Source organism: Caballeronia grimmiae (genome assembly GCF_022879615.1).
GTDB classification, from domain to species: domain Bacteria; phylum Pseudomonadota; class Gammaproteobacteria; order Burkholderiales; family Burkholderiaceae; genus Caballeronia; species Caballeronia grimmiae.
The window spans coordinates 623,310-680,980 of sequence record NZ_CP084271.1 but is presented as its reverse complement, the minus strand read 5'-3'; the positions used below and the strand labels follow the sequence as shown (position 1 = coordinate 680,980).

General features: G+C 61.4%; 50 protein-coding genes (1 of these 50 only partly in view). 17 read left to right on the top strand and 33 right to left on the bottom strand.

From position 1 onward, the window contains the following. Positions 1-411: 411 nt before the first annotated feature. The 8 genes from LDZ21_RS03290 to LDZ21_RS03255 form a co-directional block, all read right to left on the bottom strand. The gene (locus LDZ21_RS03290) at positions 412-885 is read right to left on the bottom strand and encodes a hypothetical protein (protein ID WP_244794211.1); all 474 of its coding nucleotides are present in this window, start codon (positions 883-885) and stop codon (positions 412-414) included. Between the two features lie 691 nt (positions 886-1,576). Then, positions 1,577-2,242 carry a nuclease-related domain-containing protein gene (locus tag LDZ21_RS03285; protein ID WP_244794210.1) on the bottom strand — a complete coding sequence of 222 codons (666 nt, stop codon included), beginning with the start codon at positions 2,240-2,242 and terminating at the stop codon, positions 1,577-1,579. Between the two features lie 1,397 nt (positions 2,243-3,639). Further along, positions 3,640-4,620: a hypothetical protein gene (locus tag LDZ21_RS03280; protein WP_244794209.1), complete on the bottom strand. Its 981-nt coding sequence runs from the start codon at positions 4,618-4,620 to the stop codon at positions 3,640-3,642. Positions 4,621-5,416: 796 nt separating this feature from the next. Continuing rightward, complete coding sequence (locus LDZ21_RS03275) at positions 5,417-6,055, bottom strand: hypothetical protein (protein WP_244794208.1); 639 nt, start codon at positions 6,053-6,055, stop codon at positions 5,417-5,419. Positions 6,056-6,107: 52 nt separating this feature from the next. Beyond that, positions 6,108-6,926, bottom strand: a complete 819-nt coding sequence (gene istB / locus LDZ21_RS03270) for an IS21-like element helper ATPase IstB (RefSeq protein ID WP_244794207.1) — start codon at positions 6,924-6,926, stop codon at positions 6,108-6,110. After that, complete coding sequence (gene istA / locus LDZ21_RS03265) at positions 6,923-8,416, bottom strand: IS21 family transposase (protein WP_244794206.1); 1,494 nt, start codon at positions 8,414-8,416, stop codon at positions 6,923-6,925. The genes istB and istA overlap by 4 nt, the downstream gene beginning before the upstream one ends. 1,604 nt (positions 8,417-10,020) lie before the next feature. Continuing rightward, a complete protein-coding gene (locus tag LDZ21_RS03260; protein WP_244794205.1) occupies positions 10,021-11,301 on the bottom strand; it encodes an integrase domain-containing protein in 1,281 nt (426 codons plus the stop codon). A 1,532-nt stretch (positions 11,302-12,833) separates the two neighbouring features. Continuing rightward, positions 12,834-14,270, bottom strand: coding sequence for a DUF2142 domain-containing protein (locus LDZ21_RS03255; protein WP_244794204.1), 1,437 nt, complete (start codon positions 14,268-14,270; stop codon positions 12,834-12,836). 262 nt (positions 14,271-14,532) lie between these two features. Here LDZ21_RS03255 and LDZ21_RS03250 point away from each other — a divergent pair, with 262 nt between their 5' ends. From LDZ21_RS03250 to LDZ21_RS03240, 3 genes are all read left to right on the top strand, one after another. Next, positions 14,533-15,486, top strand: coding sequence for a glycosyltransferase family 2 protein (locus LDZ21_RS03250; protein WP_244794750.1), 954 nt, complete (start codon positions 14,533-14,535; stop codon positions 15,484-15,486). A 64-nt stretch (positions 15,487-15,550) separates the two neighbouring features. Continuing rightward, the gene (locus LDZ21_RS03245) at positions 15,551-15,871 is read left to right on the top strand and encodes a GtrA family protein (RefSeq protein WP_244794203.1); all 321 of its coding nucleotides are present in this window, start codon (positions 15,551-15,553) and stop codon (positions 15,869-15,871) included. Between the two features lie 63 nt (positions 15,872-15,934). Beyond that, the gene (locus LDZ21_RS03240) at positions 15,935-17,566 is read left to right on the top strand and encodes a hypothetical protein (protein WP_244794202.1); all 1,632 of its coding nucleotides are present in this window, start codon (positions 15,935-15,937) and stop codon (positions 17,564-17,566) included. Positions 17,567-17,722: 156 nt separating this feature from the next. Here LDZ21_RS03240 and LDZ21_RS03235 read toward each other — a convergent pair whose 3' ends face one another. Further along, complete coding sequence (locus tag LDZ21_RS03235) at positions 17,723-18,436, bottom strand: ABC transporter ATP-binding protein (protein WP_244794201.1); 714 nt, start codon at positions 18,434-18,436, stop codon at positions 17,723-17,725. A 3-nt stretch (positions 18,437-18,439) separates the two neighbouring features. Next, positions 18,440-19,255, bottom strand: coding sequence for an ABC transporter permease (locus tag LDZ21_RS03230; protein ID WP_244794200.1), 816 nt, complete (start codon positions 19,253-19,255; stop codon positions 18,440-18,442). A gap of 292 nt (positions 19,256-19,547) precedes the next feature. Here LDZ21_RS03230 and LDZ21_RS03225 point away from each other — a divergent pair, with 292 nt between their 5' ends. Both LDZ21_RS03225 and cysC read left to right on the top strand, forming a co-directional pair. Next, on the top strand, positions 19,548-21,713 hold the full coding sequence (locus LDZ21_RS03225; RefSeq protein WP_244794199.1) for a glycosyltransferase family 2 protein: 2,166 nt from the start codon (positions 19,548-19,550) through the stop codon (positions 21,711-21,713). A gap of 62 nt (positions 21,714-21,775) precedes the next feature. Continuing rightward, entirely contained in the window at positions 21,776-22,369 is a 594-nt protein-coding gene (gene cysC, locus LDZ21_RS03220) for an adenylyl-sulfate kinase (RefSeq protein ID WP_244794198.1), read from the top strand. Between the two features lie 7 nt (positions 22,370-22,376). Here cysC and LDZ21_RS03215 read toward each other — a convergent pair whose 3' ends face one another. The 9 genes from LDZ21_RS03215 to rfbB form a co-directional block, all read right to left on the bottom strand. Next, positions 22,377-23,201, bottom strand: a complete 825-nt coding sequence (locus LDZ21_RS03215; protein ID WP_244794197.1) for a sulfotransferase family 2 domain-containing protein — start codon at positions 23,199-23,201, stop codon at positions 22,377-22,379. A gap of 34 nt (positions 23,202-23,235) precedes the next feature. Further along, positions 23,236-24,159: a glycosyltransferase family 2 protein gene (locus tag LDZ21_RS03210; RefSeq protein WP_244794196.1), complete on the bottom strand. Its 924-nt coding sequence runs from the start codon at positions 24,157-24,159 to the stop codon at positions 23,236-23,238. Further along, a complete protein-coding gene (gene rfbD, locus LDZ21_RS03205; protein WP_244794195.1) occupies positions 24,156-25,037 on the bottom strand; it encodes a dTDP-4-dehydrorhamnose reductase in 882 nt (293 codons plus the stop codon). Before rfbD ends, LDZ21_RS03210 begins: the two co-directional genes overlap by 4 nt. A gap of 88 nt (positions 25,038-25,125) precedes the next feature. Continuing rightward, positions 25,126-26,277, bottom strand: coding sequence for a UDP-galactopyranose mutase (gene glf, locus LDZ21_RS03200; protein ID WP_244794194.1), 1,152 nt, complete (start codon positions 26,275-26,277; stop codon positions 25,126-25,128). Positions 26,278-26,293: 16 nt separating this feature from the next. Next, positions 26,294-28,150, bottom strand: a complete 1,857-nt coding sequence (locus tag LDZ21_RS03195) for a DUF4422 domain-containing protein (protein WP_244794193.1) — start codon at positions 28,148-28,150, stop codon at positions 26,294-26,296. A gap of 67 nt (positions 28,151-28,217) precedes the next feature. After that, positions 28,218-29,159 carry an NAD-dependent epimerase/dehydratase family protein gene (locus tag LDZ21_RS03190; protein ID WP_244794192.1) on the bottom strand — a complete coding sequence of 314 codons (942 nt, stop codon included), beginning with the start codon at positions 29,157-29,159 and terminating at the stop codon, positions 28,218-28,220. Between the two features lie 170 nt (positions 29,160-29,329). Next, complete coding sequence (gene rfbC, locus LDZ21_RS03185) at positions 29,330-29,881, bottom strand: dTDP-4-dehydrorhamnose 3,5-epimerase (RefSeq protein ID WP_244794191.1); 552 nt, start codon at positions 29,879-29,881, stop codon at positions 29,330-29,332. Further along, positions 29,878-30,759, bottom strand: a complete 882-nt coding sequence (rfbA, locus tag LDZ21_RS03180; RefSeq protein WP_244794190.1) for a glucose-1-phosphate thymidylyltransferase RfbA — start codon at positions 30,757-30,759, stop codon at positions 29,878-29,880. The genes rfbC and rfbA overlap by 4 nt, the downstream gene beginning before the upstream one ends. 10 nt (positions 30,760-30,769) lie before the next feature. Beyond that, positions 30,770-31,831 carry a dTDP-glucose 4,6-dehydratase gene (gene rfbB / locus LDZ21_RS03175; RefSeq protein WP_244794189.1) on the bottom strand — a complete coding sequence of 354 codons (1,062 nt, stop codon included), beginning with the start codon at positions 31,829-31,831 and terminating at the stop codon, positions 30,770-30,772. Positions 31,832-32,155: 324 nt separating this feature from the next. Between rfbB and LDZ21_RS03170 the strand changes: the two genes are divergently transcribed. Beyond that, on the top strand, positions 32,156-33,040 hold the full coding sequence (locus LDZ21_RS03170) for a symmetrical bis(5'-nucleosyl)-tetraphosphatase (RefSeq protein ID WP_244794188.1): 885 nt from the start codon (positions 32,156-32,158) through the stop codon (positions 33,038-33,040). A gap of 280 nt (positions 33,041-33,320) precedes the next feature. Further along, entirely contained in the window at positions 33,321-34,709 is a 1,389-nt protein-coding gene (iscB, locus tag LDZ21_RS03165; protein WP_244794187.1) for an RNA-guided endonuclease IscB, read from the top strand. Between the two features lie 10 nt (positions 34,710-34,719). On the opposite strand, the gene LDZ21_RS03160 is transcribed toward iscB, so the two are convergent. The 6 genes from LDZ21_RS03160 to LDZ21_RS03135 all read right to left on the bottom strand — a co-directional run bounded on the left by LDZ21_RS03160 (position 34,720) and on the right by LDZ21_RS03135 (position 39,439). Continuing rightward, positions 34,720-35,511 carry a lysophospholipid acyltransferase family protein gene (locus LDZ21_RS03160; RefSeq protein ID WP_244794186.1) on the bottom strand — a complete coding sequence of 264 codons (792 nt, stop codon included), beginning with the start codon at positions 35,509-35,511 and terminating at the stop codon, positions 34,720-34,722. Positions 35,512-35,514: 3 nt separating this feature from the next. Next, entirely contained in the window at positions 35,515-36,792 is a 1,278-nt protein-coding gene (locus tag LDZ21_RS03155; RefSeq protein ID WP_244794185.1) for a dihydroorotase, read from the bottom strand. Positions 36,793-36,802: 10 nt separating this feature from the next. Then, positions 36,803-37,840, bottom strand: a complete 1,038-nt coding sequence (locus LDZ21_RS03150; RefSeq protein WP_035959793.1) for an aspartate carbamoyltransferase catalytic subunit — start codon at positions 37,838-37,840, stop codon at positions 36,803-36,805. Positions 37,841-37,915: 75 nt separating this feature from the next. Next, positions 37,916-38,431, bottom strand: a complete 516-nt coding sequence (pyrR, locus tag LDZ21_RS03145) for a bifunctional pyr operon transcriptional regulator/uracil phosphoribosyltransferase PyrR (RefSeq protein WP_244794184.1) — start codon at positions 38,429-38,431, stop codon at positions 37,916-37,918. After that, positions 38,418-38,864 (bottom strand): Holliday junction resolvase RuvX, encoded by a 447-nt coding sequence (ruvX, locus tag LDZ21_RS03140; protein WP_244794183.1) that lies wholly within the window; start codon positions 38,862-38,864, stop codon positions 38,418-38,420. The genes pyrR and ruvX overlap by 14 nt, the downstream gene beginning before the upstream one ends. Then, on the bottom strand, positions 38,861-39,439 hold the full coding sequence (locus LDZ21_RS03135) for a YqgE/AlgH family protein (protein WP_035959797.1): 579 nt from the start codon (positions 39,437-39,439) through the stop codon (positions 38,861-38,863). The genes ruvX and LDZ21_RS03135 overlap by 4 nt, the downstream gene beginning before the upstream one ends. Before the next feature lie 30 nt (positions 39,440-39,469). On the opposite strand from LDZ21_RS03135, the gene LDZ21_RS03130 reads away from it, so the two are divergent. Further along, positions 39,470-40,969, top strand: coding sequence for a cryptochrome/photolyase family protein (locus tag LDZ21_RS03130; protein WP_244794182.1), 1,500 nt, complete (start codon positions 39,470-39,472; stop codon positions 40,967-40,969). Here the strand turns inward: LDZ21_RS03130 and LDZ21_RS03125 are convergent. Continuing rightward, positions 40,966-42,351, bottom strand: coding sequence for a hypothetical protein (locus tag LDZ21_RS03125; protein WP_244794181.1), 1,386 nt, complete (start codon positions 42,349-42,351; stop codon positions 40,966-40,968). The two genes, LDZ21_RS03130 and LDZ21_RS03125, sit on opposite strands and share 4 nt — an antisense overlap. Before the next feature lie 269 nt (positions 42,352-42,620). After that, complete coding sequence (locus tag LDZ21_RS03120) at positions 42,621-42,791, bottom strand: rubredoxin (RefSeq protein ID WP_025527884.1); 171 nt, start codon at positions 42,789-42,791, stop codon at positions 42,621-42,623. Positions 42,792-43,059: 268 nt separating this feature from the next. On the opposite strand from LDZ21_RS03120, the gene LDZ21_RS03115 reads away from it, so the two are divergent. The 3 genes from LDZ21_RS03115 (at position 43,060) to LDZ21_RS03105 (ending at position 45,247) form a co-directional block, all read left to right on the top strand. After that, positions 43,060-43,935 (top strand): hydroxymethylpyrimidine/phosphomethylpyrimidine kinase, encoded by an 876-nt coding sequence (locus LDZ21_RS03115; RefSeq protein WP_244794749.1) that lies wholly within the window; start codon positions 43,060-43,062, stop codon positions 43,933-43,935. A gap of 57 nt (positions 43,936-43,992) precedes the next feature. Then, on the top strand, positions 43,993-44,769 hold the full coding sequence (locus LDZ21_RS03110) for a DUF72 domain-containing protein (protein ID WP_244794180.1): 777 nt from the start codon (positions 43,993-43,995) through the stop codon (positions 44,767-44,769). Between the two features lie 85 nt (positions 44,770-44,854). Then, complete coding sequence (locus LDZ21_RS03105) at positions 44,855-45,247, top strand: hypothetical protein (protein WP_404980567.1); 393 nt, start codon at positions 44,855-44,857, stop codon at positions 45,245-45,247. 118 nt (positions 45,248-45,365) lie between these two features. Here LDZ21_RS03105 and groL read toward each other — a convergent pair whose 3' ends face one another. Together groL and LDZ21_RS03095 are read right to left on the bottom strand one after the other, a co-directional pair. Further along, the gene (groL, locus tag LDZ21_RS03100) at positions 45,366-47,006 is read right to left on the bottom strand and encodes a chaperonin GroEL (RefSeq protein WP_035959804.1); all 1,641 of its coding nucleotides are present in this window, start codon (positions 47,004-47,006) and stop codon (positions 45,366-45,368) included. Between the two features lie 78 nt (positions 47,007-47,084). Further along, positions 47,085-47,378: a co-chaperone GroES gene (locus LDZ21_RS03095; RefSeq protein ID WP_244794178.1), complete on the bottom strand. Its 294-nt coding sequence runs from the start codon at positions 47,376-47,378 to the stop codon at positions 47,085-47,087. Positions 47,379-47,746: 368 nt separating this feature from the next. Here LDZ21_RS03095 and LDZ21_RS03090 point away from each other — a divergent pair, with 368 nt between their 5' ends. Together LDZ21_RS03090 and LDZ21_RS03085 are read left to right on the top strand one after the other, a co-directional pair. Then, complete coding sequence (locus LDZ21_RS03090; protein WP_244794177.1) at positions 47,747-48,046, top strand: DUF4148 domain-containing protein; 300 nt, start codon at positions 47,747-47,749, stop codon at positions 48,044-48,046. Between the two features lie 221 nt (positions 48,047-48,267). Further along, positions 48,268-49,041, top strand: a complete 774-nt coding sequence (locus LDZ21_RS03085) for a DUF2242 domain-containing protein (protein ID WP_244794176.1) — start codon at positions 48,268-48,270, stop codon at positions 49,039-49,041. Positions 49,042-49,155: 114 nt separating this feature from the next. Here the strand turns inward: LDZ21_RS03085 and LDZ21_RS03080 are convergent, their stop codons facing one another. Next, on the bottom strand, positions 49,156-49,530 hold the full coding sequence (locus LDZ21_RS03080) for a BON domain-containing protein (RefSeq protein WP_035967924.1): 375 nt from the start codon (positions 49,528-49,530) through the stop codon (positions 49,156-49,158). A gap of 566 nt (positions 49,531-50,096) precedes the next feature. On the opposite strand from LDZ21_RS03080, the gene LDZ21_RS03075 reads away from it, so the two are divergent. From LDZ21_RS03075 to LDZ21_RS03060, 4 genes are all read left to right on the top strand, one after another. Beyond that, complete coding sequence (locus tag LDZ21_RS03075) at positions 50,097-51,605, top strand: TAXI family TRAP transporter solute-binding subunit (RefSeq protein ID WP_244794175.1); 1,509 nt, start codon at positions 50,097-50,099, stop codon at positions 51,603-51,605. A gap of 205 nt (positions 51,606-51,810) precedes the next feature. Further along, on the top strand, positions 51,811-52,491 hold the full coding sequence (locus tag LDZ21_RS03070; protein ID WP_244794174.1) for a 2-hydroxychromene-2-carboxylate isomerase: 681 nt from the start codon (positions 51,811-51,813) through the stop codon (positions 52,489-52,491). A 146-nt stretch (positions 52,492-52,637) separates the two neighbouring features. After that, complete coding sequence (locus tag LDZ21_RS03065; protein ID WP_244794173.1) at positions 52,638-53,606, top strand: LysR family transcriptional regulator; 969 nt, start codon at positions 52,638-52,640, stop codon at positions 53,604-53,606. A gap of 15 nt (positions 53,607-53,621) precedes the next feature. Beyond that, positions 53,622-54,539, top strand: coding sequence for an AraC family transcriptional regulator (locus tag LDZ21_RS03060; RefSeq protein ID WP_244794172.1), 918 nt, complete (start codon positions 53,622-53,624; stop codon positions 54,537-54,539). A gap of 30 nt (positions 54,540-54,569) precedes the next feature. On the opposite strand, the gene xdhC is transcribed toward LDZ21_RS03060, so the two are convergent. The 3 genes in view from xdhC to xdhA are tightly spaced (at most 10 nt apart) and all read right to left on the bottom strand, a layout consistent with a single transcriptional unit that may run on beyond the window. Next, complete coding sequence (xdhC, locus tag LDZ21_RS03055) at positions 54,570-55,061, bottom strand: xanthine dehydrogenase accessory protein XdhC (RefSeq protein ID WP_244794171.1); 492 nt, start codon at positions 55,059-55,061, stop codon at positions 54,570-54,572. After that, a complete protein-coding gene (gene xdhB / locus LDZ21_RS03050; protein ID WP_244794170.1) occupies positions 55,058-57,421 on the bottom strand; it encodes a xanthine dehydrogenase molybdopterin binding subunit in 2,364 nt (787 codons plus the stop codon). The genes xdhC and xdhB overlap by 4 nt, the downstream gene beginning before the upstream one ends. A 10-nt stretch (positions 57,422-57,431) precedes the next feature. Then, positions 57,432-57,671 carry the end of a xanthine dehydrogenase small subunit gene (xdhA, locus tag LDZ21_RS03045; RefSeq protein ID WP_244794169.1) on the bottom strand. Its footprint extends 1,272 nt past the window's final position, so the window shows 240 of its 1,512 coding nt (coding positions 1,273-1,512); its start codon lies beyond the right edge, outside the window; its stop codon occupies positions 57,432-57,434.

Sequence of the window (57,671 nt, the reverse complement as noted above, 5' to 3'; positions counted from 1 at the left end):
GCACCGGAGGCACTTTCGCCCCTGAATCTCCATCTGCGTGGGGCGGTCGAATCCCTACCCTCGGAGGCCGGGCAAAGCAGAGCATTCCGGGTTAAGTACGCCGACTACCGAGGCTGGACAACGCCTTAGAGATTGACGTTCAGAACATTTCCTTGCTGGAGCAACGAAGGGCTCGCTGCGGCGCAGGGCCCGACGGCTATGACGACCGGAACACTCAGCAAGATCTGAGTGCCCGGATTGCTTATATCCGTAAGTGGTGCCGGCGGAATCGCCAGTCGTTAATGAGGCAGACCACGCCAGGCGGCGTGGTCTGTACAAACAACGTCGATCGACACTGAAACCAACGTCGCGTCGACGAACGGCTGAACCACTGCTAAGAGCAAGCCAATAACGCAAGCTTCAGCATCATCGTCACGTCGATTCGTGATCACCCGGAAAGCACATATGTCCGATGACGAACAGCGCCACCGATGTGACGCAAAGCAACGCGGTTTCGACGATGACACGTGCGTCCCAGTTCTTGCTTGACTGAACCAGGTAGCACGCGCCGATCAACGAGAAGGCACTCAGCATATGGGCGAAGCGCCTGTTGAGTTGCCGTTGAGCGCGATTGGGAGTAGCGACACTTTTGAGCATCGTCACTAGACGCTCACCGAAAGGCAGCTTGTCCCCCACGGCAAATTCGCCGTCGGGGGCGCCTGTAACGCGATAGATGACGCCGTCTAGCGAAACTCGAATTGACGTGCGGCGCTCTGTCTTTTCGAGTTCGGTAAGCATCGCGCTCAAGCGCGGCGGCAGCAAAATGCGGAATGACGGCTGAACGACAACGCGGTCGGTCAGGATCAAGCCACCCGCATAGCGGACTTCTAGTACGGCGATTTTCATAAAGCCTCCTTGGCTAAGAAAGTAGCGGCCTTCGGCGACGTGCCGAGCCAGACTACGGTGGTGAAATTGGACAGCGGTGGATCGTGCGCGACGTATAACCGGTCGCGCAGAGAGCCAGCGTGGCGGGGAGATGCTGAAAACGGTGACGAGCAACGTCCTGCGACCGCGCGTGCGCAGGCGTGGCCGTTGAACAGATATCTGTTTTTCATGCGAGGCAAGGCGTTCGTTCCTGCCAAAAGCGCCCTCGACTTGCACGAGAACACGAAGGACGACGGGGCACGGAGACCAGCGCTCGGATACAACGATGGGAAACGATGGCGGGTCGCTCAACGAGCTCGCGTGCGAACCGGGAGAGGGACTCCCCCGAGAGGCCAGGTATAAAAGAAGTGGCAAGCGCGCGTCAGTCGTGCGCTTGGCTAAGGTCGATGCGTGAATACGCGGTGGGTCCAACCAATATAGCGCGCCCATTGGACGGTTTTCGCTGGAAAGCTTCGAAATAACGGCGTCTTTTCAGTCTGAAGGCGGATATCGATGCCACAGAGCGGGCGGCTCGAGCGGCGGTTGCCGTTCGAGGGCGATAGAGCTCCGTTGGCCCGACGCCGCGCCACGGGCAACGTTCGAGGGTTGGCCCGGGTTCAACGTGGCGGCCGCAGCGCTGCGATACAACGAAACAGCGATTCGGGTGGCGGTATCACGGGCGCGTGCGCCTGCGAGAGCAAAACCAGTCGATATGGGAAGCAAGGTTGTCCGCATCCAAATAGCGCCGATGCGTTGCGCGGAAGCGGTTCAACCTCGTGCGCAGGAAGTAGTGCAAGTCTGGCAAGGTCAAGACGCCATCCGGCACGCTCGGATGCAGGCTGCAGCCCGCTTCGCCTAGAACGGCGATACTCTCGACCGGACATTCGTGTTGAGACAGCACCAAGCGCAAATGCCGCACGGCCGGCTTCGCTCGGCGCAGCGGCGACGTATGAATCGTCACGTCGCCGCGGTCATCGACGACGGTAAGTTCATCTTCGTTGGTTCCCGGTTTGATCAGGCCTGTCCAGTGGAAGTGGTTCACCACGAACACGCCAAACGGTGTGATCGCGAGGCAATCAATCTGGGTTGTCGGGTTCTTGGTCCCCGGTGCATGTTCGAGTTCGATTGTATGGCGCACATGAACCCGGCCATCGCACGCATGCTGAAAGATCTGGGCAATGCGCATCAGCAACGCGCGGCTCACGCGTTGACGGTTTTTCGCTCCGTTGGTCGCCTCTGTCCTTGTCCTGCCGGAATGGCTGAAGGTACCGTCGGCGGCGCTGGCCGTCTCGTTTGGTAGGTCGTGCGTCGGCATTCCGTCTTGGTTGTGCTTTCTCATTTGGTCCCTCAGCTTTCGTTGATGGATGGACTTCCAAGGCAGGTCATCGCATGCCACTGCGATCTTATTTGCAAGTCAGGCCGCCTATCGCGCGGCCACGTCTGCCGGCATAACTCGACCGGGCATCACCGAGTGACGCCGCGAGCGGTAACAGGCGAATAAGATGATGGGTAGGTTGCGCTACGAAACACCGCCGGGCGAACCTACGCGCATTGACACACGTGCGGCTCGCTCTCCAGCAGCAACCTTCGCAATGCCGCGATGCGTTGCTGCTGAGTTGGAATGAGGCAAGTCTCTTGCTTGATTCCCTCGAGCCGTGCGAGCCAATAAGACTGAGGCAGGTACGCAGGTAGAGACGGGCCGTGAGTGCCAGCGACGTGGCGAATCACCGCTTCAAGATGTCGGATTTCGGCGTCCGCGCACCGCGCGGGCAGACGTACCGTCGGGGACGCTACGTTGAGGGCAGCCGGACTTGTTGATCCTGCTAGGCGTTGCCGGAGGGAACGCCCGGGCGCTGCGCGCACTGGCGTGCGAGTGCGTTTGCGTTCGGACGGGTGTTCCGTCGAACCGCGACTATCAGTGAGTCTTGCTCGTTGGGGGGAATACGCGTGGCACAAACGTTTCTGTATTGGCATGTCTGCAATGGATCCGGTTGGGACAAATCCAGCATGCCTGCTACATCGAAAAGTCAAGGCAGCGCCTCGGCTTGGCGACAGACGGTTGCAGAAAGCTAAAATGGCGCCTGCCAAGCGCGGTAGCACACAGCAGAAAGCTCTCGCCTTATGAATCGATGGTCAAGGCGATGCGAAACAAGGAGGCGGCGCCATGCGAAAGGGCTGCCGTCCCTTAAAGCGACGAGGAACGTCGGCCGCGCTTAGCAGTTCTGCGGCGTGCACGGTGTTGCCTCGAAAATCCACTCAACGCACTTCTCGCTTGCCGCACGTTCCAACGAATTGCATACGCGATAACTTGCTCGGAAGGCATAGATCCTTCCTTTCATCGTCCCAAGACGTGATAGTCCGTGATAGACAAGCGCCGCGCGCCATCACGACATCGTCAGCATGCCTACATTCTTCGAAAAAACTGCCCACGGACCGTTCCGCACCGTAATAGGCGCCCGAGAGGTTGGTGACGTAGAGAGAGATATCAGAGGGTTGTTGTCGAGCTACATAAATCCACGCTCCTTCGCCTGCTCATATCAAGGCTACGACGGCAGGCATTGAGCGGGGGATGCGACGAATTGTCGGGCAATACACGATCTCGCGAACGATTCGAACGCGAGCGAAGATGGACGCACATTTGTCAGCCGCAATGCGGAGGGCGAGTACGGCCGTGACACCTCGTGCCTTTGCGCCTGCGACGGCGCGGCGAATGGGTCTGGATAGACGCGGCTGGAATCAGCCGCGCAGGCCGTTCGGACGCGCCATAACGGGGCGCGGCGTGCCGAATATTTCGCGCATCAACTCGACGTACTCCACGTCTCTGACGCGCTTCTTCAGAACCTTGCTGATTGCCTGCTCGATCTCACGGTGGTATTTGAGAACCAATCCTGGATCTTTACATTCGACAACAAGCCGATTCGGACCTCGTCCCTTCTTAATCCGGATACGCCTGAACGAGCTCGCCGGCCGAATATCTTCGTCGTTTAGTTCCGACAAGATGTTGTCAGCAGTGCGCCCACCTACACCGTACATTGAGTCCTTAAATCGCGCCCGCAAAAGTAGTTCGTCGAGGCCGACTTTGCGCTTGAGCGCAAGCAGTTTTCGGCCGACCGAAAAGGTCAACGCTTCCTCATGGAATAGATGGCGGATGGAATCGGGCAGCGCCCGGATGGCAACGGCGTCGCTGATATTTCGTCGCGATATACTCAGTGCCTTCGCGCATGCACTGAAAGAATTCCATTCTCCTTGTGTCACCCCAAGGTGATAGCGGTCAGAGATGTTTTTCGGGAGATCTAAGGTGCGGGACACGATCTTCTCTGGATCTTGTCCAGACCATCGCAGCATTTTCTTTGACTCCAGTGCTTGCCCTTTGACGATACTCAACACCGTCCTTTTGGAGTGTTTTGCGCCGGAAGCCCCACTTCGCTCGATACGGCCTAGGACCGTGCTAAGGCCATCGCGACGGATCGTGTAGCGAATAACGCGGACTGTATGGCTGCTGATGTCGATGTTATCTTCGAACAGGTCAATAATCTTTTCAGGGAGTTCGTGAAGCTGCATCGCCATTGACAAGTCGCCTTGACTGACGCCGAGCGCATTCAACGCGCCAAGTTGTGTAGTCCATTTTCCTTCAGCCAGTCCTTCGCGATAGAGCTGCGCGAGGCGCAAGCAACTTCGACGGCTGATCAATCGATACGGCCTTTTTGAACGGCTCATTATGGTCTCCTTTGAATCGAGCGACCGGATCATTGCATACTGGAAGCATCAATGCGCAACTAATTTTTCCAATTGAAGTTGGAATTCCATAATCAAAGGCGAAAGGCGCATAAAAACATGCGTCTTTCGCTTCGAACCGGTGAAAAGAGGTATAAAAACCCCCCTCTTTTAACTGATGTCAGTCACTGCACTGCACTGCAAATAGCCCGACGCAGGTTGACCGGACGGCAAGCGCTCGTATTAGCCTGCGGGTGCGAGCGATGGCTTGACGCATGCAGCTTGCGCTCGGCTACGAGTCGCGTTAGACTTCGCAAACTGCAGTTCTCAAATGGCACGCTTGTATCGTAGCGTCGCCGTCACAGCCCCCTCCGCTTTCGTCGTTGCACGCCCCCACTTCTCAAGTTGAACCGTAAGACCCGGGCTGAGAGGGTTCATCCGGATAACGCCCCTTCGCTCGCGCTCGCACGAACTCCAACCCTATGATTTCAAACGGGTAAAGAGCGAATATTGCGAAATCGACTCGGTGCATTCAGACGCTCGAACTTCACATCGGCAGCTTACAAATTGCTTCTTCACACGCATGTGGCCGCATAAGATTCTTGGGCGGGATGCAATGAAGCGTTCCAAATGCCCGCCGTGTCGTTACTGGCGCCACCGTCCCGGCGAGGCCTCGCGAATCTGCGAGCTGATGCAATGGTTGGGCAGTCGACCGGTGGCGGGACTGCGCCGATCTAAGCAACCGACTTGGCCAACCATTGCGCGCGCGGCTCTCGTTAGGCGCAAAGCCGGTACTTGCCTACGCCTCAGCCACTTCCTCGTCCCAATCACGACACCCCTGCCGGATGCGTGCACTGATCTGGTTGACATCGAAGAAGGACCACTGCACCCCAACGAACGGCGCATACCTTTGTCGCAGGAACTGGTCGACTTCGTGAAGTTTCATGATTGAAGGGGGAAGGTCGAAATCGATCTTGCATGCCTCCTCGGTTGTAATGGCGATGGCCTCGACAGGGCACTTAATATCGGCCAATAGCGCGGACAGGAAATGCACGACTGGCGCGGCTTGCCAAAGGGGACAGCGAATGGCGTGCTCCGTGTCGGCCTCGGTGACGAGCAGCTCATTTGCTTTTGTCGTCAAGCTTAGCGTTCCGACCGACCGAATGTGCGTGATAACGAACACCCCGAAGCGAGTAACAGCCACGCAGTCCGCGCCTGCCGCCCCGCCGGAGAATCCCTGACTGGTCTGAACCATCATGTGTTCGAGCAACGCATAGCGGTTCAGTAGCAACGGAGCGAAAATTGCGCGGAGCTTGCGCGAGAACTCGGCGTATTCGCGCCGGCGTTGCCTAAGCGAAGGCTCCTGTTGATAACCCTTGGGGTACCCGAGGTACGCCTGCGTTGGAAAAAAGGCGGTATAGACAGCGTCAAGCAGCACGGCCGATCAGCGACAATTATTTTGGCCGGTCAACGGGTGTAGTTGTCGCTGGCTAATTCATAGTTGTCGCGCCTCCATCGTAATTGTCGTCGGGTAATTGTCGCCGGCGCGCGCTCTGTTTGTCGCTGGCCTTTCGACGGCGATAGCTTTCTACATTCAGTTCGAAGATCGTCGAGTGATGGACGAGCCGGTCGATGGCTGCGACCGTCATGCCGGGGTCGGGGAACACGTCATTCCAGCCAGAGAACGGCTGATTGGCCGTTATTAAAAGACTTTTGCGCTCATACCTCTCGGCGATCAGTTCGAACAGCACACTGGTTTCGGCCTGGTCCTTGCGCGCGTACGACAGGTCGTCCAGGATGATGAGATCGAACCGATCGAGCTTAGTGAGCGCGGATGGAAGTTGCAGACTCTGGCGCGCGGCCTGGAGCTTCTGTACGAGCTCGCTGGTGCGCGTGAACAGCACGCGATAGCCGACGTCGATCAAAGCATGTCCGATGGCCGAACCTAAATGACTTTTGCCGCCACCGGGCGGCCCGAACAGGAGAATCGTGGCACCTTTGTCCAGCCACGAATCTCCGGTAGCCAGCGCAGTGACATGCGCCTTCGAGACCATTGGCACCATGCCGAAGTCGAAGGTGGCCAGCGTCTTGGTCGGGTCCAGATGCGACTCGGTCCGGTGCCGCTCGATGCGTCGTTTGGCACGTTCGGCCAGCTCATGCTCGAGCAGCGCCCCGAGCAATCGCGTAGCCGGCCAACCTTCCTTGTCAGAGCGCTCAACGAACTCGGGCCATAACCTGCCGATCGTCGGCAGGCGTAACTCGTTCAGCATCAGGGCCAGACGGCCGTTGTCATGGGCAGGGATGTTCATGCTGCCACCTTGTCGAGCAGCTCGTCATAGACCGCGACGGGCGGCATCTCGACCACCACCTCGGGACATAGGACCTGACGTGGCGCGAATTCATCGCGCAACTGCTTCAGATCGGGCAGTTCGCCTGCTTCGAGCAAGACGTCCAGCCGCTCGGCCAGCAACGCTTCAACGCCATGGTGTCCTGCGAGTTCGAGCAGCCCCACGATCGTCTTGCATGCCTGACGTTGCGTCAGTTGCGCCTCCAGCCTCTCCCAGGTTCGGCGGTAGGCCTCACGGGGAAACAGCGCGTCGCGAAACGCAAACCCCCTGAACGCCTGCGGCTTGCGCTTGAGTGAATCGATGAAGTGACGATAATCCAGCGCGTGGCGGTTGTCCGCTGCACGGGAACCTCGCGCGGTGCTGTGCACCGGCGCACCGGACAGGTAACAGTCGAGCCGGTCACCATAGATCCGAACCTTCAGCCGGTGGCCGATTAGGCGCGACGGCGCGCTGTACAGGATGCCCCGCACAGTGAACGTGCTGCAGCGGGTCACGAGCGCTTCTTCCTCGGCGAAGTCAGTGGTGCGACGTTCAGGCAAATCCTGCAACTGTGCGCGCTCAATACGAAACGCCGCAGCGTTGCGCCGGTTTCGGCGCATCACCACCTCACGGATGAATTCATCGTACGCAGCCCGGTCAGCGAACTCGCGATGGCCGCGAAGCATCAAGGCCTGGTCGACCGCTTCCTTCAGATACCGATGCGAGGATTCCACGCTGCCGTTCTCGTGACCCAGGCCACGATTGTTGCGCGTGCCCTCCATGCCGTAATGGTCAAGTAGCGCTGCGTAACGCTTCGTGAAGTCCTCCTGCTCTGTCAGATTCTTGAAGGCAGCCGACAGGCTGTCAGAGCGATGTTCGCGCGGGCAACCGCCGGCCTGCCATAGCGCGTTCTGCAATCCCGCTGCGAGGGCCTCGAAACTCTCGCCACCCTCAACAACGTTCGCGTACTCCCAGCGCGAGAACGCCAGCACGAAGTGATACAGCCGGTGACCGAATGGGGCGCCGCCGATCGTCACGCACAGCTTGCTCATATCGGTGAAGTCTGACAGTCCGCGCACGCCCGGTTGATGTTCCTGGGGGAAGAACACCTCCTGCGTAGGCCCTTCAAGGGCCCGCCACTGGCGGATACGTCGCTCCAGCGTGCGCCGCATGCTATCGGGATAACGATCCGGGTGATCATCCTGCAGCTTGCGCAGGATCGTGACGCCCATCAGGTGGGGCGCGTTGCGCAGCAGCGGTACGACTTCGCTCTCCCATACGTCGACGAAGGGATCAGCTCGGGTCCGCCATGTTTGCCGTGGTTTCTGAGATGGCAAGGTGGCGTCACGTTCGATGCGGCGTGCCGTACGCACGCTGATACCGGTCTTGGCGGCCGCGACTTCCTGAGAATGCTGTTTGCGCTTGTTCATATAGAGATGAACCTGTTGGTCGGTAATGCGGGTTCCAGACATGAGCTGACCGCTTCTTCTTCAAGCTTCGATCATCCCATCCTAAAGCCCCGTCGACCTGGCGCTGCCGGTGGCTCGTCGTCTCCTGCGGCTACGCCGCCTACGACTCCTCACCACCGGCCAAAACAAGCGTCAACGACCGGCCACGACAATTGTCGCTGCCCAGCGGTAGGCTGCGTTTGAGCGTGCGAGCGGGATCGTCTTGACATTGCAAAGCTCCAGGTCTGCGGTGGTCACAAGTTTTCGATTTATCGTTTCGGGTGCTGCAGAACCAATCTTAGGTTCGACGCCGCGCTTCGGGAGTTCGCAAAGGTCACGATTTCGATAGCTCTTTCAATAAAAAGGAAGAAACATCGCTCGTCAGGCTTGCGTGCCGCTCGAAACGGTCGCGAGGCGGTATGTAGGTGCAGTGCGCACAGGTCTGCGTAGCGCAAACGTGACGTTCAACGCGTCGCAAATGACCGTCGAAGCGAGTGAATTGCTGGCGTCAACCGAATGTGCTCAACCCTTTCGATTAAGCCCAGGCTCCGTTTGTCACGTAGGTCGGCTCACGCGTGTATAGCCGTATGTCCTCGTTGCTTACGCTGCTGAACCTGCGGAAACGCGCTCATTGGATCGCCGCGGTGTGTTCCGGTCGTAACACTGCTCGGGAACGCTATCGGAAGTTTCGGGTTTGAAACGGATGGCGTTTGGGCGATCCGCGAGATTTAAGCAGGCCTCGCTCTTTCCGCGAAGTCGCTGGCGCAGGCGAACTTTTCATGTGGTACTCCTCATCAATACGACGGACGAGTAGCGGACGTCTTGACGGTGGAGTCGTCCTCGGGCACGTTTCCCGGTTCAAAAACTGGCGTCGGTTTGTCTATTTGCGGATAAATGCGTTGTCTGGAACAAGCAGCCTTGACGGGGTCACGCTTTGCGCTGCGGAAGTCGCGGTATCAAAGCATTGTTACTACGCTTGTCTAGGTCTAGTGCCGGGGAATTTTCTTGGCCAAGATAGTGCAAGGTAGACCATACCTTCGCGGCCGGTGCGTTTTGTTTTTAGCCGGCGTCCTAGCTTGGTGGGCGGCTAGCAGCGTGTGCCGCGGTTGTTTGGCCGCGAGCAACGCTCTCCGGAGAGCGTCCCGTTACGTTTCTTCGGCCGGGGCAACCGCTTGATTCCAATGGTAAATTTGCCTGTTACAAAACGTGCCGAATATTCACCTCCCCCCTATTCGGCACGCTTTGCACATCGTGAAATGACTCCGTCGGGTGGGGAATGGTCGCTTTCGAGTCAAAGGAAAAGCCGTGCACGAGAACTTCGACCCGAGCAAACGACACGCTCTTAGAGACGCACCTACACGCCGTGTTCCGAGACGAGCATGGCCAGGCGATCGCATAGCATCGAGTTCATCAAAATCCGCGGCAAGTGCGTTGGTGCCACTTCGGGCGACTACCGCCGACGACAAGTGACACGGGCGTGACCAAGCGTACAACTTCTTCATTGCTTGCGCAGAGTCCTGTGTTGATGATTGTTCATCATGACCACCGTCGACCGTCAACTGCACCTCGGGGTTGGAAGCCGTCGCCGATGATGACGACTGCGACGTCGTCGGATGGCGACGGCAACCCTACTCGGCGAGCAGTGAAAGCTGGTCCGGTGTGGCGTTGTTGATCGTCAGAGCCAACGGTGGATTTTGGAGGACCTCGTTGGGCGCGGATGTCGGCGGTGCTTCCGTTTCGGCGGCGTTTGCAGGCGTTACAGTTGACACCGGGCCGCCTTTTGCAAGTATCCGATAGAGCGCCTGCCGTGAGATTTTCAGCCGCTTTGCCGCCTCTGATTTGACGCCGTTCGCCGCATCAAGAGCCGCGATCGCCTGCTCGAAAGTCACCACAGGTCGCGACAGGCGCTCCGCCGTCGCGAAGGTTGAGATGTAGGCCGTCGCCTTCGCTGCAAGGCTATGCCCCGCGGCTTCGACCAGCTGTTGCATGGCCTCTTGATGAAGTTCCGGATCGGGCCGATGATCAGGCAGTTTGATCGGTGCCGGCACCCCCGTTATAGCCTCGTACATCTTCTGGAGGTAAGCGTGGCGGAGTCCGTGGACCGTGACGCCCAGGCCACTACGCGTGATGCCCTCTTTCTGGAGCACGTGATAGAAATGGCGGTACCACCGCTTGAGCGACCATGGCTCCGGAATCATCGAGCCGGTGCGCGGGTTCGCGAGCCTCGCTGCACGGATGAGGACTTCGTATTGCCATTCAGCATCGATCGGCACGAGCCGGGGCCTGCCGCCCTTCGTACCATCGATGACGTGCAGGTGGCCCGATACGCGCAGGCATTGCAACGGGCGCAGAAGCATGCTTTCTTGGGCGCGCAAGCCGAACGTCGCTTGCAATTCGACTTGTATGGCGACCCACCGATCATGCTCGCAGAGCCGGGAGATCACTTCGTTGACGTCAACGTTGGCCGCTTCCCAGGATTTATCTTCTTGCGCGACGTAATAGCGGCGATAACCGTCGGGCCGCTTGATGTAGTCATCGACCGTGCCCACCAGCTGGTGCTTTTTCATCCAGGCTGCGAGCGTGCGCCAGTAGGTCAGTTTGTTTTCGACCGTGCCGGGCGCCTGGTCTTTTTCCCCGACCCAGAGCTTCACGAGAAAGGCGATGTGCTTTTCGGAAAGGTTCCAAGGCGACTGTAGTGCAAAGCCGCCCTTTCTCAGTTCGCGGAAGCCGGCGATCAGATGCCGCACGCGATAGGTCTGTGTCTTGATGGATATCGCGTTCGACGTGACGCGCGTCGTGCTATGGGGTTTTGATAGGTGGCGGTTGAAAAGCTCGGCGAGCTCTTTGGTGAGCCGCTGAGGAAGCCCCGCGTTGTCTAACAGAGTTGAGAAGCTGAATTGGATCTTCATGGCCGTCGCATCAAAGGCGACGTTCTCACCTATCAGAAGAACGTCCCGGGTTGTTGGAATACTGCACGCTTTGCTTTCCGGGATCTTAGAGATCAGATCTTCGATTCACCCGGCGCAGGGAAGCACTGCTGCCTGATGATCCACGCGCCGGATATACCGATGCATGGCTACTTGACCGCAGGCGTTAGCCTGTCGAGCCAGGTAATTCCTTTTGCGCTTTTTGTATCGGCGGCGCGAGCCGACAAAATGGGATATAGAAATCCGCACACAGGGTGCAAGTGATTTCCCGTCTTTCGAGCTTGTTCATCACGGTCGCCTCGATTGGAACCGCGCAAATCAAGCTTGGCGAGAGTCGCCCTCGACGAAAGGCATAGATGACGTTCGCACTGTCCGTGCGAAGTTGTTCTCAGACGATGGGAAACTGCGTTCCGCTTGCAAAGCCAATGTTGACGCCGTTGTCGGAGGACTCAGTTTCCGGCACGGCGCACATGGTCAAATCGCAGGATCACTGCGCGGGCGAAGAAGGTAGCGTCCGTCGGACGCTGTGCGAACAGAAATGTAGTGCGTTGCACTGAGGTCGATGCGTTGGAACGCGGATAGGTGAATTGGATGATGCGCTTTCTAGCGCCGAGTTGGCGGTGGAAAGCTCACGATTTTGATACCCCTTTCGGCCAATGCGCCAGCGCGCATCCTCAAGTACGAGGAGGGCTGCCGCTATATTTCGGAACCGATGCATCGCCAATAAACGCCCTTCCGTTCAGCCTTCGTCGCGACCGGCGCTGACTGGGACCTGCGTGGTCAGCCATATCCTGCAGACATCGGTACATCGGCCTTCAGCGCCGCTTGGTTGTCAACGGTGCTACGTCGATACGCTCCCGGGCATGATCCCAAAGCTGCGGTGCTCGCAGCTTCCGGCGGTCTGTTCGAAAGCTAGCTCGTTTCCGCATGGTCGTTTCCGGCGTACGACAGTGGTTATGGAGGATCAGTCGAAGCGGTCTACCTTGGCAAGAGCAGAAGGCAACTGCACGCTTTCAAGTGCAGCCTTCAGCTTCTGCACATTCCCGTAGGTTAGCGTGAGCAGCACGCGGTAAATGCACTCCCTGACGCGGCAACTTTTTGCACATTGGAATTATCATGATATAGGCCGATCGGCGAAAAGAAGCGCAAAAACGTTCCCTTTCCGCTGCACGACGCACCCGATTCGTGGTAGGCGATCCTGGGCGCGCCCATCCTATCTCACTGGGTCGGCATGAGCGGGGAATTGCACCGTCGGCGGTAGAACGGCGATGCGAGTTCCAATTCTCATCCTGCCGGGTGTTTGAACACCCCTTTCGCAACGGCAAGCCTTCAATAACCATTGCGGAGCTTCTTCCCGACTGTGCCCGGTGCCAGGTCTCGCTGGCTCGGCACCCCTCACCGCGAGTCGAGCGTTCGACGTGCGTGCAACGAGCCGACGGTGGCGATAGACGATCATCAGACGGTCATCGACTCGTGCGCGGTTGCGCTGCGTCGTTCTAATAAGTACGTCGAGTTCACTGAAGGTAGAAACGCTGAATGACCAGCGGAACAAGCGAACCAAAGCTGAACAGCGGAAATATCGCGACGAAGAACACGATGAGCGAGCGGCACATAACAAGAACTCGTGACTGCGCGGGCGAATGCGAACGCAGTGACGGCAAGGCCAGGGCAACCAGCGGAAACACCGCGAGGAAATAACGGCCTTGCACGCCGTCCACGACTGTGCCGCCCACCGCCGTCCACGCGAGGTAAAGCGATGCGAAGATCATGACGATCGTTGCGAGCACCGCTAGAAGCGGAACCGCTGATGGGGGCCGGTTGCCAGTCCGAGCGCCATCAAGGTTCAGACAACTGGCGGCTAACGCAATGCAAAGCATTCCGAATGCGACGACGTAATAACCGCGGTGAAAGTAGGTATCCAGCCAACCGAGCGCGCCGACGAAGCTCTGGAAATAGAACACTCCGTTGAGCTTCAATGTCGTGGCGGCGATTGCAAACACTTTGCCCGGATGATGAAAAAGATAGAGGAGTTGCCCCGACACCGAATGAGAAGGCCCGAAGTCGGACCACGCGTGGTATCCGAACGCAATCACCGCCAAGGCCGACGACGCGACCGTCATCGCGATGAAGGTGAGGCGGCGACCACACCCATACTTATCCGGCCGGCCGGACATGTTCAGTCCCGGATGCAGCAGCATGACGAGCAAACCTGCAAGAGGCGGCCGCGCCGATATGCAGATTACGAGCGCCGCGACAACCAGCGCAGCGTACTTGCCGGCGAAGGGGCGCTGATCGTGAATGAGTCTGTCCATCGCAGCGATGATGAGGAAACAAAGCGGCAGTACAGTGACCTCCTGGCTCACCGACGAATAGATCATCATCGTGGTCGGCAATGGCGCGGTCGCGAAAAGGACAATGGAAGTGCGGCGCGAAATGGCGACAGCCAGAGCCGTCAATGCGATGCTGAACAGGAGCCCCGCCGCGCAGGCGAGCGCATATGTGCTGTGGACGCGCATGCCGGCCACGCGCCCCGCAGCGATGGCAAGAGCCTGCGGCACATAGGCGAACGCGGGATAGATCGCGGTATTCGGAAAGCCGACTCTTTCCATGCGCCCGGACCAGACGAGGTCGTCAGTGGCCTTTCGCAGAGCATTCGTCGCCTTGACCTCCGGATGAAACGGAATCTTCGAATACGCGTTCGCGAAGGCAATGGCCGAAGCGTCGACGTCCCCGCCCGATGTGTCGTCGTATCTCTGTCCGAACCAATGACCCTCTGCGATCTGCGCGGAGCGGAAAAAATGCGCGAGCGCGTCCGGCGTCTGAAACGGCGGAGTAGCCAGCAGAAGAAAGAGCCCGGATGCCAGCGAATAGACCAGCAGTAGCGCGCAGAGCCTTACGGCAAGTGGTAGCCGCGCGATCTGGTGAAACGTTGAAGCGGATTCCGTCGGCATGAGAGTTGAGTTCGATTGAGTTCGGGATCACAGCGGCTTCGAGTCCGCGCATGCCCGCCGATCCTGGCCGGTGGCCGGCATTCTAGCGCGCCACTGTCCCTCGCCGGCGGTCCCTGTCGAGCGCAGCGCAGCGCATTGCCAGCCGTCGTCAGCCGCATGCGCAGCCACGCCTTGTCGAGCGGCCGACCACAACGACTACAATACGCACGCCGGCGCAGCCCTCGTTCGCCAGCCGCAGCCTTGTACTCAATGTCGAGTGTCTATGCTTCAATCCACAAAACCGCTTCGCACCGCTGTCGTCATTCCTTGCTACAACGAGGCCGCTGCGATTGCGACCGTCGTGAAAGACTTTCGAACGAGTCTGCCGTACGCGGACATCGTCGTGTTCGACAACAACTCGAGCGATGACACTGCCGGCGTCGCACGGAATGCGGGCGCAAGCGTCATATCCGTCTCGCTGCAGGGAAAGGGCAACGTCGTGCGCAGGATGCTCGCAGACGTCGATGCGGACATTTACGTCATGGTAGACGGCGATGCAACCTACGATGCGTCGGCGGCACCCGCGCTGATCGAGACCCTTCTTCGCAACCGGCTCGACATGGTGGTCGGCTCTCGCTTGTCCGACGAGCAAACCGCCTATCGCCTCGGGCACCGGTTCGGCAACGTGTTGCTGACGCAATGCGCGGCTGCAATCTTCGGCCGGACATTCAAGGACATGCTGTCGGGCTACCGGGTCTTCTCGCGGCGGTTCGCCCGGAGCTTTCCTGCTCACTCGGCGGGTTTCGAGATCGAGACCGAGTTGACGGTCCATGCGTTGGGCCTGCGCATGCCGGTTGCAGAGATCGTGACGAATTACAAGTCGCGCCCGGAAGGTTCGGCGAGCAAGCTCAACACCTATCGCGACGGACTGCGGATCTTGCTCATGATCGGCAGGTTGTTCAAGTCGGAAAAGCCACTGGCTTTCTTCACGGCCGGCTTCCTCGCATGCACGCTGATGTCGGTCGGCTTCGCGTTTCCGGTGTTCGAAACCTTCGTCAAGACGGGGCTCGTACCGAGGATTCCTACCGTGATTCTGAGCAGCGGCCTCATGCTGCTGGGCGCCATCCTGCTTATTTGCGGCATCGTGCTGGATACCGTCACACGGGGGCGCAACGAGATGAAGCACCTCGCTTATCTGTCCGTCCCCCCGCTTCCGAGTGAAATCGACAATGACTGACTGGCAGTCTCAGTTCGTTCGCTTCGGGGTTGCGGGAGCCATCGGCTTTTTCGTCGACGCTGGCGTGCTCTATGCGGCGTTGGGCCTTGGCGCCGGGCCGCACCTCGGACGCGTCATCTCGTTCCTTTGCGCTGCCTTCGTCACCTGGCGAATCAACCGGCGCTATACGTTCACGGCGGACACAGGACGCTCGGCCTGGCGCGAATGGATCGAATATCTGCTCGCGATGTCGGCGGGCGGCGCGGTCAATTACGTCGCATACGCGATCGCCCTGCACTTTTTGCATGACGGCGCTTATCGCCCAGGAACGGCAGTCGCCATCGGTTCGCTTGCAGGCATGTGTGTGAATTTCGCGGCAGCCAAGTTCTGGGCCTTCAGAACCTAAGAAGCACTGCACATCTCGATGGATACGACAACGGCAAGCGATCGGACGCATAGATTCCGACGCATGGACATGAACAGCCCGCGGTCGCTCATGCGCGCGTCCTGGTTCGTTCCGCTGGTTTTCGGCCTGTTCTCCGTGGCTCAGGGCGCGGACGCCAACTGGGACTTGCGCAACTATCACCTGTACAACGCTTTTGCCTTCCTTCACGGAAGGCTGTCGGTCGACCTGGCTCCTGCTGGTATGCAGAGCTATTTCAATCCGCTGCTGGACGTGCCGTATTACCTGATGACGATGCATCTGCCGGCGATGCTGGTCGGCTTCATCATGGGGGTGATGCATGGTCTGAACTTCGTGCTGCTGCTCGGAATCTGCCGTCTCACGCTGGGCGATCTGCCCGAGACTGCGAGGTATCGGACGCCCTTCTGGCTCGCCATCGCCGGCTGCCTGACGGCCAACTTCCTGTCTGGCATCGGCAACAGCATGGGCGACGACACGACGGCGCTTTTCAGCCTCGGCGCGCTGTTCATGCTGCTGAAGGTGTGGGCGCGACTGCCGCAGTCCAGCATGCGCGTCATGGCGATGGTGGTGATTGCAGGGTTCGTCTCCGGAGCAGGCGCCGGCCTCAAGCTGACGACAGCCGTGTTCTCCGTCGGGCTCTGCGTCGGACTGCTCGTCGCTCCCGTGTCGTTGCCAAGGCGAGTGTTGACCGCGTTCCTGTTCGGCGTGGGCGTCCTGGCGGGACTCGCGCTCACTGGGGGCTTCTGGTTCGTGGAGATGTGGCATCAGTACGGCAATCCGCTCTATCCGCAGTTCAGCTCCATTTTTCCGAGTCCGCTGACCTCATCGGTGGCGATCGTGGATACCGTCTGGTTTCCTAAGAACGTGTGGGAATCCCTCGCGTGGGCATTCATATTTTCGTTAGATCCGCGCCGTGTCGGACAAGCCCGATTGCATCAAGTGATATGGGCTTTGGCTTACGTTTGCTTCTGGTGGTGGGTGGGCGCGCGCGCCGTTGGACGGATCAGACACAAAGAGAGTCCGCCGTTGCCGTCCCGTGGCCGATACGTCATCGCGTATGTGGCAATCGGCTATGTCGTGTGGATGAAGGTCTTCAGCATTCAGCGCTACCTTGTCTCGATCGAGCTCTGTCTGCCTCTCGTTATTTATCTGATGCTTCGCCAGACGACGACCTATGAGCGAGCGACCAAGCTAGCCAAGCGAGCATTTATCGCCTGCTCCGTCCTGGTCGTGGCTGGCGGCGCGCATTCGTGGGGGCATGAACGTTGGTCGGGCAGAATGTTTTCTATCGATCTGCCTCCCCTCTCCGCTGCCGAAAGGACGACGGTCATCCTGACTGCCGGCGACCCGCCGCTGGGGTGGCTGGTGCCCCTGTTCCCCGAATCGGTCGCGTTCGCCACCATTCGATCAGCTTTTCCCCAAGCGCGGCCTGCATACGACGAACGGCTTCACGCGATGGCGCGTTCGCGCGGCGGACCGGTGTATGCGCTGATCCCGGCTTATCTGGACAAAGGCGATTACGATTCCGCGCGAAACTCGCGCGAGATCGCGGACTCGCAGACTGCTCTCGCAGACTATGGCTTCGTGCTCGACGTCGGTTCTTGCAAGCTGTACGACGCCCGGATTGGAGCGGGCGTGTATCCGTATCAGTGGTGCCGCGTCGCGAGTGCGCGGTAGTTGACGGCTCGCGAAGATCGAACGCTTCGTATCGCGAGTGGGCGCAGCCATGGCGCATCGCTCTTACGCTTCGCTGCGCCGCTGTCGAAGATCGGGTGCAGCAGTTCGGCCCGGGCCTCGCTCACGAATATGGACGACGCCCGGCGCTCACCCATGTCAGATTCGGCGGACGTCCTTCACCCGCCCATGCTCCATCTCGACGATCATATTGCAGAGGTCGTCGATGATGTCCTTGTTATGGGACGCAAGCACCAGAATGTCCGCGTTACCGACGAACTTGGTCATATGTGCTTCCGCCTTCTTGACGAACGATGCATCGCCGACGCTCAGCCATTCGTCCATGAGCAGCACATCCGCATGCATGCTCGTCACGATGGCGAACGCGAGTCGCAGCACCATCCCGCTCGAATACGTGCGAACGGGCATCTGCAGATAATCTCCGAGTTCCGAGAACTCCGCGATCTGCGGCGTCAGTCGCACCATCTCCGCCTTGGACGCGCCGAGAATGAGACCGCGAAGCACGATGTTCTCGTAGCCGGTAGCTTCGTAGTCCAGCCCCAGCGTGAGGTCGAGCAGGCTGGTCACTCGGCCCTTCGAGCAGAACCGGCCCGTCGTCGGCTCGTAGATGCCCGCCAGCATGCGCAATAGTGTCGTCTTGCCCGCGCCATTATGGCCAACGAGGCCGACCCTATCGCCCGCCTTGATCTCCAGCGTCACATCCCGCAGCGCCTCGACAACTGTGAGCTTCCGGCTATGCGCCGCAATGCGTCCGCCAGTGGCGGCGGACAGAACCATTTGTTTCAGCGATCGGTTGCTGGCTCCATAGACCGGCAGGTTAAGGCTGCAGTTACTTAAGCTAAGAAAGGCCATGCTTTAGATCCAGAAAGCGATGCGCGAGCGGAAACGGATGAACAGCGGTATGGCGATCGCGAACAGGACCGCGATGCACGCCCCTGCCCCCTCGTACAACGACGCGTCCGGCACAGGTCCATAAAGCGGTCCGCGCACGAGTTGGATAAAAATGTACAGTGGGTTCCACTCGGCGAAATAGGCGCGGTGCCCGAGCGCGTTCGGCTTCCAGAAGATTGGCGTGAGGAAGAAAGCCAGTTGAACCACGCTCCCCACGATCGGCTGCATATCCCTGAAACGCGCGCAGAAGATTCCCAGAATGAGCGAAAGCGGAACTGCGGCGATGGCAATAAGGAGCAGGCCGGGGATGGCCATGAGCCATTCGACCTTCGGAGAGATGCTTAGATACAGCATCACCGGAATGTACGCCAGAATGTTGTGAGCGAAAAACAGGAAGTTGCGGTAGACACTGCGGAAGATATGCAACGTCAGCGGCAAGCGCACCGACCGCACAATGCTGTCCGCGCCCGTGAAGACGATGCAACCCTCCAGAATCAACGTGGAAACGAGCCCCCACGTAATAATGCCGAGCGCCAGGTACGGCACGAAATCTTCAGTGCTGAAGTTGAGCAGCGCACCGTAAAGCGGGCCCATTGCCGCAATCGTCACGGCCATCGTCAAGGTAATCCACAATGGTCCCAGGACCGAGCGGCGATAGCGTTGCCTGATGTCCTGCCAAGCCAAGGTCGACCAGATGGGAAAGGCCTTGATGCCGTCGACGAGGTCGCGCAGGGCGCGTGAGGCTCGACCCTCTACCGGCATGTTGGAAGTGTCTTGCATGTGAGCCTGTTTCCTCCTGAATGCATAAAAGTCCGCGAGCTGCGACGAACCGCGCGTGAACACGGGGTCACCTGCCTCCAGTAGCGACGTTTCGCGGATAAGGCCACACATTGTAAATGGGGGATGGCGGTTTCCAACGACGCCGCCAACTCAAGGCGACTGAGCGACCGTCCTATGGTTGCGCAGGTTTGCTGAAACCAAAATTCTACCTCAGTCATCCGCTCGGCCGTCCGCCAAAACCTCTGAAGCTATACTTCAGGGTTTGAGTCAAATTCTTCCCGGAGCGTCCCTTATGCCGAAGGACAATGACAACACGTCGCGGTCGCAACCTAGCGGCGACATCGCAGCAACATCGGCAGAGCAGGTCGCCAGCCAGGAACGAGTGACGGCCGAAGGCGAATACATTGCTGGCGAACAGAAGGCCGCGAGTCGTCACGACCCGCAGAATGTGATTGCGGCCCAAGAGCGCACCATCGCGCGGCTCCAGGCCGATCTACAGGCCATGCGCGATTCAATGTCGTGGCGAGTGACGGCGCCGCTCAGGATCGGCGTGACTCGCATGCGGCGCTTGCAGCGGGCATTGAACTCCGTCTCACAGCATCTGCGCATGCGTGGAGGCGTCGGGCCGGCGCTGACACACTATCACGCGATTCTTCGAAAGGAGGGCTTCGACGGCGTGCGCCGCCGTGCTGTCCGCATCTTGCAACCTACTGCGGGGGACACGTGTCCCGAGGCGTACGCGGCATGGATCCGCCGCCATGACAGCATCGATGCGGCGAAACGAGCGGAACTAACAGCAACCGTCGGCCAGTTGAAGTCCCAGCCGCTCATCTCCGTTCTCGTGCCGGTCTATAACAGCGACTTGCAACTCCTGACCGAGATGATTCAGTCAGTCCGCTCGCAGATTTACGCGCACTGGGAGCTTTGCATTGCCGACGACGCTTCGACGAAACCGGAGATTCGCCCCTTTCTGGAGCGACTCGCGTCCGAGGATGCGCGCATCAAGGTCGTCTTTCGCGAGCGCAATGGTCATATTTCCGAGGCAAGCAACAGCGCGCTCGGCATTGCGACCGGAGCTTTCATCGCCCTGCTCGACCATGACGATATCTTGCCCGAGCACGCCCTGTTCATGGTCGTGAAGGCGATCAACGAGCATCCCAAGGCGCGACTCTTCTATAGCGACGAAGACAAGATCGAACTCGACGGCACCCGGAAAGCGCCTTACTTCAAAAGCGACTTCAACCAGGAGCTTTTCCTCGCGCAGAACCTTTTCTCGCATCTCGGCATGTATGAAGCGGCATTGATCAGGCAAGTCGGCGGATTCCGGCGAGGGTTCGAGGGTAGCCAGGATCACGACCTCGCGTTGCGTTGTATCGAGGCCGCCGGAAGCGAGGCGGTCCATCACATTCCCCATGTGCTTTATCACTGGAGAGTCACGCCCGAAAGCACTGCAAGCAAGGGAGGCGCCAAGCCTTATGCGCTGGAGGCGGGGATTCGGGCGGTCAATGAACACCTGGCGCGCATCGGTATCGACGGCAAGGCGGAGCGTCAAGGGCCGGACATCGATCTGATTCGTGTTCGCTATGGCGTGCCGACGCCGGCACCGTTGCTTTCGATCATCATCCCCACGCGGGACGGCGTGGAGTTACTCCGTCAATGCATCGAGAGCATTTTCGCCAAGAGCACCTATCCGCGCTTCGAGGTGATCGTAGTCGACAACGGCAGCGTCAAGACTGAGACCTTTCAATACTTCGATAGCCTCCGCGTCCGGCCTAACGTGCGAGTGCTCCGAGACGACCGTCCATTCAACTTTTCGGCATTGAACAACGGAGCGGTCGCGCAGGCGAATGGCGAGTTCGTCTGCCTGCTGAACAACGACATCGAAGTGCTTTCGCCGGACTGGATGGAAGAAATGGTATCGCTCGCCGCTCAGCCGGGGAACGGTGCAGTCGGTGCTTGCCTCTGGTATCCCAACGACACATTGCAACATGGCGGAATCATTCTCGGCCTCGGGGGAATCGCCGGGCATATGCATTACAAAGCCCCGCGCCATGCCTTTGGCTATTTCGGCCGCGCCGTGTCGACTCAGAATCTTTCAGCCGTTACCGCAGCCTGCCTTGTCATCCGCAAATCGATATACAAGGCCGTGGGTGGATTGGACGAGGAACTGGCGGTCGCATTCAACGATGTAGACTTTTGCATTCGAGTACGCGAAGCGGGCTATCGGAACGTATGGACGCCGCATGCATCGCTGTACCATCACGAGTCCGCTACGCGCGGCTCCGACATGGCGCCCGAGAAAGCCAAGCGTTTCATGAGCGAAATCGGGTGGATGGAAAGCCGTTGGGGAGAATTGCTACTGCGCGATCCGTTCTACAACCCGAATCTCACGCTGGAAACTTCCGGGCAGCCGTTCGAATTGGCAAGAGAGCCGCGGATCGGGCAATTCGAATGCTAAGTCACTCGATTTTCAGCATGCGATGATTGGTGTACTCAGTCGCTGTTGGGTATAACGACCGCGTGGCAAAAAAAATCCACATTGCTCAACATGAAATCCGTGACGAAATAACGATGTTTCAAGCTAATGATTTTCCGTGTGTGTGGCTCACAGGCCTTTCGGGCGCCGGCAAGTCGACGATCGCCAATGGACTGATCGCTGTCTTGCGAGAAAGCGGCCAGGCGGCGCTTCTGCTCGATGGAGACGTATTGCGTAACGGGCTGAGCCGCGACCTGTCTTTTTCTGTGCAGGATCGCGCCGAGAACGTACGGCGCGCCGCAGAGATTGCGCGCCTCGCGGCCGATGCCGGGATCGTTCCGGTCGTTGCGCTTATTTCGCCGTTGCGGTCCGAACGCGCACGCGCAAAGGACATCGTCGGCGCCAGTCGCTTTATCGAAATTTTCGTCGACACGCCGCTGCGGTTATGTGAGGCACGCGATCTGAAGGGACTGTACGTGCAGGCGCGCAAAGGCGCCATCAAGGAATTCACGGGAATCAGCAGCCCCTACGAAGCGCCGGAATCCCCAGACGTACATCTGTCGACTGAGGGCTCCAGCCCCGATCAGTGCGTTCAAGCGATCATGGAGCACCTGGCTCGCCGCACGCGCAAAAAATAGCGCTGAATCAAGCGGTCTGATTCACCGGATCCGCTTGCCGATTCTCCTCGACTTTTGCCCGCGTATCCGCAACGACGTCATGCAAACCGGCGGCGTCGTCTCGTGAGACTGACGTTTCGCCGGTCGTCTCGTAGAAGTTCGCCGCCGCCAGCAATCGATAGTCGTCTGCGAATCGCTTCTGGATCAGATCCACGAGGTAAGGGTCGCGGAAGCTCTCGGGCGACGGATATTGACCGCACACCATCTTGAAGCCGACGAAGGCCTCCCCAGGCACGTCGAATACGTCTTCCCCAATGTTGAGTTGTGAATGCGTCGCATGCGGCGCGAAGTTCCGTAGCTCGATGGATCGAAGCAGAGGATGCATCTTCCATTGGTCTTCGAGTCGGCGCATCTCGAGGACGACGCTGGGTTGCTCACCGCCAAGGAACGACGACTGGCTGCGCCAGTGCATATCCAGTTGTTCGTCCGGAAAGGACGCGAGGTGCACCACGAATTCGCGGAAAGTGATGGAAGTGCGCCAATCCGGACGTTGGCGCATTCTTTGCGCGCGCCATACGTAATCGAGCAGCTCGTGGACGAACAACTCTTCCGCCAGTATGTCCGTCAGTTTGTTCAGATACGCGGAAACCGCGCGCTCGAAAGGATCGCGCAACACTGCGATGCACGGCCAGTCTTTCGCCCCTTCTTGTGCGGCTTCGAAGCGGGCACCGAACTGATGCGGATGCGCCCCATTAATGACGGAATGCCCGAGGCTGTTCATAACCGTCGAACACGCGTTTTTGGGGATGCGGATGAACCTGAGCTTGTGCTCGGGAAAGTAGAGGATAGTCATTGCCGATAGCCTTCGCGTTTTTACTAATGCGAGTCTACATAATCGGCGGCTTTCCTGCTTTGTCAGATATTACGAAATGGCCCATTCGCTTGGCCCATCCGTCGCGGATCCCGCGCGCGGACATTCGCACGTGGCGAGAACCGTTCGGGATAAAAAATGCGTAAATGAGCAATCTGAAAGGAAGTTTGACCGCTTCGGTCGTCTTCCACGTCAAAGGTACGTCTCGACGGCGAAGTAGGTAGATTGCGTTGCGAAACAAATAGTAATGGCGAAGCGGAGAATGCATTGGATAGTTTCGCCCGAGGACACGAACCGGCGCCTCCCCCAATTCATGAACCATTCTCACCCAAGGCAGCCCCAATAACCGGTACCCTCGCGTACGAGCGCGCATGCACCATTCCGTGTCGACGAGATCAATAAAGAGACCGTCGTCCATTGGACCGATCTCGTCCCACACCCTCAAATTAATGCACGATCCGGAGCTAATTAGGAAATCGACATCGATTGGCGAATTACCGGTCGGCATCACCCGCTGGAGCCTGAAATAGCCGAAGCGAACGAACGGCGCAACTCCGCGCAGACGTGGATCTTCGTAAGCTGGGCCGACAAGCGCCACTTTGGCGTCGAGACCACGCGATGCATCCAGCGCGCGGTACAACTCGTCGATCAGTGACTCGGTGACGGAACTGTCCTGGTCAAACAGAATCGCCGCGTCGTGACCACGCTGTCGTAATTCCGCGACGCCCTGATTGATCGCCGTCGCAATGCCGACGTTTGCACCGTTGGCCACATAGACGACGCCGGAGTTCAGTCTGGCTGCCACGTCGCCGTTCAGGTCGGACAAGGGCGTGTTGTCGACGACGACGCACTCGCACCATTGCGCGATAGCATTGGCGCGTGCGATGCATTCCGAGTCGGGGTGATAGAAGACGACGACCGCGCCGCAGTGGGCGATCATCGCTGGCTCATGCAGAGCGTGAGCGCCTCCCGCCAGTCCTGTGGCACCGTGCCGAAGGTCGCGCGCAGCTTCGAGGTATCTAGCCGGGAGTTAGCAGGACGCACCGCGCGAGCGGGATATTCCGCGCTTGTGATGGGGCGCAGGCGCGCCTTATCGAGATTCGCCAACTCGAAGATTGCCTGCGCGAAGCCGAACCACGACGTCTCGCCCGCCGCAGCGAAATGGTATAAGCCGGCGTGTTCGTCGCCCCATTCGGGACGCGCGAGTGCTTGAGCCAACACCTGGCTTGTCATTGCAGCAATCGTGGACGCGCATGTCGGCGCGCCAATCTGATCGGATACGATCGAGAGCTCGTCGCGTTCGGTCGCGAGGCGCAGCATCGTTGTGAGGAAGTTCTGGCCGCGATTGCTGTACACCCAGCTCGTACGAAAGATCAGATGGCGACACCCGCTCGCCGCGACTGCCTGCTCCCCTTCCAGCTTGGTGCGCCCGTAGACGTTCTGCGGATTGGGCTCATCTTCTTCCGTGTAGGCGCCTGCCTTCCGGCCGTCGAACACATAATCGGTCGAAAACTGAACCAGCAGCGCGCCGAGTTTTTTTGCCTCTTCGGCCATGACCGCCGGCGCGTGCGCATTGACGTCGGCCGCCGTCGCCGTTTCCAGTTCGGCTTTGTCGACGGCTGTGTACGCTGCCGGATTGACGATCACCGCCGGGTGGAACTCGCTCACTACTTGACGAATGCTGTCAGGGTCGGACAGATCCATTACCGATCGGTCGGCAGCGACGATTCGCCCCAATCCTTGCAGCGAACGCAGCAGCTCGAAGCCGAGCTGCCCGCGCACGCCGGTCACCAGAATCACCCTATCCGAAGACGCCATTCTCTTGATCCCACAATCTAGTCTTTCACAGTTCGCATTCACTGGACACGCGGTAGCAGAACGCTACAGCCGCCTTGGCTTCTTGATCTCAGAGCGGTGACACCACGAAAGGCGGCATTTCTCCGCCTTCGCGCGCCAGCTTGAGGAAGAGGTCTGCGGTTTCCAGCGCCTCGCGGATAGTTACGTCCATGTCGAGGTAACGGTAAGTACCCAGCCGCCCGATGAAAGTGACATTTCTCTCCGAAGCGGCCGCCTCGACGTATTGACCCAGAATCTTCTGCTCTTCGACGAGACGGATCGGGTAGTACGGTGTTTCGTCCGGCTGGCAGAGGCTGCTGTACTCCTTGAACGCGATTGTCTTGTCGTGCTGTTCCCAGGGCGCGAAATGCTTGTGCTCCGAGATTCGAGTGTAAGGAACGCTCTCTTCCGGGTAGCTCATCACGGCACAGCCTTGATAGTCGCCTACATCGCGGATCGGTTCGAACTTCAGCGTGCGGTAGCCCAAGCGCCCGAACTTGTGTTCGAACCAGCTATCCAGCGGGCCGCTGAAGAAAACGTGGTCACTGGCGGCCGCATCGCTGCGGGAAAACTTGGTTTTCAATTGAACGGTTATGTTGTCGTGCTTCAGAATGCCTTCGACGATGTGCGTATAACCGTTCTTCGGAATGCCCTGGTATTTGTGATTGAAGTAGTTGTCGTCGTAATTGAAGCGCACCGGCAGCCGCTTGAGCACCGATGCGGGCAGTTCGCTCGGTGGCAGGCCCCATTGCTTGATAGGGTAGCCGCGAAAGAAGGCGTGATAGAGTTCCTCGCCGAGAAACTTGAGCGCCTGTTGCTCGAAGCTGACCGCAACGTCGATTGACTTGTCCGCTTTCTCGGCGATAAACGCTTCAGCTTCGCGAGGACTCAGCGTCTTCGAAAAGAACTGGTTGATTGTGTGAAGGTTGATTGGCAGGCCATACACCGCGCCCCCCGTCGTCGCCTTCACCCGCGTAGTGTAAGGCATCATCTGGTCGTACCGCTGGATGTACGCCCATACACGCTCGTTGTCGGTGTGAAAAATGTGCGGCCCATGCACGTGCACGTTGACGCCAGTCTCTTCGTCTCGCTCAGTGTGGCAATTGCCCGCAACGTGATCACGCGATTCGAGCACGGTCACGCGGAAACCCTGCTCCGCCAACTCGCGCGCTATGACGGCACCCGAGAAGCCCGCACCTACAATTAGAATATTCCGTGTCATTTCTCGACTCCTGCGATCACAAACGCTTCTCGAGCGCGACGGCCGTATTCCACAGACGGCGCCGCATGAATCCGGGCATGGAGCGCCAGATTCGCGATGCCATCCAGCGAGTCGCCGTGGTCTTCCTTGCGGAAGTCGCCGTCTTCGGGCCGGCATTAACCATGCGCGCCAATACGCGTTCATACCACGGCGTCAGGCGAAGGTAGTACCAGTAGTAATGCGCGAAGAAGGAGTCGAAGTTATCCCACGGCTTCTGCCCGCCCGCGTAGTGAATGATAGAGGGCGCCTGAATGGAACGTTCGTACTCTCGATTCAGGGCATCCGGCAATACACCGCCGAGTTCGGCCGGCAGGCTGACGCAATTCCAGTTGGAACTCAGGTACTTCACGTCACGCGCAAGATGTTTATTGAGCACGTCCTGGTCCAGGAACCAGTAACGCCTGTTGCGAAGATCCGCGATCATCTTCTCGCTCATTTTCAGAGCGCGCAGCTTTTCGAGGTCGAACAGGATGACGCCTGCCTGGAAGTAGCTGCCGTGATCATCGCCGAGCCCAAGATAGTCCGACAAGTACTTCATGCTCGGCTTGCCGCCGAGCGTGGCGATGGAAGGAACGCCCTGAACCACGAACGCCCGCATGATGAGGTCGCGTACCGCCGCGATGGATTTCCCTTCGAGGTCGGTATCGAACACCTTGCTCACGTCGTCGAGCACGACCACATCGGTATCGAGAAAGAGCAGTCGCGGCCGGTCCAGCACGATGTCCGGCAGCGCGAGGCGGTAGAACGTGGCGCGCGTGAAGTACATGTGCGCTTCGATGTCGAGAAACTGCATCGACATATCGATGAACGAGATCCGCGCGTGCGGGTGCAGCCGCTCCAGCATGCGCAGGCCGTGCCGGTCATCGTCAGTGATACCGCCGTCAAGAATAAGAAAATCGATGAACCGGGAACGGCTCGCATTCGAGAAGACGGACGCGATGAGTGCCGCCATATGCGACACGTAATTGTGATCAGTCGCCGCGACAATCGACACAAGCGGCAAATCGGACTGCGGTACTGGCGGACAAAGCGCATACGGCTTCGTGTCTCGGACAAATACGCGACGCAGGTACCGCACCTTCAGCGTCGGACGGGCGCGCAAGACATGCGTGGCGAAAACGCCCATCATGCGTTCCGCAATGTAGCCTATTGCCCGGCACTCTGACGCGTCATAGCCGGTCGTATCGATTTTTCCTTCGAGTTCCGAGAGAATCTTGAAGAGCCACTGCGAATACTCTTCGAATATTTCCCGTCTAAAGACGAACATATTGGTGAAGAATCCGGCTTCTGAATTCATCACCGTCTTGAAGTCCGGGTAAAACTCCGGACACGTCGCGTTAATGATCTCGCCCGCGCGCTCGAGATCCTCGATATGGTGTGCCGGCGCCGACTTGTAATGCTCGTAAATCGTCTTGCTGCCGGACGGCGAAACATTCCAAGGCTCCGGCAAGACCATGTCGTAACCTTCGACGCATTCGCGGATCGCATCGTCATTCAGACCATAGCGATCGAGCATCTCCTTCGTGAATCGCTCTTCAACCACCACGCCGGCTGCATCCACGACGCGATTCTTCAATTCGGGATAAAAATCGAACAGACGGCGGTAGTGCATGAATCCGACGTAGTCGGATGTCTTGTCGTTCTTCCAGACCCAATACTGCCCGGTCAGTTCGCAATATGCCGGATTCTTTGCCGACATGTTGTCGCCCGCATCATCCCCCAGCATGGGCAGACGGTGCTTGGCTATGGCGCGCCCCGTCTGAATGGGCACCAGGGATTCGGTCTCCAGCAGATGTGCCGAATTAAAATAGTTGATATAGATCGAGATTTTCATTGTTGCTTCAGAAGAACGTCGGCACTGACTGCCGTGCCGCCGGCACCACAGGATCTAGTTATTAGGTTCAGCGACTCTGCAAGACTTGCGTCTGCTGTCTCGCCCATTCCAGCGTGCGGCCAATGCCCTCCGTGATTGAAACCTTCGGAGACCATCCCAGGTGCTGCTTCGCTTTCGAAATATCCAGGACATTAATGGGCTGATCGACCTTGCGCGACGGCGTGTAGTTGACGTGGAAGTCGAGGCCACACTCGTTCTTGAGCAGATCAACGATTTGCGCGAGGCTAAGACCAACACCCGAACCGATATTGAAGACGTCGTTGCGCGCTTCGCTCGTGGCGGCTATCCCGATCGCTCTGATCACATCGGCGATATACACATAATCCCGCACCACGGAACCGTCGCCCCAAATCTCCAGCGGGGCGTTCGAGAGTATCTTGCCGATGAAATTCGCAAGCACGCCCTGATTGGCGTGCAGGCGCTGTCCGACGCCATAGGGATTCGCAAGGCGAATGACGTTGTATTCGAGGTCGTGGAGCTTTCGATACAGCGACAGATAATGCTCGACGGTCTTTTTGACGATACCGTAAGAGCACGAGGGAGCGCCGTGCGTGTCCTCGGTGATCGGGACGGAGTGCGGGCCGCCGTAGACGGTTCCGCCTGAGGAGAGGTACACGATACGCCCCACGCCGGATTGGCGCATGGCTTCGAGCAACTGGATGGTCCCGATGAGGTTCGTCTCGATGTCGAAAGTCACCTTGTCGTTCGAGTTCGCCGGGCCGACACTCGATGCCAGATGGAAACAGACATCGACATCGACGAGGGAGTTCTGCATCACGACGGGATCGAAATACTTGCCGTAGATCGTCGTGACGTTCTCGGGTGGAAGCGGGATACAGGGCACCGCTCCCTCGATATCGACGATCTTGACGTGCCAACCCTCAGAGACCAGATAGTTAGCCAGATGAGAGCCGATGAAGCCGAATCCGCCCGTAATGAGTGCGTTCATCTCAAGTTCCGTTTGCGCGCCTTATGGTCTGCCGCGTCGGCACGCTGTCAAAGTTCACTGCTCCCTGTTCTCATCGAAGACCAGGATCCCCGTCGAAAGACGGCCGGGTGGCTCCGCATGCCGCTTCTGTGCGCGGTCGGTGAGCATGGTAAATGTCTCAGCCAAACAGGTCAGTCGAAGACTTCGGCATCCAGGAACGCTTTGCCGGCTGCATCCTTGGCCGCGAGCATCGGCTCGAAGTCGATGGGCCACTCGATGCCGATAGTCGGATCGTCCCAGCGAATGCAGCGCTCGTGCTCGGGATACCAGAAATCCGTTGTCTTGTAGAGAAATTCCGCAGCTTCCGTGAGTACGACGAACCCATGTGCGAAGCCAGGCGGAACCCACAATTGACGATGATTCTCGGCGCTGAGTCGTACTCCTGTCCATTTCCCGAAGCTTGGAGAACTGCGGCGAATGTCGACAGCAACGTCGAATACCTCTCCTTCGACTACCCGGACTAGTTTGCCTTGGGGATGCTTTATCTGGAAGTGCATGCCGCGCAACACTCCACGCGCCGACCGCGAGTGATTGTCTTGCACGAACGTCACGCCGGGCTGGACATGCTCCGCGAACTCGCGTGCATTGAAGCTCTCGTAAAAGAAGCCGCGCGCGTCGCCGAACACTGCCGGTTCGACGATTTTGACATCCGGCAGCGACGTGGCGCTTACTGTGATGGTCATGCGACTTTGTCGGTAGAGAGGTTTCGAAGGTATTGACCGTAAGCGTTCTTCGCGAGCGGGGCGGCCAGCGCAAGTAACTGCTCCGTGTTGATCCAGTTGGATCGATAAGCAATTTCTTCTGGACACGCGACGACGAGTCCCTGACGCTTTTGCAGCGTCGCGATGAAGGTCGCCGCTTCGATCAGTGAATCATGCGTGCCCGTATCGAGCCACGCATAGCCACGTCCCATGATCTCGACGTCCAGTTTCTGCTCTTCCAGATAGCGCAGATTGACGTCTGTTATTTCGAGTTCGCCTCGCGGCGAGGGTTTGATATCCGACGCAATGCCGCAGACCTTGTTGTCGTAGAAGTACAAGCCCGTTACTGCGTAATTCGAGCGCGGCTTCGCCGGCTTCTCTTCGATCGAAAGCGCGCGAAACTGCTCGTCGAATTCGACGACGCCGTAGCGTTCCGGATCATGCACGTGATATGCAAATACCGTTGCACCGTCTGTCCGCGCATCGGCACTCGCCAGTTGCTTGGCGAGATCATGACCATAGAAGATGTTGTCGCCCAAAATGAGCGCGGAAGGATCGTTGCCCACGAATTCCTTGCCGATGATGAACGCCTGCGCCAGCCCGTCAGGCGAAGGCTGCACGGCATACTGGATATTCATGCCCCACTGGCTGCCATCGCCGAGCATCGACTCGAAGCGGGGCGTATCCTGCGGCGTCGAGATGACCAGCACGTCCCGAATGCCCGCAATCATCAACGTCGACAGCGGGTAATAAATCATCGGCTTGTCGTACACGGGCAGCAGTTGCTTCGATACCGCATGCGTGATCGGATAGAGCCGCGTGCCGGAACCGCCGGCGAGAATAATGCCTTTGCGCGCCATGCCCTGCTCCTTATGCCCGCTGCGCGTAATTCGTCTCGACCCACTTCCGGTATTCGCCGGAAGCGACTTCGTCGGCCCACGCCTGGTTGTCGAGATACCACTGAACGGTCTTCGCGAGACCCGTTTCGAACGTTTCTGCCGGCTTCCAGCCGAGTTCGCGTTCGAGCTTGCGCGCGTCGATCGCGTACCGGCGGTCGTGGCCAGGACGATCGGTCACATACGTGATCTGATCGCGATACGAACCGCTTGCCTTGGGTTTCTTCTCGTCCAGCAGATCGCAAAGGGTGTGCACGACTTCGAGATTCTTCTTCTCGTTCCAGCCGCCGACGTTATACGTCTCGCCCGGCTTGCCGTTGGCCAACACCTCGCGGATGGCCGCGCAGTGGTCGCCGACATACAGCCAGTCGCGTACGTTCTGACCGTCGCCGTACACCGGCAGCGGCTTGCCCGCGAGCGCATTTGCAATCATCAACGGGATCAGCTTCTCAGGGAACTGATACGGGCCGTAGTTGTTCGAGCAATTGGTCGCGAGAACCGGCAAGCCGTACGTGTGGTGATACGCCCGCACGAGATGGTCGGAACCCGCTTTAGTCGCGGAATACGGACTATTGGGCGCGTATGGAGTGGTTTCGGAGAACTGCGGATCCGTTGCGGACAGCGAACCGAAGACCTCGTCCGTCGAAACGTGCAGGAAGCGAAACGCCTTTTTCTCTGATTCGGGAAGCGCGTTCCAATACATGCGCACAGCTTCGAGCAGCGTGAAAGTGCCGACCACGTTTGTCTGCACGAAATCTGCCGGCCCGTGGATGGAACGATCCACATGACTTTCGGCCGCGAAGTGGACGATGGCGCGCGGCTTGTGCTTCGCGAGCAGTTCGTCCATTGCGGTGCGGTCGCAGATGTCGGCACGCACGAACACGTGACGGGTGTCGTCTTTCAGCGATTTCAACGTGCCGAGGTTCCCGGCGTACGTCAACTTGTCGACGTTGAGTACCGGTTCGTCAGAGCCTTCGAGCCAATCCAGGACAAAATTGGCGCCGATGAAACCGGCGCCGCCCGTCGTAAGAATCATAAATACCCTTTAGCTGCTTTCAGTTTGTTGACTGATAGCACACGCGAATATGTGAAAAAAATGCGCATGAGGCGCAAACGCGACGCGCCTTACCGGCATGTGTGACCGACTCACAAGGCAAGGCAGACGTCTGGCAAGCCGCCATTATAAGGCCAGCGAATGCAAAAACTACATGGCTAACAACTTGATACAGCTAGGATTCGCCTCCAGAACGCGTCAAAGCAGCGGTGCGGCGACAGGGATTCAACGCGCGCTTCATAATGTCCAGGACTACAAGCACACGGACTGTTCTTTGCGCGTCGTTCCTGCGATGCCACCCTACTGATGACCGATATACCAACACCGCCCGCGACTGATCGCCTACCGTATTCCGCCCCCCTCGTCTTCGGCGACCTCCAAGGCTGCTGCGACCCGTTCCAGCGCCTGCTGAAGAAAGCCGCGCCCGAACCCGACACGCCGCTTTGGTTCGCGGGCGACCTGATCAACCGCGGCCCGAAGTCGCTAGAAACGTTGCGCGAAGTCATCGCGCTAGGTCCGCGCGCGACCGTCGTGCTCGGCAATCACGATCTGAATCTGCTGTCCGTCGCCGCCGGCCTGCGCAAGCCGAAGAAAGGCGACACGCTCGACGACATTCTCGCCGCGCCGGATTCCGCCGACTTGATCGAATGGGTACGGCATAAGCCGGTCGCGCATTTCGAGGACGGCGCGCTGTTGGTTCACGCGGGCGTTCTGCCGCAATGGGACGTGACGATGACGCTCGAACTCGCGCGCGAACTCGAAACTGCGTTGCGCGCGCCGGACTGGAAGGAAACGCTGGCGCAGCTGTACGGCAACGAGCCGCATCGCTGGGACGATTCGCTGACAGGCATCGACCGCTTGCGCGTGATCTACAACGCGCTCACGCGCATCCGCTTCTGCACGGCCGAAGGCGCGATGGAGTTCGCCAGCAACGGCGGGCCGGCCACCGCGCCGCCCGGCTACATGCCCTGGTTCGACGTGCCGGACCGCCGCACGCAGGACGTGACCATCGTCTTCGGACACTGGGCTGCGCTCGGCCTGATGATCCGCGACGACGTTCTCTGCCTCGATTCCGGCTGCGTGTGGGGCAACAAGCTCTCGGCGGTGCTGCTGACCCAGGATCCCGCTAGACGCGTGATAACGCAGGTGAGTTGCGCGGTCAATCACCCCGGCAAACGTCGGAGCTCGTGATGCCCTCACGAGCTCGAGGTTGACCAGACCCAGCGCCGAAAGGCGCTACGTTGTGCGGAGACAGCACACCCACCGTCGAATGCTTCCTCAGTTCGACGCTCTGGAAGTTGCAGCAGCAGACAAGCGCCGGGTACGCACGAAACGGGCTGCGACGGAAGGGAAAGCTTCACCTGCCGCATAACATGGTCGAGGGGAGCCATACCGCGAGGTATGCGTCACCAGGCCCGTAAGGGCAACCGCGCCGGACGGATTTCGGCTGCATCTGGACCGGGGTGCTTTTGTGGCTGTTTTTGTACTAGACCGATACGGCCGGCCGTTGATGCCGTGCAGCGAGAAGCGCGCGAGGTTGTTGCTCGTGCGAGGTCGCGCCCGTGTGCATCGCGTGATGCCATTCGTCATTCGGCTCACGGACCGCGAACGAGCCTCCTGCGAGTTTGAGCCGCTGCGCCTGAAACTCGACCCCGGCAGCAAGGCCACGGGGCTTGCTCTCGTGGTCGACAGGGAGACGCTCGACACGGCCACCGGCGAGCTCCGTCGCGGCGCGGCCGTGCTGAACCTGTTCGAACTTGTTCATCGCGGTCGACAGATCAGCGACGCGCTGAGGGCCCGCAGCGCCATGCGTCGATCGCGGCGCGGCAAGTTGCGTTACCGTGCGCCGCGCTTTCTGAACCGCACGCGGACTCCCGGATCGCTCCCGCCGTCGCTCCAACATCGGGTGAATACGACGATGGCTTGGGTGCGACGTGTTAGGCGCTGGGCACCGATAGCGGCGCTTTCCTGCGAACTCGTTCGCTTTGACATGCAACTCTTGGATAACCCGGAGGTTACCGGCGCAGGATATCAGCGCGGAACGCTGGCAGGCTACGAGCTTCGGGAATACCTGCTGGAGAAGTGGGGCCGGCGCTGCGCTTACTGCGATGCGAAAAGCACTCCGCTGCAGTTGGATCACATCGTCGCTCGGTCGCGCGGCGGCAGCAACCGTGCATCCAACTTGACGCTCGCCTGCGAGCCGTGCAACAGAGCGAAGGGTGCGCTGCCCGTAGACGAGTTTTTAGCCAAGCGACCCAAGCGGCTGGCAGGCATCTTGGCTCAATCGAAACGTTCGCTGAAGGATGCGGCAGCGGTGAACGCCACTCGATGGGCGTTGACCAGCGCGCTGAAAGCGACCGGGATGTCATTGGAGCTTGGCTCCGGTGGGCGCACCAAATTCAATAGGTCCGTGCTTGGCGTGCCGAAAACGCATGCGCTCGATGCTGCATGTGTCGGTGCACTTTCATTCCTGACCGGCTGGAAGCGACCGACACTTTTCATATCCTGCACCGGTCGCGGCAGCTACCAGCGCACCCGGCTCGATCGGTATGGCTTCCCGCGGGGATACATGACACGAACGAAGCGTGTGCACGGATTTCAGACTGGCGACCTCGTGCGGGCCGACGTACCTGCCGGGAGAAAGGCCGGCACCCACATAGGCCGCGCGGCCGTTCGCGTCACCGGCAGCTTCAACATCCAGAAGTCCGATTCGGTCGTGCAAGGCGTCGCCCATCGTTATTGCCGGCTGATTCAACGCAGTGACGGCTACGGATATACAACGAAACCGTTTTTCGAAGGAGATAATGCCCGCAGGCCCTGTCGCACACAGCCCTGGGTACCTTCCCAATCTGGGCAATAAATCTAGCACGCTAGGGCGAGGAAGTAACGACCGAATGGCCGATTGGCAAGTCGACCCAGGTAGCCGGCCCGCCTCGCATCCGCTCCAGCGCCGCCCGAACCGCCGCTTCCGCTTTGCTCGCGAGCAGCCGCCGGTCCCCGCCCGGCGCGAGCGGATCGCACACATAGAGATGCGCGGTGATCGGCCCGCCGCGCAAGAGCGCGTCGAGCGAATCGCTCAGCGACATATCGCCGATATACGCGGGCGCGGTCGTCTGCATGCCGCGCGCGTCCTCGTACATCAGGCAGATAGGCTGCACCGGACACGACGCCGACACCGCCGCCTGAAACAGATTCGCGTGGAACGGCAGCAGCGACATGCCGTCGCTCGTGGTGCCTTCGGGAAACACGCACATCATCTCGCCCCCGACGAGCCGGTCCGCCAGCTCATGCATGATGCGCTTCGCGTCGCTGCGCTTCTCGCGCTGCACGAACACGGTGCCGAGCTGTTGCGCGAGCCAGCCGACCACCGGCCACTGGCGGATCTCGGCTTTGGATACGAACGGCGTCGGCCGCCACGCGTTGATCACGTAAATATCGATCCACGACACATGATTGCCGACGACGAGCACGCCCGCATCGAGCCGCGCGTCGTCGTTATGCACGACGAGCTTCATGCCCGCAAGCCGCAGCATCTCCAGCGACCATGCACGGTTCATCGCCATGCGTTCGCCCGCGGATGCACGCGGAAAGCGCCGCGCCACGATCCACACGCCGACCAGCAGATGGACCGCAAGGCGCAGCTTGCGCAACACGAACTTCATGCTTCAGCGAGTTTCGAAGGCGAGATGTCCGCCGACGATCGTCGCGCGCACGCGAGCCGGCAGTTCGTAACCGAGGAACGGCGAATTGCGGCCCTGGCTCCGGAGCTTGGACGGATCGACGCGCCACGACGCATCGGCATCGAACACGCAGACGTCCGCGAGCGCGCCCGTCGCGATGCGTCCGGCCGGCAGTTTGAGCACATCGGCGGGAGCGGCCGTGATGCGGGCGAGCGCCTTCGCGAGCGGCACGTTCGCCTCGCGCGCCCACTTCACCGTCAGCGAAAGCAGCAGTTCGAGGCCCGTCGCGCCGGGAGTCGCTTCGGCGAACGGCAGGAGCTTTTCGTCGTCGTCGAGCGGCGTGTGGTCGGAGCAGATCGCGTCGATCGTGCCGTCCTGGAGGCCCGAGCGGATCGCTTCGCGGTCGCGTTGCTGGCGCAGCGGCGGATCAAGGCGGAATTGCGAATCGAAATAGCCGATGTCGAGGTCGGTCAAATGCACGTGGTTGATCGTCACGTCGCACGAAACGGCGAGCCCTTCGGCCTTCGCCGCGCGCACGAGCGCCACGCCCGCCGCCGACGACAGATGCGACAGATGCACGCGCGCACCGGTCACGCGCATCAGTTCGAAGATGGTATGCAGCGCGATGGTTTCCGCCGACACCGGCACGCCCGACAGGCCGAGCCGCGACGCCAGCGCGCCGCTCGCCGCGACGCCGCCGCGCGCCATGTACGCGTCTTGCGGACGCAGCCACACGGTGTAGCCATACGTCGTCGCGTATTGCAGCGCGCGCAGGAGCGTGCGCGTATCGACGATCGGGTTGTCCGCCTGCGAGAAGCCAATGCAGCCCGCTTCGGTCAGTTCGACCATCTCGGTGATGCTCTCGCCCTTCAGCCCGACGGTCAGCGCGCCCAGCGGATACACATGCGCCTGATGCAGCTTCTGCGCGCGGAACTTGAGCATTTCGACGAGGCCCGGCTCGTCGAGCGTGGGATCGGTGTCCGGCGGGCAAACGAGGCTCGTGACGCCGCCGGCCATCGCCGCGGCCATTTCCGATTCGAGCGTCGCCTTGTGCTCGAAGCCCGGCTCCCGCAGCCGCGCCGACAAATCGACAAAACCCGGCGCGACGTACAAGCCCGTCGCGTCGATGATCTTCGCCGCGTTGAAATCGGCGGGCGCGTCGCCGATCGCGACGATCCTGCCCGCCGCAATGAATACGTCCTTGCGCGCTTCCGTGCCCGCAGCCGGATCGATGATCGTGCCGCCTTGAATCTGGATCTTCATGTCGTTTTCGTTAATCGCTGTTGCCGGCCACGATGCCCATCACCGCCATGCGCACGGCGATGCCAAACGTCACCTGATTCAGAATCACCGACTGCGGGCCGTCGGCCACTTGCGAATCGATTTCCACGCCGCGATTCATCGGCCCCGGATGCATGACGATCGCATCGGGCGCAGCGAGCGCGAGCCGCTCGGGCGTCAGGCCCCAGCTCTTGAAATACTCCTGCGCGGACGGCAAGAGCGCGCCGCTCATGCGCTCGTTCTGCAGGCGCAGCATGATGATCACGTCGACGCCCTTCAGCCCTTCGTCGAGGTTGTGATAGACGTGCACGCCCATCTGGTCGAGATTGCCCGGCAGCAGCGTGCGCGGACCGATCGCGCGCACTTCCGGCACGCCGAGCGTGGTCAGCGCGTGGATGTCCGAGCGCGCGACGCGCGAATGCAGGATGTCGCCGACGATCGCCACGCGCAGCTTCGTGAAGTCGCGCTTGTAATGGCGGATCGTGTACATGTCGAGCAGACCCTGCGTCGGATGCGCGTGACGGCCATCGCCCGCATTGATCACGTGCACGTGCGGCGCGCAATGCTCGGCGATCAGATACGGCGCACCGCTCGACGCGTGGCGCACGACAAACATGTCGGCGTGCATCGCGGAGAGGTTGTTGATCGTATCGAGCAGCGATTCGCCCTTGCTCGTCGACGACGCGTTGATGTTCAGATTCAGCACGTCCGCCGACAGCCGTTTCGCGGCGATTTCGAAAGTGGTGCGCGTGCGCGTCGAGTTCTCGAAGAAGAGGTTGAACACCGATTTGCCGCGCAGCAGCGGCACCTTCTTCACTTCGCGATCGGTCACGCTGACGAACTGCTCGGCGGTATCGAGGATGTGCGTGACGATCGAGCGCGGCAAGCCTTCGATGGTCAACAGGTGCTTCAACTCACCGTTCTTCGTGAGTTGCGGATTGCCTTTCAGAAAGCCGTAGCGGAACTTGTCGCTGGCCTTGTCGGAATGCTGCGCGCCAGTCTCGGCTGCGCTCTGGGTGGCGGTGTTCATGGTGATCCCAGGTATTTCTTTCGAAGATGGAGGCTTGCGAACGCGGGCCGCCGTGCAACCCGCGCAGAGCACGCGTTACTGCGCGCGGGGTTCAGTTGTGAAAGCGAACGTGTCGCCGTTCTGGCGCGCGAGCACGAGATCTTCGCCTGCGGGAACGTCGACGCTGCCGCCGGTGAAGCGCGCCGCGACCGGCATTTCGCGCCCGCCGCGATCGGCGAGCACGGCCAGATCGATCGACGCCGGGCGGCCGTAATCGTAAAGCTCGTTGATGGCCGCGCGCACGGTGCGGCCCGTGGACAGCACGTCGTCGACCAGCACGATGCGCCGGCCGTTGACATCGAACGGCAGCGAGGTCGGGCTCGCCTGGCTATGCAGGCCCTTCTTCGCGTAGTCGTCGCGATGCAGCGCCACGTTCACCACGCCGTAGTGCGGCGCGTTCAGGTCTTTCGCGAGCCGCTCGGCCAGCCACGCGCCGCCGCTGTAGACACCCGCGAGCACCGCGCCGTCTTCGGCCGCGAGCGACGCGCCATAGGCCGCGCGGATCTGTTCGACGAGCGTGCGATAAAACGCCTCGGCGTCAATGGAACTCATGATCGTCGGGAAGTCCGTCGAGATATTGTTGAAGGATGACGCGGGCGGCTTCGGCGTCGATGCCGTCGAAGCGGCCGCGCGCGTTCGTGCGCACGCCGCGCTCGCGCAGACCGGCTTTGGCGTCGACCGACGAATAGCGTTCATCGACCCATTGCACCGGCACGTTGAAACGGCCGTTCACCTGATTGCCGAAGCGCTTCGCCAGCGCGCTCATTTCGTGCGGCGTGCCGTCGGGATGCATCGGCATGCCGACGACGACCGTATCGGGCTTCCACTCGTCGAGCAGCTTGCGCACTTGCTGAAAGCGATAGTCGCGGTCGCGATTCTCCACCACGGCGAGCGCGCGTGCGTCGCGCGTCAGCGTATTGCCGACGGCGACACCGATGCGTTTCTCGCCATAGTCGAAGGCCAGCAGCGTGGCTTCGCGGCTCATGCGTGCCCTGCTTCGCCCGAGAGCATCGAGCGCGACACGCCGAGCAGCGACAGCGCCGCTTCGAGCCGGTCTTCGGCAGGCACTTCGAAGATGATGCGCGGATCGGCTTCGACCGTCAGCCAGCCGTTCTTCGAGATTTCTTCCTCGAGCTGGCCCGCGCCCCAGCCGGCATGGCCGAGCGTCAGCAGAAAGCGCTCGGGGCCCTTGCCGCTCGCGACCGCTTCGAGCACGTCTTTCGACGTGGTCATGGCGAGGCCGCCGGGCACGCTCATCGACGAGCTATACGGCTCGCCCTGGCCCTCTTCGTGCAGCACGAAGCCGCGCTCGGTCTGCACCGGGCCGCCGAAATAGACGGGCAAGTGAACGAGCGGTTCGATTTCCAGCTTGAGGTCGATGCGATTGAAAAGCGATTGAAGGTCGATGTCGGTCGGCCTGTTGATGACGAGACCCAGCGCACCGCGATCGGTGTGATCGCAAAGGTAGACCACCGTTCCCGAAAACGTCGGATCGGCCATGGACGGCATGGCGATCAGGAACTGGTTCGTCAAATTGATGCGATCGGAAGTCTTGGACATAATTCAGGATTTTAACAAAGGCGCTGGCGGATGGCCGACTTTGATCTGGGTCTGATGTGGTTCAGGCGGGACCTTCGCGCGACGGACAATGTTGCACTCTATCACGCGCTTACACGGTGCCGCCGGGTGCTGTGCGCCTTCGTTTTCGCCCGGGAAATCCTCGATCCGCTGGCTCGAAACGACCGTCGCGTGGCGTTCATTCATGCAAGCATCGTCGAGCTGGATCGAACGCTGCGCGACGCGGGTGGCGCGCTCATCGTGCGTCACGGCGTGCCGGTTCAAGACATCCCGGCGCTCGCACGCGAATGCGGCGCGAACGCGGTTTTCGCGAACCGCGACTACGAGCCGTCCGCGAAGGCCCGCGACGATGCCATCGCCCGGACGCTCGGGAGCGCGGGCGTCGCGTTCTTCAGTTTCAAGGATCAGACGATCTTCGATCACGACGACGTGCTGACCGGCGCGGGCAAGCCCTACACCGTCTTTACGCCGTACAAGCGCAAATGGCTGGAAACGCTGACGCCCGATGCGCTCGCGCCGTATGCGTCCGAGGATCATCTGCATGCGTTGACGAAACCGCCGGCCAAGGCCGACACGGGCATTCCCTCGCTCGCCGAACTCGGTTTCCCGGACGCTCACGCCCCTGCTTTTCCGCCCGGCACGAGCGGCGCGTACCAACTCTTCGACGACTTCCGCGACCGCATGACCGACTACGACCACGCCCGCGATTTCCCGGCGCAGAAAGGTCCGAGCTATCTTGGCGTGCATTTGCGCCACGGCACGGTGTCGATCCGCGCCCTCGCCCGCGTGGCGCACGACGCGCAGCGCCACGGCGACCGGGGCGCGGCGACGTGGCTTTCCGAGCTGATCTGGCGGGACTTCTACTTCGGCGTGCTGCATCACTTTCCGCGCGTCGGCGTGCCGGGCGATCATCGCGCGTTCAAGCCGGAATATGATCGCATCGAATGGGAAACGGGCGATGCCGCCGACGCGCATTTCGCCGCGTGGTGCGCGGGTCAGACCGGCTATCCGCTGGTGGACGCCGCGATGCGCCAGCTCAACACGTCGGGTTACATGCACAACCGGCTGCGCATGGTGACGGCGAGCTTTCTCTCGAAGGATCTCGGTATCGACTGGCGGCGCGGCGAGGCGTATTTCGAAGCGCACCTCAACGATTTCGAGCTGTCGTCGAACAATGGCGGATGGCAGTGGGCCGCGTCGAGCGGATGCGACGCGCAGCCGTACTTCCGTATCTTCAACCCGATCACGCAGTCACGAAAATTCGACGCGGCGGGCAAGTTCATTCGGCATTACCTGCCGGAACTCGCGGGCCTGCCGGATCGCGACATCCACGCGCCGTGGCTCGCTAAGCCCGACACGCTGAAGGCGGCGAAGGTCGCGCCCGGCGTGGAGTATCCGCCGCCGATCGTCGATCACGATGCCGCGCGCAAGCGCACGCTGTTGCGCTATGACGTCGTGCGCGGTCCGGGCAAACGCGCGATAAGCCCGGGCATCGAGGACGACGACGTCTAGCGGACGATGGCCGCGGGCCGCTCGATCATCGCGGTGAGCGCAACGATCGACGCGCGGCCCTCCGACGGCGCAATGCCCGCAGCAGCCTGATGCAGCATCGAGCGCAGCGTCTGGGCGGCGCGTTCGGGGATGGCGGCGTCGAGCGCGCTCGCATCGCCGTGGGCGGCCCCGCCGTCGCCCTGATGCGCAATGCGCCGCCACGCGAGCCCGAGCGTATCCGCCAGCAGCGCGACGTGGCCGAGCCCGAGCGCGCACGCCGCCGCGCCCAGCCGATGCGCGGCATCCGCCGCGTGCAGCGCGGAAGACGCATCGACGGCGCCGGTTTCGCTTGCCTTTGAGCCGCGTTCGACCAACCCTTCGATCGCCGCTTCCGCGCTTTGCAGAAAGTCCTCGTAGGCCGCCGCGTTGACGCGCAGCACGCCGAGGTCGCGCGTGGGCGCATCGCGCGTGCTTTCTTCACTCGCCTGCGCCGCGCCCTGCTCCCATGCCGCCTCGGAAGCCGGCGTCGCCGCGACGTGCCACGCCACCGCCAGGCCGTAGTCGCGCAGGACATCGACGTGTTCGGCGTCTTCCGGCGTCGCGCCGTACAGCGCGAAGTCGCGCCACAGCAATGCGAGCGTCGCCCGCACGAGCGAACGCGGCGCGTACGACGACGCATGCGCCTGATCCGCCAGCACGAGATTGAACCGCGCGTACAGGCGCTTGGCGTCGGCGTGTCCGGAAATGCCCCCGCGCGAGCGCAGCGCGCGCACCGTGGACGACGCGAGCCGCCAGAAATCATACGGATCGGGGCCGGCCAGGTCCGCGAGGCAGGCGTCGAGACGCGCGAAGGTCTCGTCGGTGTCGCCTCGCGGCTGGTCGGCGGGCGCGCGCAGCAGCGCCAGCAACGTGTGCTCGTAATGCGCCCGCACACGCGTGAGCCGTTCCGATGCGACGCCTCGCAGCGTGGCCGGGGCGATCGCGCGGCCCGCGAGCGCGAGGTCGTCGTCGGAAACCGGCGCAATGCGCGTGTGCGCGGCAAGCAGCGCGTGCAATCCGCGATAGTGATGGAAAAGCTCCGTCGAGCACGCCAGCTCGCGCAGATTGTGCCGATCGACCGCCATGCCGAAGGCGAGCAGCGCGTCCGCAATGCGCTGGCGTGTCGGCTCGGATTCATCTCCGATCGGCGCCACGAGCGCGAGCGCTTCGGCGAAACGCTGCGCAGGCAGCCATCCGGCGGCGTTCAGCGCCGCGATCGCGCGCTTCAGGGCGGGCGCCGTCTCGCCCTGCCGCTGGAACGCGTGCAGCGCATCCGCGATCGCGATTTCGGCGAGTCGCACAGAGCCGCCGCGCGGATTCGGCAGGGCTTCGATCGGAACGGGTAGATCGGGACGAGAGGTCATAACGGGCGCTCACAAGCCAGACCGCGTGCCCGGCGAATGCGCCGGCGCGCGGTGAAACTGCATCATCGACGGGCCTGCGGCACCGTCGCCGCATCCCGACCTCTGGAAGCGTATGCCTTTACCCGCAGCTGCGCGAGCAGCCGCGGGAAACGGCTAATCAGCCGAGCCAGCGGAGCCGGCCACGGCCCAACGGCTTACGCACGGAAACGCAGGCCGCAAAAAACACGCGCCGCATGACGTAAGCCATGCGGCGCGGGTAAATATGCGGATCAGATTTGGACCATCTCGAAATCTTCCTTGCGGGCTCCGCATTCGGGACAGGTCCAGTTGATTGGAACGTCTTCCCAGCGGGTGCCCGGCGCGATGCCCTCTTCCGGCAATCCCGCCTCTTCATCGTAGATCCAGCCGCAAATCAGGCACATCCAGCTTCTGTATTCCATACTTATGCCGCGTCGATTGATCGATTGAAATTAGGACATGATGGTACCGTGTTGCCGGGTGGCTGCCTAGCGAGGCGCCCGCCCTTCCCCGTTCTCCCGGATAGCGGGACGGCCACGCGTCGCCCGGCGGAAAATGCATCGTTCCGGGCGACAGGCGGGCGTCAATAGGCCGCATAATCGAGACTCACGGGGTGACGCGCACAATGACAGCGCATTTCCCCGACCCGATCGTCTCACACGTGCCCAATCCACCATGTCCGCTTTTGCCATGACCGGCGACTCGCCACCGATCGTTCTGACTTTCGGCCTTTCGGACCCTACGGGCGGCTCAGGCATACAGGCCGACATGCTGACGCTCGCGAGCATGGGCTGCCACGGCGCCACTGTCCTCACCGGCTATGCCGTGCGCGACTCCGCGAGCTGCGACGAAGTGACCGGCCTTGATCCCGATACCGTCGCCACCCAGGCGCGCATGTTGCTCGAGGACATGCCGGTCGCCGCGTTCAAGATCGGCGCGGCGACGCGGGCTGAAGTCGTATCGGCGATTGCCGAGGTGGTATCCGATTACGACGACGTCCCGCTGATCCTCGCGCCCGACTTCACGCTCGACGACGAACACGTGCTGTCCGCCGACGAGTTGCGCGAATCGCTTGCCGATCTGCTCGTGCCGCAAACGACCATGCTGATCGCCGATCACGCCACGATTTTGCAGCTCGCGCAGCCCGACAGCGACGCCGAAGCCCCGACGCTCGATTCCGCGATCTCCCATATTCTGTCGCAAGGCTGCGAATATGTTCTGGCGATGGAAACGGGCACGCATCGGCATGTCAACACGCTCTATAGCGAGGAAGGCCAGGTGCGGCAAGACTTGTGGGATCGCGGGCTGAACCGCGTGATGGGGCTGACCGATACGCTCGGCGCAGCCGTCGCGGCGCTGCTTGCCAACGGTCAGGAGCCTGCCGAAGCCGCCCGCGAGGCGCAAGAGTATGTATTTCAGGCGGCGCGCGCCGCGTTTCGTCCGGGGATGGGCGCTTATCTGCCGGATCGCTTTTTCTGGGCGCGTTCCAACGACGCCGACGACGAAAGCGAGACTTCGGCGCTGCCCGACGAATCGGCCGGGCTGCCGGGAGAAGCGCGGCACTGAAGAGAAAGCAGTGAATCGAGGTAGCCGGAGACCACATAAGGGAGGCTTCGCGAACGCATGCCGTATCGATTGCCCCATCTGCACAAGCCCGGCCCGCAAGGCGCGATCCGCATCGGCTGCGCGGGCTGGTCACTGACGAGCGCGGTCTCCACGAGTTTTCCCGGCGAAGGCTCGCACATCGAACGCTACGGGCGCGTGCTCACTTGCGTCGAGATCAACTCCAGCTTCTATAAGCCGCATCGCGAGCAGACCTACGAAAAGTGGGCGCAGAGCGTGCCGGAATCGTTCCGTTTCTCGGTAAAGTTGCCGAAGGCGATCACCCACGACGCGCGGCTCGTCGACACGGAAGCGCTCATCGACGAATTCCTGCTCGGCGCCAGCCAGCTCGGCGACAAGCTCGGCTGCTGGCTCACGCAACTGCCGCCGAGCCTGCCCTTCGAGCACGATCTGGCCGACACGTTCTTCAAGGCGCTGCGCGAGCGGACGAAACTGCCGGTCGCATGCGAGGCGCGGCATCCGACATGGTTCACCGCCGATGCCGCGGCGCTCTTGAAAGCGCATCACATCGCTTATGTCGATGCCGATCCGATCCCCGATGACTGCGAGATCAAGCATCGCGCGGATGCGTCGCTCGTTTATGTGCGCTTGCACGGCTCGCCCGAGTTGTACAAGTCTTCCTACGACTACACGTATCTCGACCATCTCGCGCACACGCTGCAGGCACGCGCGAAGAAAAGCGCCGAAGTCTGGTGCATCTTCGACAACACCGCGCAAGGCAACGCCCAGCCCAATGCGCTGAATCTGATGGAACGGTTGCGGCTTCATCACCGCTAAGCGCGGTTCAGCTTTCGCTCAATCGAAAGGAGAATGCCCGATGCACAAGCCGGCACGACGGATTGCACGCCTCGTTCAGATCACGATGTTCGCTTCGCTGCTTCATATCGCGTTGCCCGTGCACGCGCAGACCGCCGCGCCGCCGCCGCCGCCGCCCGCGACGCCAGTTGGCGACGGCACGTTCCTGCTGACCATTTTTCTCAAACACGACCAGTCGAAGCCGCTGCCGAAGATCAACGAGCAGTTGAAGGAGCAAGGCTTCTTCAAGACGTTTCCGCCTCCGGGAATCGAAGTGGTGTCGTGGTACGTGATGATGGGCATCGGTCAGGTGGTGACGCTGCGCGTACCGGCAGAGAGATTGCGCGAAGTGAATCGCGCGATCGAAACGACCGCGTGGGGCGGATATACGACCGAGTTTTATCCGACTTACGACTACAAAGCGGCGGCGCAGAATCTGCGTGAGCAGATGAATAAGTAGGGCCGCGCTTTCGACAGGCGAAAAAAAAACCCGCATCGCTGCGGGTTTTTTCTTTGGCTGCGCAGACTTCGCTTCCGGAGAAACGAAGCCCGCGCGGACATCACCGGCCGAAGCCAGCTTACATGTCCATGCCCATGCCGCCCATGCCGCCGGGCATGCCGCCAGGCATCGGTGCATCTTCCTTCGGCAGTTCGGCGACGGCTGCGTCGGTCGTCAGCAGCAGGCCTGCCACCGATGCCGCGTTTTGCAGCGCCGTGCGCGTCACCTTGGTCGGGTCGACGACACCGGCTTCCACCAGGTCACCGTACTCGCCGGTTGCCGCGTTGTAGCCGTAGTTGCCCGAACCCTGAGCAACAGCCGCCACCACGACGGATGCTTCTTCGCCGCCGTTCGTGACGATCTGGCGCAGCGGCTCTTCCATCGCACGCAGGACGATCTTGATACCTGCGTCCTGGTCGGGGTTCGCACCCTTCAGGCCGTCGATTGCACGGCGAGCACGGATCAGCGCAACACCGCCGCCCGCCACGATGCCTTCTTCCACAGCTGCGCGCGTTGCGTGCAGTGCGTCTTCGACACGTGCCTTCTTTTCCTTCATTTCGACTTCGGTCGCAGCACCGACCTTGATCACCGCAACGCCGCCGGCCAGCTTGGCCACGCGCTCTTGCAGCTTTTCACGGTCGTAGTCCGAGGTCGCTTCTTCGATCTGCTTGCGCACTTGCTTCACGCGAGCTTCGATGTTCGCTGCTTCGCCAGCGCCGTCGATGATCGTGGTGTTTTCCTTACCCACTTCGATGCGCTTCGCTTGACCCAGCTCTTGCAGCGTCGCCTTTTCCAGCGTCAGGCCGGTTTCTTCAGCGATGACCTGACCGCCGGTCAGGATCGCGATGTCTTCCAGCATGGCCTTGCGACGGTCGCCGAAGCCCGGAGCCTTGACGGCGACGGTCTTCAGGATGCCGCGGATGTTGTTGACGACCAGCGTTGCGAGCGCTTCGCCTTCGACGTCTTCAGCGATGATCAGCAGCGGACGGCCAGCCTTCGCGACTTGTTCCAGCACCGGCAGCAGATCGCGGATGTTGGAAACCTTCTTGTCGTGCAGCAGCACGAACGGGTTTTCCAGAACGGCGACTTGCTTGTCCGGGTTGTTGATGAAGTACGGCGACAGGTAGCCGCGGTCGAACTGCATGCCTTCGACGACGTCCAGCTCGTCTTGCAGCGACTTGCCGTCTTCGACGGTGATCACGCCTTCCTTGCCGACCTTGTCCATCGCTTCAGCGATACGCTCGCCGATCGACGTGTCGCTGTTTGCCGAGATCGAGCCGACTTGCGCGATTTCCTTGTTCGTCGTGCAGGGCTTGCTGATCTTGCGCAGTTCTTCGATTGCAGCAGCAACCGCCTTGTCGATACCGCGCTTCAGGTCCATCGGGTTCATGCCCGATGCGACGTACTTCATGCCTTCGCGAACGATGGATTGCGCCAGGACCGTAGCGGTCGTGGTGCCGTCGCCGGCGTTGTCGCTGGTCTTGGAAGCGACTTCCTTGACCATTTGCGCGCCCATGTTCTGGAGCTTGTCCTTCAGCTCGATTTCCTTCGCGACCGAGACACCGTCCTTGGTGACCGTGGGGCCGCCGAACGAACGCTCGAGCACGACATTGCGGCCCTTCGGGCCCAGCGTGACCTTGACCGCGTTGGCCAGGATGTTCACGCCTTCGACCATCTTGGCGCGTGCGGAATCGCCAAAAATAACTTCTTTAGCTGCCATATCCAGACTCCTTGATTCGATTCAGTGTGCCGGCCCCGCCGCCCTGTCGGCGCGAAGCCCGGCTAACAGGAAGGATGCTTACTTGCTGACCAGAACGGCCATGATGTCTTCTTCGCGCATGACGAGCAGTTCCTGCCCGTCGACCTTGACGGTCTGGCCGGCGTATTTGCCGAAGAGCACGCGGTCGCCCACCTTCACGTCGAGGGCGTTCTGCGTGCCCTGGTCATCGCGCTTGCCCGGGCCGACGGCCAGGATCTCGCCTTGGTCCGGCTTCTCTGCCGCTGCTTCCGGGATCACGATGCCCGATGCGGTCTTGGTTTCCTGGTCCAGACGCTTGACGATGACGCGATCGTGCAAAGGACGAAGGTTCATACACACTCCTCTCTAGATTGAGACTGAAAACGCGGGAAAACCCGTCTTTGGGGAAGAACCCTTCGGACGGAAATCTTGTTAGCACTCTCGTGCAGTGAGTGCTAATTATATGGACCGCATTTGACAATTTCAAGGAGGCGGGACGCGGGAAATCCCGAAGGGGCGCGGCGGAGGTGCGCGCAAAGGCGATTTCAATCGAACTACGGCTTCCGATTGACACGATTAATGTCAATCCGACAAAACTGATTTCGTCGCATCAGGGTTTGTACTGAGACGCAACCGGCCTACACTGCCTCTCAACGACGAAGCAGTGGAGAGACACCCTCCCGACTGCAACGTTCCCGCGAATCGGAATACGGAGAGTCAGCATGTTCAAGTCGATCGTTCCAGTCATCGCTTCTGCTTTGGCTGTCCCGGCGCTGGCTCAAGCGCAGAGCAACAGCCCCATCACCCGCGCCGAAGTCCGGGCGCAGCTGGTCCAGCTCGAGCGCGCAGGCTACAACCCGGCAAGCGACCACACGACCTACCCCGCCAACATTCAGGCTGCGCAGGCCCGCGTGAACGCGCAGCAAGGCGTCGCGGAATCGTCCTTTGGCGGTGCGGCGGAAGGCGCGTCGGCATCGGGCCGTGCGGCTGGCATCAACGCGGGCATCTACGATCGCCCGTAATATCGACAGGCCGTTGCCGCCAGCGAAGCCCGGTACCCGCGCCGGGCTTTTTCGCTTTCTGCAACGTCGCCCAAACGCCCGTCCAGGACGGGATCGCGCCAGTCACCTCACTGTAAGCCACGGATTTCACAACGATTTCGGATTCCGCTTTTTCATCGGACAGTCCGACGGCACTACAATTTGTGTCTGCGTTGTCACACATTTCGTTTTTGCCGCCGCCCATGCCTATCTCGTCGTTACGCCTCGCCGTTGTCTCCGTCGCTCTTCTCGCCCTCGCCGCCTGCGGCGGTCGCGCCGCCACCACCCCGAGCTATCAGCAGGAGTTGTTCAGTTCCGGCGTGAGTCCCTATGCGCATAACTTTGACGCCACCGTGAAGGAAACCTGCGAAGCCGCCCGCCGCGCGCTGCTGTCGCAAGGCTTCCTCACGACGATGGCGCAGCCCGATACCGTCGACGCGACCAAGAATTTCCAGCCGAACGCCGACACGCACGCCGTGGTGTCCTTTCACGTGGTCTGCACGCCCGGCGAGAACACCGCGAACCAGAGCATTGCCTACGTGAACGCCGTGCAGGACGGCTACGCGCTCAAGAAAAGCGACACATCGGCGAGTGTCGGCCTGAGCGTGCTCGGCTCGCTTTCGCTGCCGATCCGCTCCAATAGCGACGCAATGGTCAAGATTTCGAGCGAAACGGTGCCGGCGGGCAAGTTCTACGACCGTTTCTTCAACCTGATGGGCCACTATCTCAAGACGGTGCCGCGCAGTTCGCCCGTCGCAGCCGACGAAGTCGAGAGCAAGCCGCTCGCGCCGTCGCTGGTGCTGACTTCGCCCGAGCTCACGCCGACGCCGATCGTCGTGCAGGCGCCCGCGGCGGCGGCCACGGCGATTCAGGCATCGGATGCCGCCGCCGAGACCAAGCGCCAGGCGCAGGCAGCGGCGACGGCCACTCCGGTCGCGGCATCGGCGGCCGAGGCGGCATCCGCGGTCGCGCACTGAGCGGCGGCATCCATCGAACGATAACGAAACCGCAAGCGCAAACGAAAACGGGCCCCGGCGAAAAACCGGAGCCCGCTCGACATTTCCCGGCGGCTGCCCGCCGGAATACGCCGCTTATTTCCCGCCGTTCTGCGCGCTCAGCGAGAGCTTGTTCGACACCGACGTCACGCCCGACACGCCCTTCGCGACTTCTTCCGCCTGCGCGATCTGCGCGCCTTCCGGCACCGTGCCCGTCAGCGTGACCGCACCGCCGCGCGCACGGACGTACACATTCGACACGTCGAAGCCTTGCGCTTTCGACAACGCGCGGCGCACGGCATAGCCGAGCGAGCGGTCGGTCTTCTTGGTCGCGGATTTTTGCGCCTTGGTCGGTGCGCTGGCTTCGGTGCTCGTGGTGGCCGCCGCATCGCTCGACTGGGCATAGGCGCTCGACGCCACCGCCACACAGACCACGACGCCCAGAGCCTTCAACAGATCGACAACTTTCATGGTTTCTCCTTTTGTTTCGCTTGTTGACTTCGCACAGTTGCTACTTCGCTCGTTTGCACATCAAACCGGATCGCATCGCCCGGGAAGAGGCGACGGCATCGGGCGATCGTGGCCGCGCGAATCGTCGATGCCGATTGGCTGACGATTGCACGGCGAAGAAGCCGCGATGCTGTGATGCGGTGCTGCGAGAGGCTGGCGAAGAAACGAATTCGGCCGATCGGTCGGGCTCGATGGCCCTCGGCTCGTCTATGAATGTCCAGCCGCACGGCGCATGCTCGATGCGCGTCTGCGCCAGCGATGCGGCGCGTGTCCTGACAGCCCAACTATCGGGTTTCGGACGAATGATTCTTATCGTACGGCGGCGAACGTCAATTTAGCCCAGCGCGGCCGTTAGCGCAAAGCTTTTAACGACGCGGCGCCCGCTGGCAGCGGCCGCACGCAACGAGGATGGACAAAGGGCCCGGCGCGTCCATACGCGTGTCACATTCGGCTGACCCGCGATGCACGAAACGCCCGCGTCGCTCGTTCGGGTAAGCTCTCGGCACAAATTGACTCGAAGCACCGATATGACCCAGCCCGACGCGCACAAGCAACCCGCAGCGTCCGACGCCACTTCCAGTTCCCGCCGCAGACCGCAACCGAAGATCGTTGCGCGCTTCGTCGCGATCTCCTGGCGCGACCTGGCGATGACTTTCGGCCCGATCGTCCTCGTGAGCATCGTCGCGCTGTATTTCGCCGTGCGCCTGATCCAGCCCGCGCCGCCGAGCGCGCTGACCATCGCCGCCGGTCCCAAGGGCAGTTCGTTCTGGAACAGTGCGCAGAAGTACAAGGCGATCCTCGCGCGCAACCGCGTCACGCTCAACGTGATCGAAACCCAAGGCTCGTTCGACAATCTCACGCGGCTCTCCGATCCGAATTCCGGCATCGACGTGGCTTTCGTGCAGGGCGGCATGACGAAGCCGGGCGCCACGCACGACGATCTCGAATCGCTCGGCAGCGTGTCGTATGTGCCGCTCGCGGTGTTTTATCGCGGTGCGCCGGTATCGCGATTATCGGAACTGAAAGGCAAGCGCCTCGCGATCGGCGCGGAGGGCAGCGGCACGCGGCTGCTCGCGCTGACGCTGCTGAAGGCGAACGGCATTCAGCCGGGCGGCGATACGCCGCTGCTGCCGCTCGCCGGCGACACGGCCGCCAAGGCGCTCGAAGACGGCCAGATCGACGCCGTCTTTTTGACTGGCGATTCCGCCCAGCCGCCGACGATGGCCAAGCTCCTGCGCACGTCCGGCATCCGCTTCATGGATTTCTCCCAGGCCGATGCCTACGCGCGCCGCTTCCCGTACTTGACCGAAATCGAATTGCCGATGGGCGCGTTCGATCTCGCGGCGAACCTGCCGCCGCATCCGGTCCACATGGTCGCGCCGACCGCCGAGCTGGTTGCGCGCGACAGTCTGCATCCCGCGCTGTCGGACCTGCTGATCGAGGCCGCACGCGAGGTCCACAGCCGCGCGGGCTTGCTGCACCGGGCGAACGAGTTTCCCGCGCCGCTCGTCCACGAATTCCGCATCAGCGACAACGCCGAGCGTTATTACAAGTCGGGCAAGAGTTTCCTGTATCGCACGCTGCCGTTCTGGGTCGCGAGCCTCGCGGATCGCGTGCTGGTCGTGCTGGTGCCGCTGATCGTCGTGCTGATTCCGGCGCTGCGGCTCGTGCCGGGTCTCTACCGGTGGCGCGTCAAATCGCGCATCTATCGCTGGTATGGCGCGCTGATTGCAATCGAACGGGAAGCGATCAGCGGTCCCGACACCGCGCAGCGCGACGCCCTGCTCGACCGCATCGACGCGATCGAATCGGCGGTCAACCGGATGAAGATGCCGCTCGCGTTCGCCGATCAGTTCTATGTGCTGCGGGAACACATCGGCTTCGTGCGGGCGCGGCTCGCGCACACGGCCATCGCCGCGAGCGATGCGGATGCAGATGCAGATGCGGACGCGGATGCCGATGCTGACCAGCCGCGCGAGCGTCTCGCCGCATCGAGGGCTGCGTCGCGTGCAGACACGGAGCAAGGCAGCACGTAATATCGAATCATTCGGCCGTGGAAAGTGCACGCGGCCGGAAGGACACGCGGCGCTTTTTTGGCCACGAAGAATGCAGGACACGACGCCCGCGCCCGACGAAGCTGGCCGAAGCTCGCGACACCCGCACGATCGGACGATGAGCGGCGATGAGCGGCAACAGGTGACGAGGCCAGCGCCAGGCGCGCAAAAAGCAAGGAGAAACGACATGAGTGCCCCGCATTCGACCACTGACGGTCGGCCGTACTTTTTCTTCGATTTCATCTCGCCGTTCTCTTACTTGCTTCTCGAGCAACACGAGAAGTGGCCCGACATCCCGTTCGAGTTCGTGCCCGTGCAGTTGCTCACGCTGCTCGACCGCTGGAAGCAGCCGCACGCAGCAACCATTCCGTCGAAGCGCGTCTTCACGTACCGGCACGCGCTCTTTCGCGCCGAACAGCTGGGCATTCCGTTCCGGATGCCGCCCGCGCATCCGTTCGATTCGGCCAAGGCGCTGCGGCTCGCGGTGCTCGCGGAAGGCGATATCACCGTCGTGCGCAACATCTTCCGCTTCATCTGGCGCGAAGGCCGCGATCCGTCGACGCCGGAAGGCTTTCACGCGCTGTGCGCGCACGTCGGCATGCCGGAGGCGGAATCGCGCATCGACGATGAAGACCTCAAGGCGAAGCTGCGCGACAACAACGACCGCGCCGTCGCGATGGGCGTGTTCGGCGTGCCGACGTTCATCGTCAACGATCAGATTTTCTGGGGCGAAGACACCTTGCCGATGGTGCTGTACGTCGCACGTTCGCCGAACTGGCTCGACGCCGCGGAAGTGAAGCGCATCAGCAATCTGCCGATGGCGCCGAAGGAAGCGGACTTCGGCAACGCGGCCGAAATCGGGGCATAGGGCGCGCCGAGCGACGCAATCGGCCGATGCCGCGCATAGGGCGTGCGCTATGGCGTCAAAAATCGGAACGCGGTTAACTTCGGTTGCGGCGTGGCGCGCGTGATGACGATGCGCGCGCCGCGCCTTCCGGTCTCTTGCCCCAAGCCATGAACGATCCCGCCGATTCCCTCGACATCTGGCTCATCCGCGTGTTGCGCACGCTGCTGCTGGAGCGCAGCGTCACGCAAACCGCGCAGCGGCTGAATCAGACGCAGCCGGCGATCAGCACCGCGCTGCGCCGCCTGCGCGAGATTCTGGGCGATCCGATCCTCGTGCGCGGCAAGCAGGGCATGGTGCCGACCGAATACGGCGAGACGCTGCTCGCTCCGGCGCAGCGCGCGTTGCGCGAGGTCGAGTTCGTCGCGACGCCGCACGGCGATTTCGATGCCGCCAGTTCCCGCCGCACCTTTCGCATCGCCGCACCGGATTACCTGAACGATTTCTTCATGCCGACGCTCGTCGCCGCGTTCCGCGAGGCCGCGCCGAATGCGCGGCTGGAAATCGAATCGCTGAACCCGATGCGCGATCACGAGCGCGCGCTCGACGAAGGCGAGATCGACCTGATGGTCGCGAACTGGACGAAGCCCGAACCGCGTTTCGAACGCCACGATCTTTTCGCTGATGTCTTCGTCTGCCTGATGCGCGCCAATCATCCGCTTGCGCGCGAGCCGCTGACTGTCGAACGTTATGCGCTCGCCGCGCATCTCGCGCCGACGCCGTATAGCGGCGCGAAGCGTCATCCGATCGATATCGGGCTGGCGCGGGCGGGCATCCGGCGTCGCATCGTCACGACCATTCCGTACTTCGGGCTCGTGCCGCAAGTGCTGCTGCAGTCGGACCTGATCTTCACCGCGCCGCGCCGGTTCGCGCAGCATTATGCGGCGATGCTGCCGCTCGCCGTGCTCGATTCGCCGGTGCCGTTTCCGCGCATCAAGTGTTATCAGCTTTCGCAGCCGCAGCCGGATGAATCGACGGATATCGCCTGGCTGCGCGCGTTAATGTCGCGCGTGTCGGATTCGCTGACGAACAGGAAGGCCGTCGTCGCCGAGGAGTGGGCGAGCGCGGATTCCAAATGACATCGCTGTGACGATATGGACGCTCTCGACCGTTTGATTCAACTGGCGCATCTTTCGGGCGCGCTCGATTTGCGCTGTCTGCTGAGCGGCCCGTTGGAGCTCGACCATGCGCCCGCGCCCGCTGGCGAAGCGGTTTATCACGTGGTGTTGAGCGGCGCATGCCGGGTGTTGCGCGAGGGTCAGGCGCCGGTGGCGCTCGAGGCGGGCGATATCCTGTTTCTGCCTCGCGGCGATGCCCACGTGCTTTCCATCGATGCAAACGCGCACGCCAGGTCCGGCCCGATGCAGGCGCGCGACAACGGCGCGGTCATCGTGCGAAGCAATTGCGGCGAGCAGGCGGCTTCGCTGGATCTGCTATGCGGACGCTTTCTGTATGCGCCGCGCGCGCTCTTGATCGATGTGTTGCCCGATGTCGTGCACGTATCGTTCACGAGCGATTCCGCGCCTTATCTTGCGCCGCTCGTCGGCGCGATGCGGCGCGAAGCGGAGGAAGCCGGGCTTGGCGCACCGTCGATCGTGGCGGCGCTTTCCACTGCGCTTTTCACGATGCTTCTGCGCGCGTGGCTCGCCGGGCAGCCGACGCTCGCGGGCGTGCTCGGGCTGCTGGCGAACCGGCGATTGGGCGCATCGGTGATTGCGATGCTCGAGCGCCCCGCAGAACCGTGGACCGTCGAGATGCTGGCGAAGGAAGCGGCGATGTCACGCGCCACGTTCATGCGCGCGTTCTCGGCGCATTCGGATACATCGCCGCTCGCGCTGCTGAGTCATGTGCGAATGCAGCTTGCAAGCACGATGCTCGCGCGCACGACGAAGAGCATCGCGGATGTCGCGGCTGAGGTGGGGTATCAGTCGGAAGCGGCTTTTTCGAAGCGGTTCAAGGAAGTGTATGGGGTCGCGCCGGGGAGGTATCGGGTGGGGGGTGCGGTGGCTTGAGGCCACATCGCTCGACGAAAGCGCAAATTTCTACGCGACCGCGCGCATCGTTACTGATGCGTGCACAGCCTCCCGCACCCGCAACACCTCCGCCGCCACCGCCAGCGCGATCGACGGCGGCGCTTTGTCGGCGATTCCCTCGACCCCGATCGGACACGTCATCTCCTGCAACCGCTCCGGCGCCAATCCACGTTCGACTAGCCTCCGCTCGAACTTCACCCGCTTCGTCTTCGATCCGATCAGCCCAAAGTAAGCGAAGTCCCGACGCCGCATGATCCGCTGCGTCAGCGCGAAGTCGAGCGAATGATCGTGCGTCATCACGATGAAATACGCCCCGGCAGGCGCTTCGTCGACGATGGCCTCCGGCGCGTCCGTCGCTTCGATCTGCACGTTGGCAGGAACCTCGTCGGGGAACAGCTCGTCGCGCGCATCGACCCATTGGACGACGCACGGCAGCATCCCGAGCACGTTGGCAAGCGCATGGCCGACGTGGCCCGCGCCGAACAAGACGACGTGCATCATGACCGCGCGCTCCTCACCGCATTCACCGCGCGAAGAATCTCCTCCGCGGTGGCCGGCGCGTTCAACGGCGGATTCACCTTGTGATCGCCCACCGCCGAGACCGCATCGCGAATCGCAAAGAACACCGAAAACGGCAGAAGAAGCGGCGGCTCGCCAACCGCCTTCGAGCGATGAATGCTGTCCTCCGCATTCCGGTTGTTGAACAGCGACACGCGGAAGTCGGCGGGCATGTCGTTCACCGTCGGAATCTTGTACGTGGACGGCGCGTGCGTCATCAGCTTGCCGTTATCGTTCCACCAGAGTTCCTCCGTCGTGAGCCAGCCCATGCCCTGCACGAACGCGCCCTCCACTTGCCCGATGTCCAGCGCCGGATTGAGCGACGCCCCCACGTCGTGCAACGCATCCGCGCGCAGCACGCGCATCTCGCCAGTCAGCGTGTCGATCACCACTTCCGACACCGCCGCGCCATACGAGTAGTAGAAGAACGGGCGGCCCTGCATCGTCGCCTGATCCCAGTGCAGCTTGGGCGTCGCGTAGAAGCCATCGGACCACAACTGCACGCGCGCCAGATACGCCTTGGCGACGACTTCGCCGAACGGGATCGCGTCATCGCCGACGATTACGCGATCGTTCGCAAAGCGCACCTCCGCCGCCGATACCGCGCCGCCGCCGAACTTCTCCGCTGCAAACGACGCAAGCCGCTCGCGCAACTGACGCGCCGCATCCTGCGCGGCCTTGCCGTTGAGATCCGTTCCCGTCGATGCCGCCGTCGCCGACGTATTCGCCACCTTGCTCGTATCGGTCGCCGTCACGCGCACGCGGCCGAAGTCGATGCCCAGCTCATGCGCCACCACTTGCGCGACCTTCGTGTTGAGGCCCTGCCCCATCTCCGTGCCGCCGTGATTCACGAGGATCGAGCCATCGGTATAGATATGCACCAGCGCGCCGGCCTGATTGAAGTGCGTCACGTTGAACGCGATGCCGAACTTCACCGGCGTGAGCGCGAGGCCCTTTTTGAGAATCTCGTTGTTGGCGTTGAACTCGCGCACGGCTTCGCGCCGGCGTCGATACTCGCTCGTCGCCGCAAGCTCGCCGATGAGTTCGTGCAACACGTTGTCTTCGACCGTCTGTCCATACGGCGTGCGATTGTTCTCCGTCTTGCCATAGAGATTGGCGAGGCGCACATCGAGCGAATCGCGGCCAACCGAACGCGCAATGTTGTCGATGATGTACTCGATCCCGAACGCGCCCTGCGGCCCGCCGAAGCCGCGAAACGCGGTGTTCGACTGCGTGTTCGTCTTGCCGCAATATCCTTCGATCGCCACGTTAGGCAGCCAGTACGCGTTGTCGAAGTGACAGACGGCGCGCGTCATCACCGGGCCCGACAGATCGGCGGAGAAGCCGCAGCGCGAAGTCATGTCGACGGCGACGCCTTCGATCACGCCGTCATCGTCATAGCCGACCTCGAAGTCGTACACGAAGTCGTGGCGCTTGCCGGTGATCATCATGTCGTCGTCGCGATCGGGGCGCAGTTTGACCGGGCACGACAGCTTCCACGCCGCCAGCGACGCGCAGCACGCGAACAACCCCGACTGCGATTCCTTGCCGCCGAAGCCGCCGCCCATGCGTCGGCACTCGACGAGCACGTTATGCGACTGCACGCCGAGCACGTGCGCGACGAGATGCTGCATCTCCGTCGGATGCTGCGTCGAGCAATAGACGTGCATGCCGTCGTCGTCCTTCGGCACCGCGTACGCGATCTGCCCCTCGAGATAGAACTGCTCCTGTCCGCCGAGCTTCATCGCGCCGCGTTCGTGATGCGTGGCTTTCGACATCGTGCCGCGCGCATCGCCGCGCGCGAGCTTCAGCGGATTGAGCACGTACGATTGCGCGCGCCGCGCGTCCTCGGCGGTGAGCACGGCGGGCAAGTCCTCGAACGCGATATCCGCGCGACGCGCCGCGAGGCGCGCCGTATCGTGCGAATTCGCGACGACGACGAACATCGGCTGGCCGACGTATTGCACGACGCCCGGCGCAAGAATCGGATCGTCATGGATGATCGGGCCGCAATCGTTGACGCCGGGGATATCGTCGGCGGTGAAGACGGCGACGACGCCCGGCGTCGCCCGCACGGCGTCGAGGTTCATCGAAACGATCTTCGCGTGCGGCTTCGGGCTCAGGCCGAGCGCGGCGTGCAACGTGCCCGCGACGAGCGGGATGTCGTCGGTATAGCTTGCGCGACCGCTGACATGCAAATGCGCCGACTCGTGCGGACGCGACACGTGGACTTGCTTGAAATCGCCGGCGGCGTCGGCGGCGGATTGCGCTTCGGCGAGAAAGGCTTCGGCTTGCTGATTCATTTCGATATCCTCACTTCACTTCGACGAGTTCGATCGCGCGTACATCCAGCTTCGATTTCGCGAGCGGATCGTGCGGGCGCGTCTCCAGCCAGAAGCGGTACAGCAGGCTCTTCGCCGTATCGAGCCGATAGCCGCTCGACGCGCGCATGTCGGTGAGCGGCGCGTAGTCGTCGGCGAGCGCGCGCATCGCGGCTTGCGCGGTCGCTTCGTGCCATTGCACATCGGCGAGCGCGGCTTCGGTGCGCGCGGC

What these genes read in the sequence shown, in the direction of transcription:
- LDZ21_RS03290 (WP_244794211.1), bottom strand. Translation starts at nt 885, where the DNA reads ATGAAAATCGCCGTACTAGAAGTCCGCTATGCGGGTGGCTTGATCCTG.
- LDZ21_RS03285 (WP_244794210.1), bottom strand. Translation starts at nt 2,242, where the DNA reads ATGAGAAAGCACAACCAAGACGGAATGCCGACGCACGACCTACCAAAC.
- LDZ21_RS03280 (WP_244794209.1), bottom strand. Translation starts at nt 4,620, where the DNA reads ATGAGCCGTTCAAAAAGGCCGTATCGATTGATCAGCCGTCGAAGTTGC.
- istB (WP_244794207.1), bottom strand. Translation starts at nt 6,926, where the DNA reads ATGAACATCCCTGCCCATGACAACGGCCGTCTGGCCCTGATGCTGAAC.
- istA (WP_244794206.1), bottom strand. Translation starts at nt 8,416, where the DNA reads ATGTCTGGAACCCGCATTACCGACCAACAGGTTCATCTCTATATGAAC.
- LDZ21_RS03260 (WP_244794205.1), bottom strand. Translation starts at nt 11,301, where the DNA reads ATGAAGATCCAATTCAGCTTCTCAACTCTGTTAGACAACGCGGGGCTT.
- LDZ21_RS03255 (WP_244794204.1), bottom strand. Translation starts at nt 14,270, where the DNA reads ATGCCGACGGAATCCGCTTCAACGTTTCACCAGATCGCGCGGCTACCA.
- LDZ21_RS03250 (WP_244794750.1), top strand. Translation starts at nt 14,533, where the DNA reads ATGCTTCAATCCACAAAACCGCTTCGCACCGCTGTCGTCATTCCTTGC.
- LDZ21_RS03240 (WP_244794202.1), top strand. Translation starts at nt 15,935, where the DNA reads ATGGACATGAACAGCCCGCGGTCGCTCATGCGCGCGTCCTGGTTCGTT.
- LDZ21_RS03235 (WP_244794201.1), bottom strand. Translation starts at nt 18,436, where the DNA reads ATGGCCTTTCTTAGCTTAAGTAACTGCAGCCTTAACCTGCCGGTCTAT.
- LDZ21_RS03230 (WP_244794200.1), bottom strand. Translation starts at nt 19,255, where the DNA reads ATGCAAGACACTTCCAACATGCCGGTAGAGGGTCGAGCCTCACGCGCC.
- LDZ21_RS03225 (WP_244794199.1), top strand. Translation starts at nt 19,548, where the DNA reads ATGCCGAAGGACAATGACAACACGTCGCGGTCGCAACCTAGCGGCGAC.
- LDZ21_RS03215 (WP_244794197.1), bottom strand. Translation starts at nt 23,201, where the DNA reads ATGACTATCCTCTACTTTCCCGAGCACAAGCTCAGGTTCATCCGCATC.
- LDZ21_RS03210 (WP_244794196.1), bottom strand. Translation starts at nt 24,159, where the DNA reads ATGATCGCCCACTGCGGCGCGGTCGTCGTCTTCTATCACCCCGACTCG.
- rfbD (WP_244794195.1), bottom strand. Translation starts at nt 25,037, where the DNA reads ATGGCGTCTTCGGATAGGGTGATTCTGGTGACCGGCGTGCGCGGGCAG.
- glf (WP_244794194.1), bottom strand. Translation starts at nt 26,277, where the DNA reads ATGACACGGAATATTCTAATTGTAGGTGCGGGCTTCTCGGGTGCCGTC.
- LDZ21_RS03195 (WP_244794193.1), bottom strand. Translation starts at nt 28,150, where the DNA reads ATGAAAATCTCGATCTATATCAACTATTTTAATTCGGCACATCTGCTG.
- LDZ21_RS03190 (WP_244794192.1), bottom strand. Translation starts at nt 29,159, where the DNA reads ATGAACGCACTCATTACGGGCGGATTCGGCTTCATCGGCTCTCATCTG.
- rfbC (WP_244794191.1), bottom strand. Translation starts at nt 29,881, where the DNA reads ATGACCATCACAGTAAGCGCCACGTCGCTGCCGGATGTCAAAATCGTC.
- rfbA (WP_244794190.1), bottom strand. Translation starts at nt 30,759, where the DNA reads ATGGCGCGCAAAGGCATTATTCTCGCCGGCGGTTCCGGCACGCGGCTC.
- rfbB (WP_244794189.1), bottom strand. Translation starts at nt 31,831, where the DNA reads ATGATTCTTACGACGGGCGGCGCCGGTTTCATCGGCGCCAATTTTGTC.
- LDZ21_RS03170 (WP_244794188.1), top strand. Translation starts at nt 32,156, where the DNA reads ATGACCGATATACCAACACCGCCCGCGACTGATCGCCTACCGTATTCC.
- LDZ21_RS03160 (WP_244794186.1), bottom strand. Translation starts at nt 35,511, where the DNA reads ATGAAGTTCGTGTTGCGCAAGCTGCGCCTTGCGGTCCATCTGCTGGTC.
- LDZ21_RS03155 (WP_244794185.1), bottom strand. Translation starts at nt 36,792, where the DNA reads ATGAAGATCCAGATTCAAGGCGGCACGATCATCGATCCGGCTGCGGGC.
- LDZ21_RS03150 (WP_035959793.1), bottom strand. Translation starts at nt 37,840, where the DNA reads ATGAACACCGCCACCCAGAGCGCAGCCGAGACTGGCGCGCAGCATTCC.
- pyrR (WP_244794184.1), bottom strand. Translation starts at nt 38,431, where the DNA reads ATGAGTTCCATTGACGCCGAGGCGTTTTATCGCACGCTCGTCGAACAG.
- ruvX (WP_244794183.1), bottom strand. Translation starts at nt 38,864, where the DNA reads ATGAGCCGCGAAGCCACGCTGCTGGCCTTCGACTATGGCGAGAAACGC.
- LDZ21_RS03135 (WP_035959797.1), bottom strand. Translation starts at nt 39,439, where the DNA reads ATGTCCAAGACTTCCGATCGCATCAATTTGACGAACCAGTTCCTGATC.
- LDZ21_RS03130 (WP_244794182.1), top strand. Translation starts at nt 39,470, where the DNA reads ATGGCCGACTTTGATCTGGGTCTGATGTGGTTCAGGCGGGACCTTCGC.
- LDZ21_RS03125 (WP_244794181.1), bottom strand. Translation starts at nt 42,351, where the DNA reads ATGACCTCTCGTCCCGATCTACCCGTTCCGATCGAAGCCCTGCCGAAT.
- LDZ21_RS03120 (WP_025527884.1), bottom strand. Translation starts at nt 42,791, where the DNA reads ATGGAATACAGAAGCTGGATGTGCCTGATTTGCGGCTGGATCTACGAT.
- LDZ21_RS03115 (WP_244794749.1), top strand. Translation starts at nt 43,060, where the DNA reads ATGACCGGCGACTCGCCACCGATCGTTCTGACTTTCGGCCTTTCGGAC.
- LDZ21_RS03110 (WP_244794180.1), top strand. Translation starts at nt 43,993, where the DNA reads ATGCCGTATCGATTGCCCCATCTGCACAAGCCCGGCCCGCAAGGCGCG.
- LDZ21_RS03105 (WP_404980567.1), top strand. Translation starts at nt 44,855, where the DNA reads ATGTTCGCTTCGCTGCTTCATATCGCGTTGCCCGTGCACGCGCAGACC.
- groL (WP_035959804.1), bottom strand. Translation starts at nt 47,006, where the DNA reads ATGGCAGCTAAAGAAGTTATTTTTGGCGATTCCGCACGCGCCAAGATG.
- LDZ21_RS03095 (WP_244794178.1), bottom strand. Translation starts at nt 47,378, where the DNA reads ATGAACCTTCGTCCTTTGCACGATCGCGTCATCGTCAAGCGTCTGGAC.
- LDZ21_RS03090 (WP_244794177.1), top strand. Translation starts at nt 47,747, where the DNA reads ATGTTCAAGTCGATCGTTCCAGTCATCGCTTCTGCTTTGGCTGTCCCG.
- LDZ21_RS03085 (WP_244794176.1), top strand. Translation starts at nt 48,268, where the DNA reads ATGCCTATCTCGTCGTTACGCCTCGCCGTTGTCTCCGTCGCTCTTCTC.
- LDZ21_RS03080 (WP_035967924.1), bottom strand. Translation starts at nt 49,530, where the DNA reads ATGAAAGTTGTCGATCTGTTGAAGGCTCTGGGCGTCGTGGTCTGTGTG.
- LDZ21_RS03075 (WP_244794175.1), top strand. Translation starts at nt 50,097, where the DNA reads ATGACCCAGCCCGACGCGCACAAGCAACCCGCAGCGTCCGACGCCACT.
- LDZ21_RS03070 (WP_244794174.1), top strand. Translation starts at nt 51,811, where the DNA reads ATGAGTGCCCCGCATTCGACCACTGACGGTCGGCCGTACTTTTTCTTC.
- LDZ21_RS03065 (WP_244794173.1), top strand. Translation starts at nt 52,638, where the DNA reads ATGAACGATCCCGCCGATTCCCTCGACATCTGGCTCATCCGCGTGTTG.
- LDZ21_RS03060 (WP_244794172.1), top strand. Translation starts at nt 53,622, where the DNA reads ATGGACGCTCTCGACCGTTTGATTCAACTGGCGCATCTTTCGGGCGCG.
- xdhC (WP_244794171.1), bottom strand. Translation starts at nt 55,061, where the DNA reads ATGATGCACGTCGTCTTGTTCGGCGCGGGCCACGTCGGCCATGCGCTT.
- xdhB (WP_244794170.1), bottom strand. Translation starts at nt 57,421, where the DNA reads ATGAATCAGCAAGCCGAAGCCTTTCTCGCCGAAGCGCAATCCGCCGCC.